52 protein-coding genes and 2 pseudogenes (2 of these 54 running past the window's edge) are annotated in these 57,107 nt (G+C 70.8%); 26 read left to right on the top strand and 28 right to left on the bottom strand.

Annotation, left to right across the window (positions count from 1 at the left end; translation table 11 throughout):
• Positions 1-434: the 3' portion of a class I SAM-dependent DNA methyltransferase gene (locus tag QF034_RS25670; protein ID WP_307177146.1), read on the top strand. The gene continues 247 nt to the left of window position 1, outside the view; only the last 434 of its 681 coding nucleotides appear in the window; its start codon lies off the left edge, out of view; its stop codon occupies positions 432-434.
• 804 nt (positions 435-1,238) lie between these two features.
• Here QF034_RS25670 and QF034_RS25665 read toward each other — a convergent pair.
• The 4 genes and pseudogenes from QF034_RS25665 to QF034_RS25650 all read right to left on the bottom strand — a co-directional run.
• Positions 1,239-2,297: pseudogene (locus tag QF034_RS25665) on the bottom strand (ferritin family protein); the annotation flags it as partial.
• Positions 2,298-2,345: 48 nt separating this feature from the next.
• Entirely contained in the window at positions 2,346-3,284 is a 939-nt protein-coding gene (locus tag QF034_RS25660; RefSeq protein WP_307177145.1) for an N-acetylneuraminate synthase family protein, read from the bottom strand.
• Positions 3,285-3,297: 13 nt separating this feature from the next.
• Positions 3,298-4,563, bottom strand: a complete 1,266-nt coding sequence (locus QF034_RS25655; protein WP_307177144.1) for an N-acylneuraminate cytidylyltransferase — start codon at positions 4,561-4,563, stop codon at positions 3,298-3,300.
• Between the two features lie 44 nt (positions 4,564-4,607).
• Positions 4,608-5,957, bottom strand: a complete 1,350-nt coding sequence (locus QF034_RS25650) for a DUF6716 putative glycosyltransferase (RefSeq protein ID WP_307177143.1) — start codon at positions 5,955-5,957, stop codon at positions 4,608-4,610.
• 198 nt (positions 5,958-6,155) lie between these two features.
• On the opposite strand from QF034_RS25650, the gene QF034_RS25645 reads away from it, so the two are divergent.
• The 4 genes from QF034_RS25645 to QF034_RS25630 all read left to right on the top strand — a co-directional run bounded on the left by QF034_RS25645 (position 6,156) and on the right by QF034_RS25630 (position 10,675).
• Positions 6,156-7,142, top strand: coding sequence for a glycosyltransferase family 2 protein (locus tag QF034_RS25645; RefSeq protein ID WP_307177142.1), 987 nt, complete (start codon positions 6,156-6,158; stop codon positions 7,140-7,142).
• Positions 7,142-8,473: an alpha-2,8-polysialyltransferase family protein gene (locus QF034_RS25640; RefSeq protein ID WP_307177141.1), complete on the top strand. Its 1,332-nt coding sequence runs from the start codon at positions 7,142-7,144 to the stop codon at positions 8,471-8,473. Before QF034_RS25645 ends, QF034_RS25640 begins: the two co-directional genes overlap by 1 nt.
• Before the next feature lie 63 nt (positions 8,474-8,536).
• Positions 8,537-9,691, top strand: coding sequence for an acyltransferase family protein (locus QF034_RS25635; protein ID WP_370880850.1), 1,155 nt, complete (start codon positions 8,537-8,539; stop codon positions 9,689-9,691).
• 63 nt (positions 9,692-9,754) lie between these two features.
• Complete coding sequence (locus tag QF034_RS25630; protein WP_307177140.1) at positions 9,755-10,675, top strand: class I SAM-dependent methyltransferase; 921 nt, start codon at positions 9,755-9,757, stop codon at positions 10,673-10,675.
• A gap of 9 nt (positions 10,676-10,684) precedes the next feature.
• Here the strand turns inward: QF034_RS25630 and QF034_RS25625 are convergent, their stop codons facing one another.
• Positions 10,685-11,335: a TetR/AcrR family transcriptional regulator C-terminal domain-containing protein gene (locus QF034_RS25625; RefSeq protein ID WP_307177139.1), complete on the bottom strand. Its 651-nt coding sequence runs from the start codon at positions 11,333-11,335 to the stop codon at positions 10,685-10,687.
• Between the two features lie 74 nt (positions 11,336-11,409).
• Between QF034_RS25625 and QF034_RS25620 the strand changes: the two genes are divergently transcribed.
• Positions 11,410-12,807 carry an FAD-dependent oxidoreductase gene (locus QF034_RS25620; protein ID WP_307177138.1) on the top strand — a complete coding sequence of 466 codons (1,398 nt, stop codon included), beginning with the start codon at positions 11,410-11,412 and terminating at the stop codon, positions 12,805-12,807.
• A 9-nt stretch (positions 12,808-12,816) separates the two neighbouring features.
• Here QF034_RS25620 and QF034_RS25615 read toward each other — a convergent pair whose 3' ends face one another.
• Positions 12,817-14,400 carry an acyl-CoA mutase large subunit family protein gene (locus QF034_RS25615; RefSeq protein WP_307177137.1) on the bottom strand — a complete coding sequence of 528 codons (1,584 nt, stop codon included), beginning with the start codon at positions 14,398-14,400 and terminating at the stop codon, positions 12,817-12,819.
• A 160-nt stretch (positions 14,401-14,560) separates the two neighbouring features.
• On the opposite strand from QF034_RS25615, the gene QF034_RS25610 reads away from it, so the two are divergent.
• Positions 14,561-15,415 carry a L,D-transpeptidase family protein gene (locus QF034_RS25610; RefSeq protein ID WP_307179969.1) on the top strand — a complete coding sequence of 285 codons (855 nt, stop codon included), beginning with the start codon at positions 14,561-14,563 and terminating at the stop codon, positions 15,413-15,415.
• Positions 15,416-15,572: 157 nt separating this feature from the next.
• On the opposite strand, the gene QF034_RS25605 is transcribed toward QF034_RS25610, so the two are convergent.
• The 12 genes from QF034_RS25605 to QF034_RS25550 all read right to left on the bottom strand — a co-directional run bounded on the left by QF034_RS25605 (position 15,573) and on the right by QF034_RS25550 (position 27,952).
• A complete protein-coding gene (locus QF034_RS25605) occupies positions 15,573-16,637 on the bottom strand; it encodes a hypothetical protein (RefSeq protein WP_307177136.1) in 1,065 nt (354 codons plus the stop codon).
• Positions 16,637-17,311 (bottom strand): RNA polymerase sigma factor, encoded by a 675-nt coding sequence (locus QF034_RS25600; protein WP_020273752.1) that lies wholly within the window; start codon positions 17,309-17,311, stop codon positions 16,637-16,639. The genes QF034_RS25605 and QF034_RS25600 overlap by 1 nt, the downstream gene beginning before the upstream one ends.
• Positions 17,312-17,661: 350 nt before the next feature.
• Entirely contained in the window at positions 17,662-18,903 is a 1,242-nt protein-coding gene (locus QF034_RS25595; protein ID WP_307177135.1) for an ABC transporter permease, read from the bottom strand.
• Positions 18,900-19,610: an ABC transporter ATP-binding protein gene (locus QF034_RS25590; protein ID WP_307177134.1), complete on the bottom strand. Its 711-nt coding sequence runs from the start codon at positions 19,608-19,610 to the stop codon at positions 18,900-18,902. The genes QF034_RS25595 and QF034_RS25590 overlap by 4 nt, the downstream gene beginning before the upstream one ends.
• On the bottom strand, positions 19,607-20,689 hold the full coding sequence (locus QF034_RS25585; protein WP_307177133.1) for a peptidoglycan-binding protein: 1,083 nt from the start codon (positions 20,687-20,689) through the stop codon (positions 19,607-19,609). The genes QF034_RS25590 and QF034_RS25585 overlap by 4 nt, the downstream gene beginning before the upstream one ends.
• Before the next feature lie 182 nt (positions 20,690-20,871).
• Complete coding sequence (locus QF034_RS25580) at positions 20,872-21,783, bottom strand: hypothetical protein (RefSeq protein ID WP_307177132.1); 912 nt, start codon at positions 21,781-21,783, stop codon at positions 20,872-20,874.
• Positions 21,784-21,861: 78 nt separating this feature from the next.
• Complete coding sequence (locus QF034_RS25575) at positions 21,862-22,326, bottom strand: hypothetical protein (RefSeq protein WP_307177131.1); 465 nt, start codon at positions 22,324-22,326, stop codon at positions 21,862-21,864.
• Between the two features lie 62 nt (positions 22,327-22,388).
• A complete protein-coding gene (locus QF034_RS25570) occupies positions 22,389-23,162 on the bottom strand; it encodes a twin-arginine translocation signal domain-containing protein (protein WP_307177130.1) in 774 nt (257 codons plus the stop codon).
• Positions 23,159-23,617 (bottom strand): hypothetical protein, encoded by a 459-nt coding sequence (locus QF034_RS25565; RefSeq protein WP_307177129.1) that lies wholly within the window; start codon positions 23,615-23,617, stop codon positions 23,159-23,161. Before QF034_RS25565 ends, QF034_RS25570 begins: the two co-directional genes overlap by 4 nt.
• A 10-nt stretch (positions 23,618-23,627) precedes the next feature.
• The gene (locus tag QF034_RS25560; protein ID WP_307177128.1) at positions 23,628-25,865 is read right to left on the bottom strand and encodes a glycoside hydrolase domain-containing protein; all 2,238 of its coding nucleotides are present in this window, start codon (positions 25,863-25,865) and stop codon (positions 23,628-23,630) included.
• Positions 25,866-26,212: 347 nt separating this feature from the next.
• A complete protein-coding gene (locus tag QF034_RS25555) occupies positions 26,213-27,163 on the bottom strand; it encodes a hypothetical protein (protein ID WP_307177127.1) in 951 nt (316 codons plus the stop codon).
• A 171-nt stretch (positions 27,164-27,334) separates the two neighbouring features.
• On the bottom strand, positions 27,335-27,952 hold the full coding sequence (locus QF034_RS25550) for an RNA polymerase sigma factor (protein WP_307177126.1): 618 nt from the start codon (positions 27,950-27,952) through the stop codon (positions 27,335-27,337).
• A 118-nt stretch (positions 27,953-28,070) separates the two neighbouring features.
• Between QF034_RS25550 and QF034_RS25545 the strand changes: the two are divergent.
• Both QF034_RS25545 and QF034_RS25540 read left to right on the top strand, forming a co-directional pair.
• Positions 28,071-29,717 (top strand): annotated as a pseudogene (locus QF034_RS25545) (FG-GAP-like repeat-containing protein); the annotation flags it as partial.
• Positions 29,718-29,833: 116 nt separating this feature from the next.
• Positions 29,834-31,084, top strand: coding sequence for a peptidoglycan recognition protein family protein (locus tag QF034_RS25540; protein WP_307177125.1), 1,251 nt, complete (start codon positions 29,834-29,836; stop codon positions 31,082-31,084).
• Between the two features lie 2 nt (positions 31,085-31,086).
• Here QF034_RS25540 and QF034_RS25535 read toward each other — a convergent pair whose 3' ends face one another.
• The 4 genes from QF034_RS25535 to QF034_RS25520 all read right to left on the bottom strand — a co-directional run bounded on the left by QF034_RS25535 (position 31,087) and on the right by QF034_RS25520 (position 34,515).
• Positions 31,087-31,482, bottom strand: a complete 396-nt coding sequence (locus QF034_RS25535; RefSeq protein ID WP_307177124.1) for a hypothetical protein — start codon at positions 31,480-31,482, stop codon at positions 31,087-31,089.
• A 156-nt stretch (positions 31,483-31,638) separates the two neighbouring features.
• The gene (locus QF034_RS25530) at positions 31,639-32,193 is read right to left on the bottom strand and encodes a hypothetical protein (RefSeq protein WP_307177123.1); all 555 of its coding nucleotides are present in this window, start codon (positions 32,191-32,193) and stop codon (positions 31,639-31,641) included.
• 107 nt (positions 32,194-32,300) lie between these two features.
• On the bottom strand, positions 32,301-32,807 hold the full coding sequence (locus tag QF034_RS25525; RefSeq protein ID WP_307177122.1) for a hypothetical protein: 507 nt from the start codon (positions 32,805-32,807) through the stop codon (positions 32,301-32,303).
• 97 nt (positions 32,808-32,904) lie between these two features.
• Positions 32,905-34,515 carry a beta-N-acetylhexosaminidase gene (locus tag QF034_RS25520; protein WP_307179968.1) on the bottom strand — a complete coding sequence of 537 codons (1,611 nt, stop codon included), beginning with the start codon at positions 34,513-34,515 and terminating at the stop codon, positions 32,905-32,907.
• A gap of 284 nt (positions 34,516-34,799) precedes the next feature.
• On the opposite strand from QF034_RS25520, the gene QF034_RS25515 reads away from it, so the two are divergent.
• The 13 genes from QF034_RS25515 (at position 34,800) to QF034_RS25455 (ending at position 46,443) form a co-directional block, all read left to right on the top strand.
• Positions 34,800-35,294, top strand: coding sequence for a 2-oxo-4-hydroxy-4-carboxy-5-ureidoimidazoline decarboxylase (locus QF034_RS25515; protein ID WP_307177121.1), 495 nt, complete (start codon positions 34,800-34,802; stop codon positions 35,292-35,294).
• A gap of 193 nt (positions 35,295-35,487) precedes the next feature.
• Positions 35,488-35,868: a succinate dehydrogenase, cytochrome b556 subunit gene (gene sdhC / locus QF034_RS25510; protein ID WP_010047075.1), complete on the top strand. Its 381-nt coding sequence runs from the start codon at positions 35,488-35,490 to the stop codon at positions 35,866-35,868.
• Positions 35,869-35,873: 5 nt separating this feature from the next.
• The gene (locus QF034_RS25505) at positions 35,874-36,356 is read left to right on the top strand and encodes a succinate dehydrogenase hydrophobic membrane anchor subunit (RefSeq protein ID WP_307177120.1); all 483 of its coding nucleotides are present in this window, start codon (positions 35,874-35,876) and stop codon (positions 36,354-36,356) included.
• A 19-nt stretch (positions 36,357-36,375) separates the two neighbouring features.
• Entirely contained in the window at positions 36,376-38,130 is a 1,755-nt protein-coding gene (gene sdhA, locus QF034_RS25500) for a succinate dehydrogenase flavoprotein subunit (RefSeq protein WP_306964488.1), read from the top strand.
• A complete protein-coding gene (locus QF034_RS25495) occupies positions 38,130-38,909 on the top strand; it encodes a succinate dehydrogenase iron-sulfur subunit (RefSeq protein WP_307177119.1) in 780 nt (259 codons plus the stop codon). Before sdhA ends, QF034_RS25495 begins: the two co-directional genes overlap by 1 nt.
• A 159-nt stretch (positions 38,910-39,068) precedes the next feature.
• Positions 39,069-39,656 (top strand): Uma2 family endonuclease, encoded by a 588-nt coding sequence (locus QF034_RS25490; protein ID WP_307177117.1) that lies wholly within the window; start codon positions 39,069-39,071, stop codon positions 39,654-39,656.
• 86 nt (positions 39,657-39,742) lie between these two features.
• Positions 39,743-40,516, top strand: coding sequence for a LamG-like jellyroll fold domain-containing protein (locus QF034_RS25485; protein WP_307177115.1), 774 nt, complete (start codon positions 39,743-39,745; stop codon positions 40,514-40,516).
• 232 nt (positions 40,517-40,748) lie between these two features.
• Positions 40,749-41,945 (top strand): helix-turn-helix domain-containing protein, encoded by a 1,197-nt coding sequence (locus tag QF034_RS25480; RefSeq protein ID WP_307177114.1) that lies wholly within the window; start codon positions 40,749-40,751, stop codon positions 41,943-41,945.
• Positions 41,946-42,388: 443 nt separating this feature from the next.
• On the top strand, positions 42,389-42,757 hold the full coding sequence (locus QF034_RS25475; RefSeq protein WP_307177113.1) for a hypothetical protein: 369 nt from the start codon (positions 42,389-42,391) through the stop codon (positions 42,755-42,757).
• Between the two features lie 158 nt (positions 42,758-42,915).
• Positions 42,916-44,145 carry an IS701 family transposase gene (locus QF034_RS25470; protein WP_307172957.1) on the top strand — a complete coding sequence of 410 codons (1,230 nt, stop codon included), beginning with the start codon at positions 42,916-42,918 and terminating at the stop codon, positions 44,143-44,145.
• Between the two features lie 157 nt (positions 44,146-44,302).
• Positions 44,303-45,394 carry an IS630 family transposase gene (locus QF034_RS25465; protein WP_307173531.1) on the top strand — a complete coding sequence of 364 codons (1,092 nt, stop codon included), beginning with the start codon at positions 44,303-44,305 and terminating at the stop codon, positions 45,392-45,394.
• Positions 45,395-45,500: 106 nt separating this feature from the next.
• Positions 45,501-46,007: a DinB family protein gene (locus QF034_RS25460; RefSeq protein ID WP_307177112.1), complete on the top strand. Its 507-nt coding sequence runs from the start codon at positions 45,501-45,503 to the stop codon at positions 46,005-46,007.
• Between the two features lie 67 nt (positions 46,008-46,074).
• Positions 46,075-46,443 (top strand): hypothetical protein, encoded by a 369-nt coding sequence (locus QF034_RS25455; protein ID WP_307177111.1) that lies wholly within the window; start codon positions 46,075-46,077, stop codon positions 46,441-46,443.
• Between the two features lie 51 nt (positions 46,444-46,494).
• Here QF034_RS25455 and QF034_RS25450 read toward each other — a convergent pair whose 3' ends face one another.
• Positions 46,495-48,966, bottom strand: coding sequence for a DUF4132 domain-containing protein (locus tag QF034_RS25450; RefSeq protein WP_307177110.1), 2,472 nt, complete (start codon positions 48,964-48,966; stop codon positions 46,495-46,497).
• Positions 48,966-49,358: a hypothetical protein gene (locus QF034_RS25445; protein ID WP_307177109.1), complete on the bottom strand. Its 393-nt coding sequence runs from the start codon at positions 49,356-49,358 to the stop codon at positions 48,966-48,968. Before QF034_RS25445 ends, QF034_RS25450 begins: the two co-directional genes overlap by 1 nt.
• Positions 49,359-49,477: 119 nt before the next feature.
• On the opposite strand from QF034_RS25445, the gene QF034_RS25440 reads away from it, so the two are divergent.
• Genes QF034_RS25440 through QF034_RS25430 form a run of 3 tightly spaced genes read left to right on the top strand, consistent with a single transcriptional unit; the run spans position 49,478 to position 51,195 of the window.
• Entirely contained in the window at positions 49,478-49,885 is a 408-nt protein-coding gene (locus tag QF034_RS25440) for a hypothetical protein (RefSeq protein ID WP_306964495.1), read from the top strand.
• Positions 49,886-49,897: 12 nt separating this feature from the next.
• Complete coding sequence (locus QF034_RS25435) at positions 49,898-50,434, top strand: thiol-disulfide oxidoreductase DCC family protein (RefSeq protein ID WP_307177108.1); 537 nt, start codon at positions 49,898-49,900, stop codon at positions 50,432-50,434.
• Positions 50,435-50,451: 17 nt separating this feature from the next.
• Complete coding sequence (locus tag QF034_RS25430; protein ID WP_086565366.1) at positions 50,452-51,195, top strand: TetR/AcrR family transcriptional regulator; 744 nt, start codon at positions 50,452-50,454, stop codon at positions 51,193-51,195.
• Positions 51,196-51,216: 21 nt separating this feature from the next.
• Here QF034_RS25430 and QF034_RS25425 read toward each other — a convergent pair whose 3' ends face one another.
• The 3 genes from QF034_RS25425 to QF034_RS25415 form a co-directional block, all read right to left on the bottom strand.
• Entirely contained in the window at positions 51,217-52,758 is a 1,542-nt protein-coding gene (locus QF034_RS25425) for an ABC transporter substrate-binding protein (protein ID WP_307177107.1), read from the bottom strand.
• A gap of 180 nt (positions 52,759-52,938) precedes the next feature.
• Positions 52,939-54,633, bottom strand: coding sequence for a metallophosphoesterase (locus tag QF034_RS25420; protein WP_307177106.1), 1,695 nt, complete (start codon positions 54,631-54,633; stop codon positions 52,939-52,941).
• Between the two features lie 23 nt (positions 54,634-54,656).
• Complete coding sequence (locus QF034_RS25415; protein WP_010047056.1) at positions 54,657-54,896, bottom strand: SCO4848 family membrane protein; 240 nt, start codon at positions 54,894-54,896, stop codon at positions 54,657-54,659.
• A gap of 91 nt (positions 54,897-54,987) precedes the next feature.
• Here QF034_RS25415 and QF034_RS25410 point away from each other — a divergent pair, with 91 nt between their 5' ends.
• Positions 54,988-56,295: a D-alanyl-D-alanine carboxypeptidase family protein gene (locus tag QF034_RS25410; protein WP_370880849.1), complete on the top strand. Its 1,308-nt coding sequence runs from the start codon at positions 54,988-54,990 to the stop codon at positions 56,293-56,295.
• On the opposite strand, the gene QF034_RS25405 is transcribed toward QF034_RS25410, so the two are convergent.
• Positions 56,243-57,107, bottom strand: partial view of a YihY/virulence factor BrkB family protein gene (locus QF034_RS25405; protein ID WP_307177104.1) — the 3' portion only. Its footprint extends 89 nt past the window's final position; 865 of the gene's 954 nt are visible here — the last part of the coding sequence; its start codon lies beyond the right edge, outside the window; it ends in the stop codon at positions 56,243-56,245. The two genes, QF034_RS25410 and QF034_RS25405, sit on opposite strands and share 53 nt — an antisense overlap.

The following is a 57,107-nucleotide window of genomic DNA, read 5'->3' as shown; positions in this document are numbered from 1 at the left end:
TGGACATCTCACCCCGCATGGTGGCCCTGGCCCGCCGGGCGCACCCCCGGCTGCGGTTCCACGTCGGCTCGATGACGGAGCTGGACCTGCCGGACGAGACGCTCGGCGGCATCGTCGCGCTGTACTCGATCATCCATGTGCCGGACGAGCATCTGCCCTCGGTCTTCGCCGGGTTCCACCGCGTCCTGGTGCCGGGCGCGCCGGTACTGCTCGGCTTCCAGTCGGGTGCCGAGGACGGCCGTGCGCATCTCGCCGAGCGCTTCGGACGGGAGATCTCGCTCGACTACTACTGGCGCACGCCGGAGACCGTCGCGGCGCGGCTCAGGGAGGCGGGCCTGGAGCTCTACGCCCGTGTACTGCGGGAGGCCGTGGGCGAGGAGCAGCGTCCCCGGGCGTTCCTGCTGGCCCGCAAGCCGGCTCCTGCCGGGGTGTGAGCCCTGCGTGAGCCCACCGGTGCGTGTGCCGCCGCCGCGGGGCTTCGGCCTGTCGACGTCGCCGGTCCCGGCGCCATGGCGCCTCCACGTCCGCGAGGGCGCCGGTCCCGTGGGCCTGTCGGCGGCTCTGGCGCTGCGGGCGCACGGTCTTGCGGTGCCTCCTTGAACCGCCGGCCGCCGAGCCGCTGAGCCGCCTGGCAGTCCGCTGACCCGGTCGACCCCGCCGGCTCTCGAGGCGCCTCCGGCACCTCAGCCGGCAGCCACCGCACCCGCCGCGCCGGCCGGGCCGGGGACACCTGCCGAGCTCACCGTCCCGGCCGAGCCGGCCATGCCCGCCGAGCCCCCGGCAGCCGCCGAACCCCTCGGTCCCCCAGGACCGGCCGTACTCGCCGGACCCCCCGCCCCGGCCGAGCCCGTCGTGCCCGTGACACTTCCAGGACCGGCCGGACCCGCCGGACCCGCCGGACCCCCGGCAGCCGCCGAACCCCTCGGTCCCCCAGGACCGGCCATGCTCGCCGGACCCCCCGCCCCGGCCGAGCCCGTCGTGCCCGTGACACTTCCAGGACCGGCCGGACCCGCCGGACCAGCCGGGCCCCCGGCAGTCGCCGAGCCCCTCGGTCCCCCAGGACCCGCCGTACTCGCCGGACCCCCCGCCCCGGCCGAGCCCGTCGTGCCCGTGACACTCCCAGGACCTGCCGGACCCGCCGGACCCGCCGGGCCCCCGGCAGCCGTCGAGCCCCTCGGTCCCACCGGACCGGCCGTGCTCGCCGGATCCTCCTGGTCCTCCACTCCCGCCTCCTCCGCCGCCCCCACCGCAGACACCCGACGCACATCCCGCGCCGTCCCCGTCACCCCCGACAGGAAGCCCTGGGCGCGAGGGGAGGCGTGGTCGGTCAACCAGGACGGGTCGATGTCGCAGACCGCGACGCGGACCTCCGTGCCGGAGAGGGCGAGGGGGAGGGTGTGGACGACCGTGGAGGGGAAGCTGAGGATCGTACGGCCGATGGGGCCGCGTCGGGCGATCAGTTCGAGGGGGAGTTCGGGGCGGACGATCTCCAGGCCCGTCTCGACCGCGAGCCGGTGGAGCTTGTCCGTGCTCTCGCGGCGGTGGGCGAAGTAGCGCGTCGCGCCATGCGCCTCGGCCAGGGCACGCACGGCCTCCAGGTAGCGGCCGTCGTCCACCACCCCCGTCTCCACCAGGGACGTGCCCACCATGTCCGCGCCCTTGGTGATGCGGGGCGGGCCGAAGCGGGACCGGGTCCAGGCGAAGGTGTTGGCGTTGACCGTCACGCCCGCCGGGGTCTGGTCCATCGGCATGGAGGAGAAGATCTCGACCTGGCGCCTCTCCCCCGGGGTCAGACGGCGGCGGGCCGACGCCGACACCGGCGCGAAGATCAGGTCGCGCGGGCCGGGACGGCCGCCCTTGCGGTGCCAGCGCACCAGCCGCTCGCCCCGGGCCAGCTGGCCGACGAACTCCATGGTCGCCGTGCCGTCGTCGACGACGACCAGGTCACGGGCCCGGGTGATCGTCAGCAGCAGCTGCACGTAGCGGGAGAAGGGGTCCCCCAGCACGATCCGGCGTGCCGTGCGGAGCAGGCCGGCCAGGCCGCCGATGGTCTGGAAGGGCGCCAGGGGCCCGCCGCGCGCTTCCTCCCAGCGGACCTCGTGCCCCTCGTCGCGGGCCAGGTCGGACATCCGCCGCAACTGGCCGCGCGTCATCGGGTCGACGGGCGACAGCACCACGAGGGTGAGCCCCACGCCGGGCGCATGCGCGTGCGCCCACTCCAGCACGTTCAGCAGCTGTACCGGACTCTCGACGAACGCGAGAGTGTGGGGGCCGGCGTTCCCGGCGCGGGGGCTCATCGACGTACGACCGTCCCGTCGTAAGGGGTTGTGGGGGGGGTGCTGCGCTCAGACGCCTACCGGCTCGCCCGCGGCGTCGGCGATCTCCGCCTCGGCGACCACACCGGCGACGCGGCGCAGCTTCTTCATCGGGGCCAGCTCGGACTCGTAGACCTTCTTCACGCCGTCGCCCAGGGAGGCCTCGATCGTGCGGATGTCGCGGACGAGGCGGGTGAGGCCCTGCGGCTCCACGGAGGCGGCCTGGTCCGAGCCCCACATGGCGCGGTCGAGGGTGATGTGACGCTCGACGAACACCGCGCCCAGCGCGACGGCGGCCAGTGTGGTCTGCAGGCCCGTCTCGTGGCCGGAGTAGCCGATCGGGACGTTCGGGTACTCCTGCTGGAGCGTGTTGATGACGCGCAGGTTGAGCTCCTCGGCCTTGGCCGGGTAGGTCGACGTGGCGTGGCACATCAGGATGTTGTCGGAGCCGAGGACCTCGACCGCGTGGCGGATCTGCTTCGGGGTCGACATGCCGGTGGAGAGGATCACCGCGCGGCCGGTGGAGCGCAGGGCGCTCAGCAGCTCGTCGTCGGTGAGGGAGGCGGAGGCGACCTTGTGGGCGGGGAGGTCGAACTTCTCCAGGAAGGCGACGGCCTCGGTGTCCCACGGGGAGGCGAACCAGTCGATGTTCTTCGACTTGCAGTAGTCGTCGATGGCGCGGTACTCGTCCTCGCCGAACTCCACGCGGTGGCGGTAGTCGATGTAGGTCATCCGGCCCCAGGGCGTGTCGCGCTCGATGTCCCACTGGTCGCGCGGGGTGCAGATCTCCGGGGTGCGCTTCTGGAACTTCACCGCGTCGCAGCCGGCCTCGGCGGCGGCGTCGATCAGCTTGAAGGCGTTCTCGAGTTCGCCGTTGTGGTTGATGCCGATCTCACCGCAGACGTAGACCGGGCGGCCCGGGCCGACCTCGCGCGAACCGAACCGGCGGATACGGGAGTTGGTGCTCATGGCAGAGATGTCCTTACTTGGTGAGGGAATCGAGAGAGGGGCCGAGGATCCAGCTGGCGATCTCTCGGATCGCGCCGTCGCCGCCGGGGACAGTGGTGACCGCGCGTGCGGCGCCGCGCACGACGTCGTGGGCGCTCGCGACCGCCACGGGCCAGCCCACGAGGGCGAAGCACGGGAGGTCATTGACGTCGTTGCCGACGTAGAGCACGCGCTCCGGCGCGATGCCCTGCTCCTCGCACCACTGCTTCAGCGCGAGGTCCTTGTGGTCGATGCCGTGCAGCACCGGGAGCCCCAGCTTCCGGGCCCGGGCGGCGACCACAGGGTTCTGTTCCGTGGACAGGATCAGCATCTTCAGGCCGCTCCTGCGGAGGGCCGCGATGCCGAGTCCGTCCCCGCGGTGCACGGAGACGAACTCCCGTCCGTCGGAGTCGACCAGCACCCGGTCGTCGGTCTGGGTGCCGTCGAAGTCGAGGACGACCGCGTCGATGTCGTCGGCGGTCGGCAGCGCGCCGGGGCGGTCCGCGTCGAAGAGCGGCGCGAGGGCCCGGGCGCGGGCGAGGTCGTGCGGGTCGTCGACCTCCAGCACGCGTGCGGCGTCGGTGCGGACCAGTTCGGTCCGGCCGAAGAAGCGGTGCTGGTGCTTGCGGAAGCCGGCCCCTTCCATGGCGTAGGCGGCGCCGGTCTCCAGCAGGTCCTGGGGGCGGTCCTGGCGGCGGGGGCGGAAGGACTTGTCGTGGTTGACGCCGTAGCCGCCGCCGACGGCCGCGTCGCTCTCCGCGACGGACCCGGCCGCGACCTCGTCGTCGGCGTCCCGCCAGACGAATCCGTGGAAGGGCGCGACGGTGACCGCGGTGTCGGCGCCGTTCTCGGTGATCGCACCGGCGACCCCGTCGATGTCCTCGCGGACGAGGAAGGGGCTGGTGCACTGCACGAGCAGGACGACGTCCACCGGCGCCCCGTGCAGGGCCTCGTGCGCGTCCATGGCGTGCAGGACGGCGGCCTCGGAGGTGGCCGTGTCGCCGGCGATGGCGGCGGGCCGCAGGACGACCTCGGCGCCGGCCTGGCGGGCGGCGGCCGCGATGGCCTGGTCGTCGGTGGAGACCACGACGTCCGTCACGAGCCGGGCGGCGCGGCACTCGCGCACGGCCCGCGCCACCAGCGGGACGCCGCCGACGGGGAGGAGGTTCTTCGCGGGCACGCCCTTGGAGCCGCCGCGCGCGGGGATCACCGCGAGCACGCGGCGCACCGAGGCGCGTCGGCCCGCTTCCGGGTGGGACATGGGGTGTACTCCTTGGGCTCCTGGGGCGGAGGGCTCGGGGCGGCTCACAGCTCCCCCATCCGCCGGATGACGGGCGCCACGCGCTGCACGCCGTGCCGGTAGGCGCCGCGCGCCGCCCGGCGCACGATCTGCCGGACCGGTCCGGGCTCCCTGTCGGCGGCCGGCGCGCCGGGCAGCGGGGTGCCGTCCGGGCCGAGGTGATGGCGGGCGAGGATCCCGGGCAGATAGCCGGGCGCGGTGACGGGTGTGTAGTACGGGGCCAGCGGCGGCAGGCCGCCGGGCCGGTCGAGCAGCTTGGTGATGCGTTCGCGTGCCGCGTCGAAGGCGGACTCGTAGGAGCCTCCCCCAGCGACAACGCCCTGCCGGGCGACCCACTCCTCGTCGGGCGCCGGCCGGTGTCCGGCGTCGAGCTGGTCCCAGGAGGCGAGGCAGCCGGAGCCCACGAAGTGGTGGTTGCCGAGGGCCTCGCGCACGCCCAGGTCGGTCAGCAGGACCGTCGGGATGCGGCGGTGCAGCGATTCCAGGGCGGCCGTGGAGCTGACCGTCACGAGCAGGTCGGTGCGGTCGAGGACCTCGCCCATGTTGCCGTAGACCAGGCGGAAGTTGGCCGGGGGATCGAGGCGCTGCACCAGCTTCTGGTACGGCAACTCCTCGATGTGGGTGGTGTGTTCGCCCGGCTTGGAGCGCAGCTTCAGCAGCACCTCGCGCTCGGGGTGCTCGCGGGCGTGCCGCACCAGCCGGTCCAGCAGATATGCACGGTCCTTGCGGCTCTCCGGGACGGAGGGCTGGGCGGCGAACACGACCGTGTAGGGGTCGTGCTCCCCTTCGTACGGCGCTCCGCCGAGGAACGGCAGGGCCACCTCGGTCACCGACGAGGCGTCGGCGCCCACTCCTTCGTAGACGGACCGGAAGCGGTCCGCGTCCTGACGGGAGTTGGCGAGGACCAGGTCCGCGCCGTGCCGCAGCAGCAGGCCGTCGGCGAGCTTCTCGTAGACGACACCGACGTAGCCGGTGACGACGACGGGCCGCGCGGTCCGGTTCTGCCAGGCGCGCCCCAGGCCGTGCAGCATCGCCTGCACACCGCCGCCGACGAGGGCGAGGACGAGGACGTCGTAGGACTCCTCGGCCATGGTGCGCAGGAACTCGACGGCGGTGACCTCCCGCAGCGAGTCGGCGCGCACGCCCACTTCCTCCAGCTGGCGCGGCGTGGGCGTGGCCCGGCCGCGCAGCAGGAATCCGTCGAGGGCGGGGCCGACTTGCGCGCTCTCGCGCGGTCCGGTTTCCATGGACTGTCCCGGGGCGATGCGGTGCGCGGTGAGCGCACCCCATTTCCAGCGGGTGTCGGAGTCCGCGAGGACGGCGATTCGCGGGCGCTTCGGTGTACTTGCTGGCACGTCGAAGACGCTAGGAAGCAATTCCTAGGTATGGCGGAACCACGACTCAACGAAAAGTTAACAACGCGCCACCGGGAGCCGAACTGGCCCGTGGCGAACGGGGAAGTACACGGGGTGCACCGTTCTGACACATTGAGTTCACCCAGTGTATGGGCACCGGAAAGTTCCGGAGCCGGACGGCCTCCTAACGTTTTGCGGGTGCCTAAGCTTTCCGTGATCGTGCCGTTCTACAACGTGCAGCAATTCGCCCCGGACACCCTCAGAAGCCTTCGGCTGAACGCCGACCGCGATTTCGAGTTCATCCTGGTCGACGACCATTCGAAGGACGGAACACCCGCCATTCTCGAACGGGCCGCCGAGGACCTTTCGGATGTCGCGCAGGTGCGTTACATCCGACACGAGGAGAACGGGGGTCTCGCCACCGCCCGCAACACCGGCCTGGACGCGGCGCAGGGCGAGTACCTGACGTTCCTGGACGGCGACGACTGGCTGGCCCCCGGCTACCTCGCCGAACTGGTGTCCGCCCTGGACGAATTGGGCTGCGACTTCGTCCGCACCGACCATGTGCAGGCCACCGCGCGCGCCCGTTCCGTGCACCGGGTCCCGGTCGGCCGGCGCTGGGAGGCGTTCGACCCGCGGGAGGCGATCCTCCCCGCCCACCGCTCGACCTCGGTGGACTACGCCTACGCCTGGGCCGGCGCCTACCACCGCCGTCTCCTGGACCGGGGCGTGCTCCACTTCACCGACGGCTTGCGCACGGCCGAGGACCGGCCGTGGATCTGGAAGCTGCACCGCGAGGCGGAGTCGTTCGCCGTGGTGAGCCTGCTGGGCGTGTTCTACCGGCGCGGGGTGGCCTCGTCCCTGACCCAGATCGGCGATGTCCGCCAGCTCGACTTCATCCGCGCCTTCGACCAGGTGATCGAGGAGACGGCCGCCGACCGCGAGGCCGACCGGCTGCTGCCGAAGGCCGTACGGACGTACTGCGCGATCATCGCGCACCACCTTTCCAACGAAGACAGGTTCGAACCGGCCGTGGCCAGGCAGCTGCGGTCGATGAGCGCGGCGGCCATCAAGCGCATGCCGCAGGACGCGCTCGGTGACGCACTGGAGGCCATGGACATGGACCGCTCGTCCAAGCTGCGGCGGCTGCGGCGCAGGGTCACCCCGGCGGGAGCGGCCGCCTGATGCCCGGGACCACACAGATCTTCTGCGCCTCGACGCTGTACGGCGTCGCCACCCTGGCCGCAGCGATCGACTCCGATCTCTTCGAGGAGCCGGACCGCCGGGTGCTGCTGGTGTTCAACAACACCGCCACCCCGGAGACGGCTCCGGCCCTCGACGAGATGCCGGGCTTCGCGCCGCTGCGCGAGCACTTCGACGAGGTGCTGTCCTGGAACGAGGCCATCCGTCCCTTCCACCCCGGGGCCTGGGCGCCGCGCGCCGACGACATCCCCCTCTTCGAGCGCTATCTGCGGCTGCTGTGGGGCCTCGGCGACGACCGGGTGAGCCTGGTCCTGGAGTCCATCCAGGTCGCGCCCGCCCTCACGGTGGCCCAGTTGTTCACCGACGCCCCCATCGATGTCTACGCCGACGGGCTGATGAGCTACGGCCCCACCCGCAACAAGCTCGACCCGCTGGTCGGCACGCGCGTGCGGCGGCTGCTGCACCTCGACCTGGTGCCGGGGCTCACGCCGATGCTGCTCACCGAGTTCGAGGTACCGGCGCGGCTGGTGCCGTCGCCCGCGTTCCTGAAGGTGCTGGGCGAGGTCACCGAGACCGTCCCCGAGCTGCCCGACCTGCCGGGCGACGCGGCGCTGCTGCTCGGGCAGTACCTGTCGGCGCTGAACATCCTCTCCCCCGAGGAGGAAGAGGACCTGCACGTGCGGATGATGCGGGGCGCGGTCGCCCGCGGTCACCGCACGGTCGTCTTCAAACCGCACCCGACCGCACCGGCCCGCTACAGCCGCGCCCTGGAGACGGAAGCCGAGAAGCTCGGCGTGGACCTCACGGTGCTGGACACGCCCGTGCTCGCCGAGGTGCTGTTCGACCGGGCCCGGCCCGCGCTGGTCGTCGGCTGCTTCTCGACCGCGCTGTTCACGGCCTCGGTCTTCTACGAGCTGCCGGTCGCGCGCATCGGGACCGAGCTGCTGCTGGAGCGGCTGACGCCGTACCAGAACAGCAACCGGATCCCCACCACCCTGGCGGACGCGCTGCTGCCCGGCCTGGACGGTGACGAGGACGGTGACGTGTTGCGGGCCGAGCTGCTGTCCGACCTGGTGACCGCCGTCGGTTTCACCATGCAGCCGCAGATCTATCCGGACCTGCGCCCGCGTGCGGAGGCGTTCCTCTCCCGCCATCTCGGCCCGCGCACCCGGCGCTACTTCAAGAAGCGCCGGCTCACCTCGCTCGGACTGCCCGGCGGTATTCCGCAGCGGCTGGCTTTCCTGCCCCGCAATTCCACGGCACGCCGGGTGGTCCGGCGGGCACGGGCACTGCGCAAGGCGGTGCGCCGCTGAAGAAGGTGTGCCCGGCGGCCGGGCACGGCGGCATCCAGATGAACCCACGGAGAGGTTTTCAGCGTGACCGAGACGGTCGTCAGCTCCCGTAAGCCCGGTCCCCAGGTCGCCGTGCTGGTCGAACCACCGGGCGCCCCGACCGTCCCACGGCGCCGGAAGGACTCCGGCGGCCGGCTGCGGGCCCTGGACGGACTGCGGCTGGTGGCCGCGCTGATGGTGGCGGCGTACCACTACGGCGGGCGCGACGGTGAGGTCTCCCAGGCCTGGGGCAGCTCGCCCAAGGCGCAGTTCCCGACGCTGCACGAGTTCTTCGCCTACGGCTGCCTCGGCGTCCAGGTCTTCTTCGTGATCAGCGGGTTCGTGATCTGCATGAGCGGCTGGGGCCGGCCGCTGAAGTCGTTCTTCGCCTCCCGCGCCTCCCGGCTGCTGCCCGCCTACTGGGTGGCGGTCGTGCTGGTGACGGCGGTGTTCGCGCTGCCCGTGGTGGCGTACCGGGCGGTCTCGCCGAGCGACGCGCTGGTGAACCTGACCATGCTGCAGATGCCGCTGGGCGTGGACCGGGTGCTCGGGGTGTGCTGGACGCTGTGGGCGGAGGTCCGCTTCTACGCGCTGTTCGCGCTGTGCGTCGTGCTCCCCGGGGCGAACCGCCGCCGGGTGATCATGTTCTGCGCCGGCTGGATGCTGGCGACGGTGATCGCCCAGAACGCGAAGATGCCGCTGCTCGACATCGTCGTGATGCCCGAGTACGCCCCCTTCTTCATCGGCGGTGTCGGCCTCTACCTCGTCCACCTGGACCGGCGGGACGCCTACGGGTGGGGCATCGTCGCCGTGAGCTGGCTGATCGGTCAGCACTTCGCGGTGCAGAGCCTGTGGCACGCGGCCGATGCGGGCGGCTTCTCGTACCGCTCCTCGATCGGCATCGTGCTCGTCGTCACCTTCGGCTTCGTCGCGGTGGCGGCGATCGCGCTGGGCTGGCTGCGCCGGGCGAACTGGCGCTGGCTGACGGTGGCCGGGGCGCTGACGTATCCGTTCTACCTCGTCCACGAGCACCTCGGCTGGGTGGTGATCCACGCCCTGCACCGCGGTCTGGGTCTGCCATCGGCGGCGACCTTCTCCCTGACGGTGGCGTCAATGCTGCTGCTGGCCTGGCTGCTGAACAAGTATGTGGAAAAGCCGCTGACACCACGGCTGCGGGCGCTGCTGGCCAAGGCCCGCTGAGCTGTTCATGGGACGTTCAACCAACCGTCGGTTTCAGCACCGCTCAGGGAGAAGGCTCGTCTCATGACCAACGCACAAGCGACCGACACGCACCCCGGCGAACTCGCCGACGTCCCGGGCTGGTTCCCGCCGCTGGACCAGATGCTGTTCACCTGGTTCCTGGAGCGGCAGCAGAAGCAGGGCATGAGCGGAGACCTGCTGGAGCTCGGCGTCTACATGGGCAAGAGCGCGATCCTCCTCGGCCACCACCTCCAGGACGGCGAGACGTTCACGGTCTGCGACCTGTTCGAGGGCGACGCCCCGGACGAGGCCAACAAGGCGGAGTCCACGAAGTCGTACGCCACACTCACCCAGCAGGCCTTCGAGCGGAACTACCTCTCCTTCCACGACACGCTGCCGACGGTGATCGCGGCCCCCAGCTCGGTGGTGGCCGAGAAGGTGGCCCCGGACACCTGCCGCTTCGTCCACGTCGACGCCTCGCACCTGTACGAGCACGTGTACGGCGACATCGGCGCCGCCCACGACATCCTGATGCCCGAGGGCATCGTCGTCCTCGACGACTTCCGTTCCGAGCACACGCCGGGTGTCTCGGTCGCCGCCTGGGAGGCCGTCCTCAACCGCGGCCTGCGCCCGGTCTGCCTCAGCACGCAGAAGCTGTACGGCACCTGGGGCGACCCGGAGCCGGTCCAGGAGGAGCTGCTCGACATGCTGCGGCAGCGCACGGATGTCGGGCTGAGCGTGCAGGAGGCGGCCGGGCACCGGCTGGTCCGCGCCCGGTCCAGGGGCATGAAGCCGCCGCCCTTCCCGCCCTCCCGGCACTACGTGGCGCCGGTGCCGGCCAGTGCCCCGGCCGCGCCTGTCGCCGAGTCCCGCGCGGCGCGTCCGGCCCGGCCGGCCCCGTCCCGGGCCCGCCGGCTCGCCAAGGACCTGCTGCCCCCCGTGGTCGCCCGGGCCGTACGGCGGGCACGCGCGCAGCGCTCCTGACCCGGGGTGTCATGAGACCCCGTACCGCGCCCCGATCCCCTCGATCACGAGGGCGAGTCCCTCCTCGAAGTGCCCGTCGTAGTCCTCGAAGATCTCCGCGCCCGCCTGGGCCGACAAGGGAAAGTCGGCCATCAGGCGGGCGCGTTCGTGCAGGTCGTAGCCCTCGCGCCGCTCGCCCGGCAGCGGCTGGACGCCCTGTTCCTCGGTGACGAAGCCCAGCGTGTACAGATACGTCGTGGTGAGCGCGCGGACCGCCTGGGCGAGGGTGAAGCCGGCGGCCGTGAACAGGCGCAGGTTGTCCTCCATCTGCCCGGCGTGCTCGATGCCGGTGAAGCGTGAGCCGCTGAACACCTTGGCGCCGTCCCGGTAGCCGAGCAGGGCGGCACGCAGCCCCCGGTTGGTCTTCAGCAGCCGTTCCCGCCAGGTGTCGGCCGGGTCGAGCGAGGCCCCGGCGACCATCCGGCGGTACATCTCCGTCGCCATCTCGTCGAGCAGCGCCTGCTTGTCCTTGAAGTGCCAGTAGAGGGCGGGCGCCTTCACGTCCAGTTCCCGGGCGATGGCGCGCAGGGTCAGGCCGTCCAGGCCCCCCTCGTTCAGCAGCCGCAGCGCGGTGTCCGCGACCCGTCGGCGGTCCAGGGGCGCGCGTCGTTCCGTACTCACGCTTGACAACTTAACACCGTTAAGGCCACCCTCGGAAACGGCAGAACTTAACAGCGTTAAGGAGACGGTGGCTCATGGACACGGACGTACTGGTGGTGGGTGCGGGCCCGACCGGTCTGGCGCTCGGCATCGATCTCGCCCGGCGGGGCGTGGCCGCGCTGGTGGTCGAGCGGGCGGAGGGGCTGTTCCCCGGTTCGCGCGGCAAGGGCCTCCAGCCGCGCACGATGGAGGTCTTCGACGACCTGGGCGTGCTCGACGCGATCCGCGCGGCGGGTGGCCCCTACCCGGTGGGGATGCTCTGGCAGGACGGCAGGCGGACCGGCGAGCACCGGATGTTCGACCCGGCCGAGCAGACCGGGGACTCGCCGTACAACGGGCCGTGGATGGTGCCGCAGTGGCGCACCCAGGAGATCCTCGGGGCACGGCTGGCGGAGCTGGGCGGGACGGTGGCCTTCGGCCGGGAGCTCGTCGGCCTGACGCAGGACGCGGACGGGGTCCGCGCGGAGTTCGCCTCGGGTGAGCCCGTCACCGCCCGGTACGCCGTCGCGGCGGACGGCGGCCGCTCGACGGTACGCCGGCTGCTCGGCATCGGCATGACGGGCGAGACCGTCGACCCGAACCCGACGCTGGTGGCGGACGTCCGGATCAGCGGCCTGGACCGGGACAACTGGCACATCTTCCCGCCGCGAGCGGACGGCGACGGCTTCCTCGCGCTCTGCCCGCTGGCCGGCACGGAGGACTTCCAGCTGATGGCGCAGTTCCCGGACGGGACGGCCCCGGACGCCTCCCTGGAGGGCATACGGAAGGTCGTCGCCGCCCGCTCGCACCTCGCGCCACAGGCCGTCACCGAGGTGCGCTGGGCCTCGGACTTCCGCCCCCGGGCGGCCCTGGCGGACCGCTTCCGCTCCGGGCGGGTCTTCCTCGCCGGCGACGCGGCCCACGTGCACTCCCCGGCCGGCGGCCAGGGCCTCAACACCAGCGTCCAGGACGCCTACAACCTGGGGTGGAAGCTGGGCGCGGTGCTGACGGGCGGTGCACCGGCGTCACTCCTCGACACCTACGAGGAGGAACGGCGCCCGATCGCCGCGGACATGCTCGGCCTGTCGACGCGCGTCCATCGCGGTCAGACGCGGCGCGGCGAGGCGACCCGCCAGCTGGGGCTGGGATACCGGGGGTCGTCCCTCACCCGGGAGACCCGTACCGCCCCGGGCGCCCTCCGGGCCGGCGACCGCGCACCCGACGGCACGCTGGACGGCGTACGGCTCTTCGACGCCTTCCGGGGACCGCACTGGACGCTGGTGGCGGTGGGGACGCCGACGCCGGCGCTGCCGGAGCAGGTGCACGCGGTCAGCGGGGCGGAGCAGGCGACGTACGGAAAGGGCCTGTTCCTGGTACGCCCGGACGGCTATGTGGGCTGGGCGGGCGAGACGGGCGGCGGACTGGGGCGGTACCTGGAGCGAGCCGGTCTCTAGAGCCGCCGGTCACCCCCGCGCGTCCGCCGGGACGTACGTCCCCCACACCTCCCGCAGCGCGTTGCAGACCTCGCCCACCGTGGCCCGGGCCTTCAGCGCGTCCTTCATCGGGTACAGGACGTTGTCCTCGCCCTCGGCGGCCTTCTTCAGGGCGGCCAGGGCCGCGTCCACCGCCGGCTGGTCGCGCTCCGCGCGGAGCCTGGCCAGGCGTTCCGCCTGCCGGGCCTCGATCGCGGGGTCGACGCGCAAGGGCTCGTACGGCTCCTCCTCGTCGAGCTGGAAGCGGTTGACGCCGACCACGACCCGCTCGCCCGAGTCGGTCTGCTGGGCGATGCGGTAGGCGCTGCGCTCGATCTCGTCCTTCTGGAAGCCGCGCTCGATCGCCTCGACCGCGCCGCCCAGCTCCTCCACCCTGGCCATCAGCTCCACGGCCGCGGCCTCGACGTCGTCCGTCATCCTCTCGATGACGTAGGAGCCCGCGAACGGGTCGACGGTCGCCGTCACGTCCGTCTCGTGGGCGAGGACCTGCTGGGTGCGCAGGGCGAGGCGCGCGGACTTGTCCGTGGGCAGTGCGATCGCCTCGTCGAAGGAGTTGGTGTGCAGCGACTGGGTGCCGCCCAGCACCGCCGCCAGGGCCTGGACCGAGACGCGGACGAGATTCACCTCCGGCTGCTGGGCCGTCAGCTGGACGCCCGCCGTCTGCGTGTGGAAGCGCAGCATCAGCGACTTGGGGTTCCGCGCGCCGAACTCCTCCTTCATCACCCGCGCCCAGATCCGGCGCGCGGCGCGGAACTTCGCGACCTCCTCCAGGAGCGTCGTACGGGCGACGAAGAAGAAGGACAGGCGGGGCGCGAAGGCGTCGACGTCCATGCCGGCCGCCACGGCCGTGCGGACGTACTCGATGCCGTCGGCGAGGGTGAAGGCGATCTCCTGCGCCGGGCTCGCACCCGCCTCGGCCATGTGGTAGCCGGAGATCGAGATCGTGTTCCACTTCGGGATCTCGGCCTGGCAGTACTTGAAGATGTCGGCGGTCAGGCGCAGCGAGGGCTTCGGCGGGAAGATGTACGTCCCGCGGGCGATGTACTCCTTCAGCACGTCGTTCTGGACGGTGCCGGTGAGCCGGCCGGCGTCGACGCCCTGTTCCTCCGCGACCAGCTGGTAGAGGAGCAGCAGCAGGGCCGCGGGGGCGTTGATCGTCATCGACGTCGAGACCTGGTCCAGCGGAATGCCGCCGAACAGCACCCGCATGTCGTCGATCGAGTCGACGGCGACGCCCACCCTGCCGACCTCGCCGTGCGCGAGCGGGGCGTCGGAGTCGTGGCCCATCTGGGTGGGCAGGTCGAAGGCGACCGACAGGCCCGTCGTGCCGTGGGCGATCAGCTGCCGGTAACGGGCGTTGGACTCGGCGGCCGTGCCGAAGCCCGCGTACTGGCGCATCGTCCAGGGCCGGCCGGTGTACATGGTCGGGTACACGCCACGAGTGAAGGGGTACGCCCCCGGCTCCCCCAGCTTCTGCGCCGGGTCCCAGTCCCGCAGGTCGTCCGGCCCGTAGACCGGTTCGATGGGCAGCCCGGACTCCGACTCGCGCGCCATGGTCTGATGCCTCCCGCAGGACGGACTGTAGGGACCTCGCTGTAGGGACCTCGCTCACCACCATGCCCCGTGGTTCGCGACGGGTCACCCCCGGGGAACATCTCAGGTGACATCCGGGCACACCGGTGAGACGACGGAGGGCCGCGTGCGTACCACGGGCATGGGGAGAGCAGCGATCGCAGTGGCAGTCGCCGGGGCGGCCGTGCTGGCCGGCTGTACCGTGCAGGCCCCCGACGGCGGCGGGAAGAGCCGCTCACCGGTGCACATCGAGTTACCCGGTGACACCCCGGCCCCGGCGCGGACCACCGACGACGACGGCGGCGGACCGAGCACCGCCCCCGCCCCGCCCGGCGACGACAAGCCCAGCGCCGCCCCCGTCCCGCCCCGCGTGCTGTGGTCCCGCGGCGACACCGGCCGGGACGTCCGCGAGCTCCAGGCCCGGCTGCGGCAGGTCGCCTGGCTCTTCGACGGGCCGACCGGCACGTACGACGAGTCGACGGAGCGGGCGGTCAGCGGCTTCCAGGGCAAGCGGGGTCTGCCGCGCACCGGCAAGACCGACAGCGTCACCTGGCAGCGGCTGCTGCGGATGACCCGCGAGCCGGGCACCTGGGACCTGTACCTGATGGGCGGCCAGCCGGCCGATCCACCGGATCCGCGCTGCAGGACCGGACGGGTGATGTGCATCGACAAGACCAGCAGGACACTGCGCTGGATGATCGACGGCCGGACCGTGTCGACGATGGCGGTTCGCTTCGGCTCGCGCGGCACACCGACCCGTGAGGGTGTGTTCACCGTCTACTGGAAGTCCCGCGACCATGTGTCGACGCTCTACGACTCGCCCATGCCCTACGCGATGTTCTTCAGCGGCGGCCAGGCCGTGCACTACTCCCCCGACTTCGCGGCCCGGGGCTACGCGGGCGCCTCGCACGGCTGCGTCAACGTACGGGACGAGGGGGCGATCGCAATGCTGTACGGGCAGGTCCGCGACGGCGACAAGGTCGTCGTGTCCTGGTGAGGACGCGGCAGGGGAGATGGGGCGCGGGCGGGACCGGGGGAACGTGTCCCGCCCGCGCTCAGGTGCACGAGCCGTAGGTACGGGGGGAACCCCGGCTCCGTGCGACGGCCGATGACCAGTCGGCTCACTCATTACTGCGCCGGGGCGGCCGAAAACGTCACACCCTCGGCGAGGAGATTTTCGCCGAGTACGAAACCGCAGGTCGCAGGGGTGCGAGGGACCGTGTGGACCGACCGCGGTCCGCGGCGCCGGCGTCGCCGCCCTGGCGCTCGGCGCGCTTCCCGGCCTTCCGCTCGGACTTCTTCCGGTCCTTCTTCGCGGCCTCGTCCTGCTTGCGGTCCTGCTCGCGGTCGTGCTTCCCGGGCGTGTCGTCGTGGTCGCGCCGCTCCGTGTCCTCGTCGTGCCGCTGCCCCGAACCGCCGCCGGACCCGGACAGGACGCCTGTGCAGTACTTCCAGACCCGGGAGCCGCCCGCCGCGTCGCGCAGGGCGTGCCTGCGGTCGGCGTCCAGCCGCTTGCCGTCGCGGAGGTCGCGGCAGGCGGAAGCGATCTCCCTGCGGCTGTCTGCGGAGCTGTCTCCCCGCTCGCCCCGGTCGCCGGAGCCGGGCTGCTGGGCCGGGCCGTCGCCTGCCACGCCCCGTCCGGGATCGCCGCCGCTCGGGGTGCCGTCGGGCGTGGACCCGCCCTGCACGGCGTCGCTCGGCGAGGGCGACACCAGCGGGCGCTCGGGCGGAGTGACAGCGGCCGAGACCGAGGAACCGGGCTGCGGCTCGTCGTTGCCGAACGGTGCTTTCAGGGCTCCGGTTCCGGCCACGAGGGCGGCACCGCCGGCCATGCCGACCGCCAGCACGGCGGCCAGGGCGAGACGCGCGGGACGGGCCCGGCGAGGCCGCCGGACACCGCCGGAGCCGCTGCCGCGCGGGGTTCCGATCCGGACCAGCCCGGCGTCGGCGGCCTCGCTACCGGCCCGGCCGCCGTCGGCCGCCGGAGCCGCAGCGGTGTCGGCGCGTTCCGCGCGCGCCTTGCGGAAGGCGGCCATCGCCGCGGCCTCACCGGGGAGTTCATCGCTGGTCGGCGCGGGTGCGGCGGCGAGCGCGCGGAGCGCCGCTGCGAGCCGTTCGGCCTCGCCCCGGGCGGCGCCGTCGACAGCTTCGGGTGGCTCTCCGCTCAGCAAACGCTCCGCCGTTTCGCGGTCCAGCCACCTGTGCTGCTCGTCGGCCATCACACATCCTTCTGCGTCCGTGCGACGCTTTGCGTCACACGTGCGGACGCCATGGCACCGCCGCGCGGTTCTCGCTGAGGAGGCAGGGCGTCGAGCACCCCGGCCGATTCCGGATCGGCCTCCGGATCGTCGCCGAGCAGTTCGGCGAGCCGCTTCAGGCCGCGGTGGGCCGCCGTACGGACGGCGCCCGGGCGCTTGCCGAGGGTCTCGGCGGCCGTCTTCGCGTCGAGCCCCACCACCACGCGCAGCACGACCGCCTCGGCCTGGTCCTGCGGCAGCCGGGAGATCAGCGAGAACGTGCCGTCGGTGGCGAGCGCCTCGATGGCCTCGTCGGCGGTGTCGGACTCGGCGGCCCGGCCGGTCAGTTCCGTCTCGTCGCCGCCGATCGCGGGCCGGCGCCCGCGCATGCGTATGTGGTCCAGCGCGCGGTTGCGGGCGATACGGGCGGCCCAGCCGCGGAAGCGGTCCGCGTCGCCGGTGAACCGCTCCAGGTCCCGGGCGATCTGCAACCAGGCCTCGGACGTCACGTCCTCGGCATCGGGGTCGCCGACCAGCGTCCGTACGTACCCGAGCAGCCGCGGGTGCACGGCCCGGTACACAGTCCGGAACGCGGTTTCGTCTCCGTCCTGTGCCGCACGCACCGCGGCGGTCAGCTCCGCGTCGTCCCCCAGCACCGCACCCCTTATTGCGCCTAAACCGGCGCCGCTTTCGCGGACCGGGTTCTCGCCGTCGTGGTTCCTCAATTGATGGTTGCGGTGTGATGACCGCAGGTGGTTGCGGTGTGATCACCGCAGGTGGTTGCGGTGGTCTTGGTGCCTCCGCGTTGGCGCGAAAGGCACGTTACGACCTGAAACCACTCCCCGTCCATGTCCGTCCATGATGCAACTAACCCGTGACACGGTGGGGTGTGACAGAAAACGCACCGCGGACGCTGTAGGGAGTACGGGCCGCCGCGCGGCCCGCACCGCGCGACGGCCGGGGCCTCTCCTGTGGGGGGTGGCGGCCCCGGCCGTCTCCGGCGCGATCAACGGCGCAGCGCTTCGACGGGTGGGATCCGGGACGCTCTCCACGCCGGGTACATGCCGGCCAGCAGACCGGCGGCCAGGCCGAGGGTGGGGGCGACGGCCAAGGTGGCGGGGTCGATCACCGGAGTCCACTGCTTCGCCGCGGCGACCGTGACCACGACGACGGTGCCGATCGAAGTGCCGACGAGGCCTCCGACGAGGCCGAGCGCCGCGGACTCGGTCAGAAACTGCAGGGTGATGTGAATGCCGCGCGCCCCCAGAGCGCGTCGCAGCCCGATTTCTCCGGTTCGTTCCAGCACTGCCACCAGAGTGGTGTTGGCGATTCCGACTGCGCCGATGATGAGGCACACCCCTGCGAGGAGGAGGAACAGCTGGCTCAGGTCATCGCTGACCGCGGTACGCAGGGACCGCGGGTCGGGGGGCGGTGTCACCTTGAAGTACTCGGGGTGGTCCGGGCGCAGGGCGACGGCCGCCTCGTCCGCGATCTGGGCGGCGGCGCCGAGCCGGGTCGAGATCAGCATCTGCGCTCCCTCGTCCGTGGGGGCTCCCCACGTCCGTTCGGCGACCGAACGCGGCACCGTGATGGACATCAGCAGCTCCGGCTTCCGCTCGACGTCCTTCAGGATGCCGATCACGGTGAAGGCGGTGTCGCCGATGAAGACGGCGGGGTGAGTGCGCAGCGTGGTGATACCGAGACGTGCCGCGGTGGCCGAGCCGATGACGGCGACCGCCTGGTGGTGCGTTTCGTGAAAGCCGTCGAATGCCCTGCCTTCGGCGAACCGGGCTTGTGATGCCTGCCAGACTCCAGGGGAGGCGGCGATCACCTGTGTCCGGGCATCGACGCTGTTGGCCGTGCCGACGGGGGCGGCTCGCACTGCTTGTTGCGGCCCGAGCCGGACACTCCAGAACACACCCGCGGCGAGCGCGCCGTTCAGCCGGGTGATGCGGGCGTCGGCGTTCCGCGGGAACGACATGTCCCGGGCCGCGGCGTTCCTGGGGCCGACGTCCGTGACGCTGACTTCGGTAGCGGTCAGCGCGTTGAACCGATGGTCGATCTGAGAAGTGGCCGTTCCGGTGAGACCCAGGACCGCGATGAACGCGCCGACACCGAGAACGGTTCCGAGGGCGGTGAGAACCGACCGGGCCGGCCGCTGAAGCATGCCGGCCACGGCTTCGGACAGCAGATCGCGCACGGCCAGCCGGGACCGTTCCGGAGCGGCGCCGCGCCGGTGCTTCGTCATGCCGCCTCCGACCGGTGGGCGGAGTCATGGAGGACGCCGTCGCGGATCGTGATGGTGCGCTGTCCGTGCTGTGCCACCTGACGATCATGGGTGATCACGACGATGGTCATACCGTCGCGGTGCAGGGTGTCCAGCAGTTCGAGCAGGGACGCGGACGTGGCGGAGTCCAGATTGCCCGTCGGTTCGTCACACAGCAGGAGTGAGGGTTCCCCCACGAGGGCGCGCGCGACTGCCACACGCTGCCGTTCGCCGCCCGACATCTGGGTGGGGAGGGCGGCGGCACGGTGTGCGAGACCCACGCGCTCCAGGACCGCGGCGGCTCGCGCCCGGCGCTGTGGGCGGGGAACGGCCCGGTAGACCATGGCGAGTTCGACGTTCTCCAGCGCGCTGCGATGGGGAAGAAGGTGGAAGGCCTGGAAGACGAACCCGATCCGTTCGCCCCGCAGAGCAGCCAGACGGGTGGCGCTCAGGGCCGCCGTGTCGATCCCGTTCAACAGGTACTGGCCTTGCGTGGGGGTGTCCAGGAGCCCCGCGATGTTGAGCAGGGTGGACTTGCCCGAGCCCGACGGCCCCACCACGGTGACGAACTCCCCGTCGGCGATGCGCAGATCACAGGGGTGCAGGGCATGAACAGCCGGAGGACCGGGGTAGGTGAGTCCGACGCCGCGGAACTCGATGACCGCGCTGCCGTGGATGGTCGTGGTCACGGCCCGCCCACAGTCGCTCTCGTGTCCACGCCTACGACCACCTGGGCACCGGCCGCAAGGCGTGCGCCCTTCCGCGGAACGATCTCCACGTATCCGTCCCCTGACACACCGACGGTGACAGGGATCCGGCGCTCCTTCTGCCCTGTCCTCTCGGTGACGCTGGTCAGGCCGTCGGCACCGGTCGAGACAGCCGACGAAGGCACAGCGAGGACCTTCCCCTTGGAAGAGGCCGCCACAACAGTCAGCTGCACGTTCTCGCCGTTCAGTTTCATGGGCAAGGGCTGAGACGGTGTCACCTCGACCGTGTACTTCTGCTCGCCCGACTCCTCGCCGCCGTCTTTCGCGGTGGTGCGCTCCACGCTGATGGACTCGACTTTTCCGATGTACTCGCGGCCCGCCGTGTCGGAGTAGATCCGCACCTTCTGGCCCGCGCGAATCATCCCCTTTTCCTGCGGTGTCACGGAGCCCTCGACGGTGAGCGCACCAGCGGACAGGGACAGCAGACTCTCCCCGGCTTCCTCCCCCACTTTCGTACGCACTTCCTCGACGTACGCAGGGAAGGACCGGACGAAAACCACTTCCGACATCGGGAAGGTGGGAACGGTGCGAGGCGGGTTGTCCTCGGGCTTCGCCGCCGGGGAAGAAGCCGCTTCGTCGGGTTCGGGTGCGGGATCCTCCTCGGCCAGGCTCACGGGAGCTTCGGTGGCCGGTACTTCGTAACCGATGGACCCATAGAAGGAGGTGACAGCCTGTTCGGTGCCCGGGCCGAAGACTCCGGAAAGGTCGTTCCCCGTGGGGTGGCCGGAATTCCGGAGCGCCGCCTGCAGCTGAGCGACGTCCTCACCGCGCTTGCCGGGCACGAGGTCGCGGTAGGCGGGAACGTCGCCCTTGAGGACGAACAGCGGACGCCCCGACACTTCGAGAAGCACCTGCCCGGCGGCGAGCTTCCGGCCCGGAGCGGCCTTGACCTTCGTCACCACCGAACGGCCGGCGTCTTCGCCTGCCTTGGGGCCGGAAGAGATGTCGGTGTGCTGGGAAGCGGTGACCTTCCCACGGGTGATCAGGGCCTGGGAGATCACCCGATGCTCCACTCGTGCCGTGAGGATGTCCGGTGGCGGAGGAGCCGTGTCCGCGGCGACCTGCGCCGGAGACTTGATGAGAAGAGCGGCGCCCGCACCCGCTCCGGTACACAGGAGACACGCCAGGACCAGGACACCGAGAGCTTTCCGACGCCGGGCCAGGCCAGGAGAACCGCGTGACATCAGGACCCCGCTATGACATCGGCGGCCTTCTTCACGGCCTCGTTCAGGGACTTTCTTTCGCCGTTCAGCTGCTCGGGCCGTGACTCGATTTCTTCGTTCTGGATCGCCACCTCGGCGTCGAACCAGATCTTGGCGACCTTGGTCTTGTCCCGGCAGGAAATGTCGGCGGTCGCGGTCCTGATCTCAAGCGGCGTGACGCTCCGCGAGCCGAACTGCGGGTCATCGCTGGCGTCGAGGGGCCGTGGGTAATGGAAACCGCTCGCCTTCATGCAGTCGGACCAGGCCTTGAACGCTTCGATGACCTCAGGGCTCTGCTGAGACTGGGCGAAGGTCTCATTGCTGATCGTCTGGGCGATCGTGGTGTTCGCGGCACCGGCGGAGATCTTCCGGTCGGCCTCGCCGAGGCAGCCGCCCTCCGGTACGGGCTTGCCCCCCACCTTCTTGGCGCCGCCCTCCAAGGCCTGCGTATCCGGGCCGGTGCCCGACGTGCCGTCCAGGGCTCCCTCTTCGACGGCCTGGTCGTACGCTTCCTGCTCATCGGCCGCCGGCTTGTACCCCCGCTCCTTGGCGAGCGCCATGTCGTGAATGCCGTAGCGCCAGTCGACCAGGGTCTTGCCGCCGATACGTGGCAGATCGGCAGCCGGCTCCCACGAGAAGCCGAAACCCTTCATGCAATCGCCGATCAGGATCTTTCGAGCCTGCGAAATCTGCTTTCGCTCGGCATCCGACGGCAGGTATCCCTCGATCGGGAGCACCCACGTCGCAGGATCGGCTGGGTCGAACGAAACTGTGGGCTTCGGTGTCGCCACTGACGGATTTGTGGTTGCATCGCCCGAACAACCAGCGACCGATACCAAAGTTGCCGCGATCACCAGCGAACCGATGCTCGCTCGCCTGGCCTTCATGCGCATGGGTGTACCTACTACCAAAGCTTGCTGCGACCTGCTGTCGGCTGTGCAGCCGACAGCAGGTCGCAATGCGTGGACGAATCAGAGCGTCTGCCAAGCGAACGAGGCGTTCTCGTTCTTGGTCACCGAGAGGTTGGTCTGAGAACGCGGGCTGGACCAATCCGCGGATCCCTTGTAACCGCTGTTGAAATAGGTCACAGCGTAATACGTCGAGTGCTTGTTCTTCACGGACGCGGCATTGTTCTTGATGCCCTGCAGGTTTCCGCTTCCGCCGTGGCAGAACTTCAGCGGCTGGGTGCCTCCCTGAGGAGCCCCGCCGATCCGCTCGTCAGCGAAGTCCCAGACGCTGTAGCCGACATTGCGGTAAGCGCCGCCGTAGTCCGAGTTGTAGTAGATCGCGTACTTGAAGTCGGAGGCCGCCTGGGACTTTTCGCAGGCTTCGGGGCTCATCTGATTCTCGTACCCGGTGTTGGCATGGGCGGCGGGGGTCATAAAAGCCCCCATCACCACCACTGTCGCCGCCACCACGGCGAACTTTCTCTGCACTGCCTTCTCCTTAATTGGTCGACTTCATACCCGGAAGTCGAGACAGATCTGCCGGAGCGGCGTCAGGCCGCTTTCCGCTGGCGGCGGGCGAGGGCGTCGGCGGCCGCGCGGCGGCGCTTGTCGTGGACGTCCACGAGGATGCCGGCGCCCTCACCGGCGGTCGTCTCGCCGACGCGGAGGCGTTCGGCGACGGTCGCCAGGCGGGTGTCGTCGGGGCCGACGACGAGATAGAAGAGGGCCTCGTCGACGGCGCGGTCGTCACCGCCCCAGCGGACCACACCGTCGAGTTCGGCGAGGATGTCACGGAGAACCGCGAGTTCCAGGGGGAAGTAGCCCCCCTTCGTGCCGGGCGGGTAGTGGCCGGGCCGGATGCGGACGGCGGTGCCGGAGGCCAGGTTGCGGGCGGCCCCCCGGAGCCCCTTCGGAGCGGCCCAGCCGACGGCCTCGCCGGGCTGGAGCTCGGCAATCTCGTAGTGGAAGCGGCGGACGAGATGGACCAGGACGGTCTCGGGAGCGCCGAGCCGGACCTGGAGATCCGTCAGCGGGGTCCCCGGCACGGGCCGGGTGGCGATGGATCCGCCCTGGTCGGCGGCGGTCTCCATGTCCCAACCGTTGGCCGACCGGGTCCCGGCGAGGAGTCGCTCGTTACGGGCCTCGGCCCGTGCGACGCCCTCGCGGACGGCCTTGGGGAAGGTGTAGTCGCGCGGCTCGGCGGCGTACGCGGGGGAGGCCAGCGCCTGCGAGTGCGGGAGCGCCGCCGCGGCGGCGGTGACGGCGGCGGCGCGCAGCAGGAAGCCTCTGCGGGACAGCGGGCGGCGGGCGGGAGTGGCGCTCACGTGGTCCTCTTCTCGGGATGCTCGGGTGTGGTGGTGCGGCGGTGTTCGGCGGCGGCGATCAGGGCGAGCGTCACCGCGATCACCGCACAGCCCGTCATCACGGGCGTGACGAAGCCGGAGACGGCCGCCGAGTAGGAACCACCGGACGACATGCGGCAGTCGAGGGCGGGCGGCAGGTAGGACACGCTGTAGCCGCTCACCTGCCCGTACAGCGAGGGGTTCGCGTCCTGGCAAGCCTGGGCGGTGCCGCTCTCGTCGAGGAAGAGCGACACCAGACCCCAGACGTAGGCGACTGCGGCGAGGGCTCCGGCGAGCGCGGCGCCGCCGCGTGCCACGGCCCCCGGGCCGCCCCTGCCGATCGCTGAGAAGCCGTACCCGGCGAGGCCGAAGGCGGTGACAGCGGCGACGATGATGCCGATCAGCAGGGGCAGGGCGGCGGGATACGAGGAGGTCATGGCGACCACCTCACCCGGCAGCGAGCTGCCGGACAAGGTTGTTGTACTTCTCGAAGATGTGGTACAGCCCCATCCGCTTGGCGGCATCGGCCTCGGCCTGGTCGCCCCAGCCCTGGTAGCGGCGGATGATCTCGAAGATCTCGCCCTCGGTGTAGTTCAGGCTCATGGCGCGCAGGGTCGTCTCGCCGGCCGGCGGGTTCTTGCCGCCGGGCTTGCCCGCGACGCCCCACAGGTGGATCAGCGGCACGGTCCGCATGGCGAAGGCGTTGTCCTTGTTGACCTTCTGCCACATCGCCCAGATGTCGGCGTCCTTGGTCGGGTCGGTGCGGGTGCCGGTGACGAAGCCCTTGTCGATGCAGTGGTTCCAGGCGCGGATACCGACCTCGCCGCTGATCTGCGCGATACCGGTCGAGGAGTCCTTGACGATGCCGACGCCGTTGAGGTGGTACGAGGCGACCTGGTGGTCCACGCCCTGGTCGATCAGGTCGTAGTGCCGCATCTCCCAGTACGCCGAGGTCTGGATCATCGCCTTGCGCATGGTGTACGTGCGGGACAGCTGGGTGGTCTGCGCGTCGTGCGACATGATCGTCTCGAAGCACTGAGTGTGCGTGAAGAGACGCGCGTTGGCGCCGGTGCCACCGTCGTCCTCGTAGCCGATGCTGCGCATGTAGCGGCTGAGGTCGTCGTGCAGTGCGTTGAGGAAGGAGCCGTCGAAGCCGACGTCGGGGCGCGGCGGCCGGGGCGCGTTGAAGGAACTCTGGCCGGTGTCACGGCCCGAGGCGATGTTGACGTCGATCTCGATGGCGCCGGCGCCGGAGCCGACGCTGCGGGTGACGATCTGGTCGTACGCCCAGTCGGCGGGCAGCGGGTAGCCGAAGTTTCCGGAGAAGCCGGAGGACATGTCGGAGACGAACGAGGCGGTGGAGTGCCCGGCCTCGCCGACGCGGGTACAGACGTTGCGCGGCCCGTACACGCCGACCCCGAACCGTCCGCCGTCGGCGGCCAACGCGTCCACGATGCCCTTGAAGTGCGGCAGGACGTTCGACGTCACCTCGTGGTCGAGCGCGTCGAAGTCGACGGCGAAGAAGATCCGGGTGCCGGACTTGAAGCCGTGGTCGAGGGCGGCGTTGGCGGCGGCCTGGCCGGCGGCCCGTCCGGCGGCGTAGTTGAAGCCGTCGGCGTCCCGGCCGTACGTCTGGTAGATCGGGAAGCAGCGCAGGCCGTTCGCGGCGATGGTGGCCAGCTCGCCGGGCTGGATGGCCTTCTCGGGGAGAGACGTGGCGCTGGGGTTGGTGAGGTAGCGGCCTATGTACTTCACACCGGCCGCCTTGAGGGCCGCCGCACGCGCGTCAGTGATCTTGGTGACGCCGTCGCAGGCCTCGCCGCTGCGGCTCTGGTCACCGTAGGAGACGAGGAGGGAGGCCCACGTGGAGAAGTCGCCCTTGCCGGTGACCGGGAGCTTCGCGAAGGACTGGAAGCTCTGGACGGCGGTGGAGACCGCGCTGGTGAAGTTGCCGAAGGCGACCGACCGCTGGTTGAGGATCATCGCGCCGGTGAAGAGCCGCGCCCAGTTGCCGGAGCTGCCGACCGACAGGGTGTGCGACTTGAGGCCGGTCTGGGTGCCGGGACCGAAGACACCGTTGGCGGTCCCGTCCGCCATCCCGAGCTCGTACTGGACGGCGAAGAGCATCGACTTGGCGACGTCGCGCGAGTGGTGGCCGTCACAGGGGATGATGTAGAAGTCCTTGCGCAGGACGTACTGGCCGTTGAGCCACTGCTGCACCGAACGGACCGCGCTGGAGCCGCCGCTGACGGTGACGTACGCGTCCATGTTGAACAGGCCCTTGATGACCTTCGGCCACAGCGCGCTGCCCGGATAGACCGCGCTCAGCCCCATGTCGGCGTTGAGCTGGGTGACGGACTGCTGCATGCGGGCGCTGTACGTCCCGTCGATGGCGCTGCCGTCGTAGCCCTTGCAGTACAGGGCGGACTGGAGGATCCGGCAGAAGTCCGCGGACGGCACGTTGGACGCGTCGATCTTGCCGTACTTCTCCGCGATGGCTGCCAGGGTGGTCGGGCCGAAGCTGTTCGACAGGCTGGTGATGCCCAGCTCGTACTGGAGCGCGCGGGTCAGGGCGTACATGGTGGGCCAGCCGGTCTGCCCGTTCTCCTCGACGGTCATGCCGATGCGGCTGCCGTACGTGCGGTTGATGAAGACCTGGGCTTGACGCACCATCTCGTCGGCCATGAAGTGCCCTCTCGGCAGGGGATGCGGGGGCCGCGCCTGGGGTCGGGCGGCACTTGATCGGTGGAGCGGCACGGGCCCTGCGAAGGGGAAAAGGGAATGCGCGGGTGTGGTCAATGCCCGTGGGAAGCTTTTGACTTGACCATTGCATGGCCCGTGCATCAGGCGATCTTGGATCGATCCCTGCAATAGCACGCAGACCGGGCCAGGTCGGCGGTCTTTTGTGATGAACCCGTGCCCGAGGTGACGCTGAACGTGCACACAACCTTTTGCCCGCTCGTGCGTCTCAACTGCACAGCCGGATGCGGAATGTGTTAGACCGTCACCTTTGAGTGAATGGCGCGATTCTGCTACGGACGGCGGTCGTTGGGCTGGGCGGGCTTGCCCTTGGCCCCGGACGAGGTGCCGTCGGCGGCGCCGGCGCCGCCGCTTCGCGCGGCCCCCGATCCGTTCTCCGCGCTGCCCGCACCGCTGCCCGCGCTGCCCGCGCTGCCCGCGTTGCCCGCGCCGTTGTCCGCGTTGGCCGAGCCGTTGCCGGCGCCGGCGGAACCGGGGGCGGCCGCGCTCTTCTCCGGTCGGGCGGTGCTGCCGGGCTTCGCCTCGGTCCGGGCCAGTTGCTCCGCGCAGTACGCCGTAACGTTCCTCTCACCGCCCGCGGCCTGGACGAGGCGCTTCCAGGCCGTCGCGTCCATGGCCTTGCCCCGGCCGTCGACCTGCTCGTAGGCGCGGCAGTGGGCCTCGGTGCCCTGGGAGGCGGCCGGGCGGTCCGGGCGCGCGGACGCGGAGCCGGTCGGGGTGCCGGCGGTCTCGCCCGCCGAGGCGCCGGGGGCGCGGGTGGAGGCGGGCGGGCGACCTCGGTCGTCGGCGCCGTCCGTGGATCCCACGGAGCCGATCGCCGCGACCGCGACCCCGCCCAGCGTGAGACTGGCGAGCAGCACGGAGAGCGTGGCCTTCAGCGAACGGCCCGGATACCACCGCTCCCGGGACCGCCAGTCGTCGCGGCGGCGGGTGCGGGCCCGGTGAACGCCGGCGTCCCGGGCGGCCAGGAACGCGGCCACCGCCCGCTGTTCGGCCTCGGCGTCGATCCGGTCCCGGACGAGGGCGGCCACGAGCAGCGCTTCCAGCTCGGCTTCGTCGAAGACGTGCCGGGTGCCGAGGCCCGGGCTGTCGAGGCCGGCCGTCCCGCGGTGGCCGGGCGGCCGGCCGTCGGCGTCCCGCGCCGCCCGGTGGTCGCAGGCGGGGCCCCCAGGGTGGACACGCCGACGGCCCGGAAACCCGCCGCCGCTCTGCTGTTCACCCATGTCCTGTTCCGTCCCTGTTCGATCCACGCGTCCCGCGGTGCCCGCCGGGTCCGTGCGACCCGGCCGGCCCGGCCGACCGGTCCGGCGTTCCGGGACCGATCCATACGTCTCGCTCGTCCGCCCTGTTCAGGGCACCGGACCCGGCGACTCCGCCCGGCCCGCCGGCATCGTTCATTTCGACTCCCCCAGCGTCCGGGGAGCCTCATCCGTCACACCTTCGGCGCCCAGCCGGGTGGCCAGGCGTTTCAAGCCCCGGTACGCGGCCGTCCGTACGGCACCCGGCCGCTTGCCCAGGACCCGGGCGGCGGCGGGTCCGTCCAGGCCCACCACGACACGCAGCAGCACGGCCTCGGCCTGGTCCTGCGGCAGTCCCCCGACCAGCCGCAAGGCCTGCTCGGTGGACATGGCCTCCAGCGCCTGGTCGTGGGTGCTGTGCGGCCCGGGCAGGTCCAGCACGTCCTGCTCCAGCGCGGACGGCCTCGGCCGTACACGCCGGCGGCGCAGATGGTCCAGCGCCCGGTGCCGCGCGATGGTCGCCGTCCAGCCGCGGAACCCGGCCCCGTCGCCCTTGAACCGCCCCAGGTCCCGGGCGATCTCCAGCCAGGCGTCGGAGGCCACGTCCTCCGCGTCGTCCCCGACCAGTCCGCGCAGATAGCCGAGCAGTCCGGGCTGCACGATCCGGTAGGCGACCGCGAAGGCCGCCTCGTCGCCGTCCTGGGCCCGCTCGACGGCCTCGCCCAGTTCCCCGTCGCGCGGGTGTGCGCGCCGGGGTTCCTCTCGCTGGCCCAAGAACCGTCCTCGTTCGTACTGAGTTGCCCTCCACGATCATCAGCGCCGTGCTCCGGCGAAATGTCACACCGAGCGGGAGGCTCCCTGCCCGGCACGGGTCGGGAGATCGGCACAACCGCACGACATCGGCTTCAACACCGACACCGTCGGCATCTCCTACATCGGCAACTTCGAGAAGGCCCGGCCGAGCCGCGCCGCGCTCGACGCGATCTCCCGGCTCGTGGCCTGGAAGTTCGGCATGTACGGCATCGATCCGACCGGCAAGGTGACGCTCACCTCGGGCAGCCCGGCCGGCCAGGACGGCAACAAGGTCGACCAGGGCGTCTCGATCACCCTGCCCCGGGTCTTCGGCCACCGGGACACCAACGCCACCGCCTGCCCCGGCGCCAACCTCTACTCCCAGCTCTCCCGGATCGCCCAGGTCGCCAGGACCCCGGGCATCTCCCACGCCCTCGCCACCTCCGACTACAACCGGGACGGCGTCACCGACCTGGTCGCGGGCACGCCCAAGGCGCTGAGCGGCGGCGGCACCGTCACCGTCGTCCCGGGCGGCATCGACGGCCCGGTCACCGCCGCCAAGGTGACGCTCAGCCAGAGCAGCCCGGGCGTACCCGGCTCCCACGAGTCCGGTGACGGCTTCGGCACGTCCAGCGCCTGGGGCGACGTCAACGGCGACGGTTACGCCGACCTCGCGATCGGCGCACCCGGCGAGGACGACACCAGCGGCCACGCCGACCGCGGCGCGGTCACGGTGATGTACGGGCCCGCACTCGACACCGGCTTCTCGTACACCACGTCAGGGGTCACCTCGACGGGCGCCAGGCTCGGCTCCACGGTCGCCGTCGGAGACTTCAACGGCGACGGCAAGGCGGACGTCTTCTCCGCCGGCACCGGCAAGGGCGGCAACTGGAACGCCCGGCTGACCGGCGGCGCCACCGCGTACGGCACGCTCACCACGGCCACGGGCGCCGTCTCCTACCTCGACGCCGCGACCGGCGACTTCAACCGGGACGGCTACGCGGACATCGCCCTGAACTACCGCGACACCGGTGGCATCGGCCGGGTCGTCCGCTTCGCGGGCTCCGCGACCGGTCTGACCAAGGTGGGCGTCATCTCCGTCAAGGGCGGTCGCTCCCTCGCCGCCGGTGACGTCAACGGCAACGGCTACGACGACATCGTCATCGGCCAGCCGGTCGCGTCCGAGTCCGGCGGGAAGTCCGGCGGCCAGATCACCATGGTCCCGGGCACGGCCACGGGCTTCACGACCACCGGCATGACCGTGATCCACCAGGACACGGCGTACGTGCCGGGCGGCAACGAGTCCGGTGACGCCCTCGGCACCTCCGTCTCGGTCGGCGACTACAACGCCGACGGTTACGCGGACGCCCTCGCGGGCGCCCCGGGCGAGGACCTGACCCGGGACGGCGTCAACCGCGCCGACGCGGGTGACGCGATCCTCGTCAAGGGCACCGCGTCCGGTCTGACCGGCTCCGGCTCGGTGGGGATCTCGCAGGACACCTCCGGCGTCCCGGGCTCCACGGAGAGCGGTGACCGCTTCGGCTCGTCGGTGTCGCTGACGGACCTGTCCGGCTACGGCCGGGCGGACCTCACGTTCGGCGCCGACGGCGAGGACGGGGGTGACGGGGTCCTGCTGTACCTGCCGAGCAACAGCACCGGCCTCGGTTACTCCCACTCCGTCGTCTTCGGCAAGTCCACGCTGGGCACCCTGACGGACGCCCGCCTGGGCCAGACGCTGACGCCGTGACGACTCGACCGGTCCTCGGCCGTTCGCCGGATTTCTCCGGAAGACCGAACGGACGGGTGGGCGATGGGGGAAAGACTCCCCCATCGCCCCCCAAGAGGACCGGAATCGAGCCACGAATGACACGCCTTCTGCTGCACACCGCCGTCGTCACCGCCCTGGCCGCCGGCACGCTCGGCCTGACCCAGCCCGCCCGGACCTCCTCCGCCGCCGCCTCTTCCGACGGCGTGCACACCGTCCGGGTGCCGGACGGTGACCCGCACGAGCGGGCCCTCGCCCCGCGCACCACCGAGCCGTTCAGCATGATCGGTGTCACGTGGGACGACCCGGACGCGGTCCTGGACGGCATCGCGCACGTGCGCACCCGCTCCCGGGACAGCGGCGCGTGGAGCGCGTGGCGCGCGCTCGACACCGACGTGCGGACGCCCGAGACCGGCCCCGACCACCACCGGGCCGGAGTCCGCGGCGGCACTCAGCCGCTGTGGACCGGGCCTTCGGACGGCGTCCAGGTGCGGGTGTCGGGCGGGCGGCTGCCCGAGGGGCTGCGCGTCGAACTGGTCGACCCGGACGGCGGGTCGGACGCCGTGCAGACCACGGTCGTCGAACCGGACGGCGCCGAACCGGACGTAGTGGAACCGGACGTCGTCGAACCGGACGTCGTCGAACCGGACGTCGTCGAACCGGCCGCCGGCGCGCCCCGCGCCGAACGTCCCGCCGTCACGTCGCGTTCCGCCTGGGGCGCCGACGAGTCCCTGGTGAAGGACCCGCCCACTTACACCACCGACACCAAGGCGATGTTCGTCCACCACACGGCCGGCACCAACGACTACACCTGCGCCGAGTCGGCGTCGATCGTGCGCGGCGTGTTCCTCTACCACGTGCGCAGCAACGGCTGGAACGACATCGGCTACCACTTCCTCGTCGACAAGTGCGGCACGGTCTTCGAGGGCCGTGCGGGCGGCATGGACAAGCCCGTCCTCGGCGCCCACACCTACGGCTTCAACACCGCCACCAGCAGCGTCTCGGTGCTCGGCGACTACAGCAAGACGACCGCGAACGCCGCCGTGCGCGAGTCGGTCGCCAAGGTCGCGGCCTGGAAGCTCGGCCTGTACGGCATCGACCCGACCGGCACGACGGTGCTGACCGCCGGTGCCGACAACGGCAAGTACAAAGCGGGCCAGAAGGTCACGCTGCACCGCATCTCCGGCCACCGCGACGGCTACCCGACCGAGTGCCCCGGCCAGCACCTCTACGACGACCTGCCTCAGATCCGCACGCTCGCCGGGAAGGCCGCCAAGCCCGCCGAGTCGGCCCCCGAGCCGACCGGCCCCGTCATCGAGGACGACGCCACGGTGGCGCTCCCGCGCTGACGCTACCGCCGGCGCTCGGCGGCCGTCGCGTCCCGGCACAGCAGCCGCAGCGAGCCGTGCCCGGCGTAACAGCGGCGGGCCTCGTCGATGGGGTCCCAGAGGCGTCCGTCGGGGGTGCGGATCCAGTGGTCGCCGCCCGTCGCCCACCACTCGGCCCCGGTCTGGCGCGCCATCACCTCACCGGCGTAGGCCCCGAACCCGCGCAGCACCTCCTGCACGGCGGCGTACGGGGCTCCTTCCCGCCGTATCCCCTCGATCATCCGGTCGATGCTCCACAGGCTCTGCGCCGAGTAGTCGAGGTGCAGCCGTGCTCCCTCGCGCATCGTCGCCACCGTGTCCGCAGCCCACCGCAGCGGCTTCGCCGCGGCCGAGGGCCTGGTTTCCGCTTGAGTCGTCACACCCCGGAAAGCGCTCCGGCGTGACGTTTCGTCACACGAAATCGGCGACTTCCCCGAAGCGGCGCAGGACCGCCCCACCTCGGCCTTACGACAGTCACAGGACTCTTCCAGGAAAGGGGGTTTAGGCTGGTCGGACACCCCCTGGGGGCCCGGTGCTCAGCCCAGTTGCCGGCTCCGGCGCGAGACGACCGCGCGCAGCACCCGCCGCCCCTCGGTCGACACCTCCAGCGCCCGCCGCAGCCCGGCCGGTCCGTGTCCGGCCAGGACCTCCAGGACGGTGATCTGGCGGCGCAGTTCCGCGGCGACGAGCGGCGACATGCCCTCCGTGCGGCCCTCGCGGCGCACGGCGACCGACGAGGCGTCGTCGGCGGCGGTGTCGAGGAGGCGGTGGATCTGGAGGGCGGCGACGGAGCAGGCGTCGGCCCACACCCGCACCCCGGCTGGGGACCGCTCGGCGGGAGCGGCCTCGAGCATCCGGTGGGCGAGCACGACAGCCTCGTCCCCGGTGCCGGGGGCGTCCAGCTTCTTGCGCGCCTGCTCCAGCCCCTCGCCCCAGTCGCCGCTGCCCGCGCCGTCGGTGAGGCTCGCCCACAGCGGCCGCAGGGTCTCGTCGTCGCCGCCCAGCAGGGGCACGCACCGATCCAGACAAGCCAGCCCGCTCGCGGCCAGCCCGCGTTCGTCGGCCTGTGCGATCAACTCCACCAGGCTCATCACGCCTCCCTCCGCGGGCCTTGCAGGGGCCCTACCAGGCCTGCTCACAGCCCTGACCCCTCACGGAACCCGCACTTCCCCTTACTGCGCGCAACGGCCCCGGAACGTCACAGGGGCACGACGCCCAGGCGGTCGAGGAAGCGGAAGAAGAGGTTTTCAGCCACGGGATCGGGGTCTGAAGTGAGTACGTCCACAAGGGCGTCGGCGTTCACTTCGTGTCCGGCCTCGGCGGCCCAGCGGACGGCGTGCTCGGCGGCGTCGCGAGGTTCGAGGAAGTAGTCCTCCAGGGCGAGGCCCTCGCGGCCGGCCCCCAGGTACCCGGCCATGGCGGTCCGGGCGAGGCAGGTCGTCCACGTCCCGCTCTCCGGCGCGGCGGCCTCCAGCACCACGCACTCGCTGTTCATGACGTACCCGAACAGCGCGGGCGCCCCGGTCTCCCGGGCGAGGGCGTTCATGTTCCCCACGTCGCCGTCGCTGCTGGGGTACTCCCACACCTGCCACCCGCCGGGCGCGGAGGTGCGCCGCACCATCCCGTCCGTCGCCCCCGCCAGCGCGTCCAGCTCCGCCAGCGGCCGCTGCCCACGGCCCACGACGAAGTACCCCCAGTACCCCATGCTCCGGTTCCCCCCCGGCATATTCGATTCGGCTCGCGTCAGAAGACCACCACACCCGTACGGCAGTGCGCAGCCGTACGGGCCGATTCGGCCGCGGTCAGCCGAGCCTGTCCGCGAGCGCCCGGAACTCCGCCCAGGACAGCTCGGGCCGGCCCGGGTCCCACAGCTTCTGGACGGTCGCCCGCAGCGGCATCCGGATCCCGGCCGCCACCTGGTCCTGCGTCTGCGCGTTCGGGATGTCGCCCCAGACGGCGAAGACCCCGCCGAGGATCTGCCCGTCGTAGCGCTCCGGCACGGCCTGCGTGTCGCGCAGCACCCGCGGCGTCCACTGCTCGTAGATCCGCTGCCCCGTCGGATAGACGAAGGTCTGCGGCTCGCCGAGCACGTAGTACAGGAACTCGTCGTTGTAGTTGATCACCTTCCGGCCCGCGCTCAGGTACACCGCCGGCGGCCGGGCCCCGATCTCCTTGCCGGTCCAGTAGCCGACCTGGATGTCCTTGTCGGCGTCGACGGAGGTGTCCTTGAAGAAGCCGTCGTTCCACGCGCGCGGGACGCGCTGGTGCTTGCGGACGGTGGCGGCCCGGTCGTTGAGCCAGCCGGTGGTGAGGTCGGCGACCGTCGCGCCGGAACCGTACTTCTCCCGCGCGGCGGCGGCCAGCTGCGGGAACGACGCCTCCGGGTCGGAGCGCACCAGCGCCTGGTACTCGTCGCCGCCGAGGTGCCACGGCCCGCCCGGGAACAGGTCCGCGTACTCGTTCAGCAGGTCGTCGACGATCTCGGCGCTCTCGCTCTTGGAGATGTCGATGGCCCCCTGCACGGCCGACCCCCGCGCGGTGCGCAGCTGGAGGTCGGGGTGGGCGTCGAGGACCGCGCCGAGGTGCCCGGGCGAGTCGATCTCGGGCACGACGGTGATGTGCCGGCTCCGCGCGAGGTCGACGATCTTCCGCACCTGCGCCTTGGTCAGGTGCTGCCGGGACACGATCTCCGGATGCGACTCGGACTCGATCCGGAACCCCTGGTCGTCGGAGAAGTGCAGACCGAGCTGGTTGAACTTCAGATCGCCCAGTTCGCGGATCCGGTCCTCGATCCAGCCGGCCGTGTAGTTCTTGCGGGCGATGTCCAGCATGAACCCGCGCTCCGGCTTGGCGGGCTCGTCCCGCACCACGCCCTCGGGCGCCGTGCCGCCGTCGTGCACCTCCTGCTTGAGGGTGCGGGTGCCGTAGAAGACGCCCGCGTCGGCGGGCCCGCTGATCTCCACCCGCCCGTCGCGCACGGTCATGACGTACGACTCGGGATTCGCCTTCTTGCCGTCTTCGAGGGCCAGCCGTACGTCCCCGGCGCGCCGGTCGTCCTTCTCGCCCTCGTACTTCAGCCCGAGCTCACCGGCGATCAGCCGGCCCTCGTCGGCCAGCGCCGGGTCGTCCACGACGACGCGGTCCCCGCTCCCGGGGCGCCAGCCCGGGCCGCGCGCCGCGGTGTGCTCGCGCACGGCGGGGATCGTCTGCGGCGCCTTGGACAGGGCGTAGGAGCGGCTCGGACTCGGGGCGCTCTCCGGCGAGGTGCCCTGCGGGGCGGCCGCGGACCGGCCCTGGGAGGGTCTGGCCTCCGCCCCGGTGGTCCCGCCGTCGCCGCCCGAGGCCGCCCAGAGCCCCAGGCTCACCCCGGCCGCGATCACGACCAGGGCGACGGCGGTGGCCACGACCAGCACCTGCCGCTGCTTCCCTTGCTTCGTCTGCTTCGCCGAACCTCGGCGCCTGTGCTGACTCACCTCGCCAACCTAAGACGCCCTGGCGCCTCACGCGCGTCCACCACGCGTTCGGAATCTCTCTCTCCCGGGTGAAATTCGGGCATCCGTCGGACACGTCTTGGTCGTACTCGGTAGCGTGACGTCACATCTCTCACAACATGCCCTGCCGACACACGTGACGCCCACGAGGACCCACGCTGCCTGCGCACCGTCTCCCAGACCTCCCCGGCCGGCTCGCCATACCGGTGGAGCCCTTCAACGCGGCCTCCGCCGAGGCCCTGGAGCAGACGCTCCTCGCCTGCCTGCGCAGCCTCCGCTGGTGCCGCCGCGTCGCGGAACACCGCCCCTATCCGGACCTGGACTCCCTGCTGGCCGCGGCGGACGAGGCGGCCTACGACCTCTCCTGGCCCGACCTGACCGAGGCCCTGGCAGCCGAGTCCCTGCCGACGCTCCCGCCCGGCACGTACTCCGCGGCCCACACGGCTCTCAGCGCGGCCCACGCGGCCTACGAGGCCCGCTTCGGACATGTGTTCGTCATCTGCCTGGCTGACGTGCCGCCGAGAGAGACCCTGGACCGCCTCCTGGAAGCCATCCGGTCACGATTGACCAACGATCCGGAGGAGGAGCGGATGGTGGTGGCGGAAGAACTCCGGCGCCTTGCAAGGGCGCGGCTGGTCGAGGCCCTAAGGGGCGCGGGGAACTGCGCGACCAGCCACGACGGCGCCGCACCCGGCAGATAACAGGACACCCCACCCCAGAAGCCGCCGAAGGCTAGCCCGTACGCATGCCAGTTTGATCACACAGCCAGACCCCGGCTCAGCCCAGCGGCAGCGCCTCGCTACGATGCTGGGGGCCGGTGGACCGTACCCGGCCGGGCCCGACCGACACACCAAGCCGGCGCGGCCCCAATCCCCGCTCCCGGAGGAAACTTCCGTGCCGGCTGGAACGCTGTACCGCGGCCGGGAAGGAATGTGGTCCTGGGTGGCTCACCGAGTCACCGGCGTCCTCATCTTCTTCTTCCTGTTCGTTCACGTGCTGGACACCGCCCTCGTGCGTGTCTCCCCCGAGGCCTACGACAACGTCGTGGCCACGTACAAGACGCCGATCGTCGCGCTGCTGGAGTACGGCCTCGTCGCCGCCATCCTCTTCCACGCGCTCAACGGTCTGCGCGTCATCGCCGTCGACTTCTGGATCAAGGGCGCGCGCTACCAGAAGCAGATGCTCTGGACCGTCGTCGCGCTCTGGGTCGTGCTGATGCTCGGGGCCATCTACCCCGTCCTCGGCCACGCCGCTCGTGAACTCTTCGGGAGCTGACGCCAATGTCCACGACTGAGAAGTCCGCCGCCGGCGTCGGCCCCGTCGAGGGTGGCGCCGTCTACACCGTCGACAACCCGGCGCCCTTCATCGAGGCCCCGCGCAAGCGCACCAAGAAGACCCCCAAGTCCACCCGGGGCAACTTCGAGCTGGCCGCGTGGCTGTTCATGCGCCTGTCGGGCGTGGTGCTGGTCGTGCTGGTCCTCGGCCACCTGCTGATCCAGCTCGTGCTGGACGGCGGTGTCTCCAAGATCGGCTTCGCCTTCGTGGCGGGCCGCTGGGCGAGCCCCTTCTGGCAGGTCTGGGACCTGCTGATGCTCTGGCTCGCCATGCTGCACGGCGCCAACGGCCTGCGCACGGTCATCAACGACTACGCGGAGAGCGCGAACACGCGGCTGTGGCTCAAGGGCCTGCTCTACACCGCCACGGTGTTCACCATCCTGCTGGGCACGCTGGTGATCTTCACCTTCGACCCGAACATCCGCTAGGCACGGGGCTGCGAGAATCATGAAGATCCACAAGTACGACACCGTCATCGTCGGCGCCGGTGGCGCCGGTATGCGCGCCGCCATCGAGTCGACGAAGCGCAGCCGCACCGCCGTGCTCACCAAGCTCTACCCCACCCGCTCCCACACGGGCGCCGCGCAGGGCGGCATGGCCGCCGCGCTGGCCAACGTGGAGGAGGACAACTGGGAGTGGCACACCTTCGACACGGTCAAGGGCGGTGACTACCTGGTCGACCAGGACGCCGCCGAGATCCTGGCGAAGGAGGCCATCGACTCCGTCCTCGACCTGGAGAAGATGGGCCTGCCGTTCAACCGCACCCCGAACGGCACGATCGACCAGCGCCGCTTCGGCGGTCACTCGCGTAACCACGGCGAGGCCCCGGTCCGCCGCTCCTGCTACGCGGCCGACCGCACGGGCCACATGATCCTCCAGACGCTGTACCAGAACTGCGTCAAGGAGGGCGTGGAGTTCTACAACGAGTTCTACGTCCTGGACCAGCTGATCACCGAGGTCGACGGCGTCAAGCGCTCGGCCGGTGTGGTGGCGTACGAGCTGGCCACCGGTGAGATCCACGTCTTCCAGGCGAAGGCCGTGATCTACGCGTCCGGCGGCTGCGGCAAGTTCTTCAAGGTGACGTCCAACGCGCACACGCTGACGGGTGACGGCCAGGCGGCGGTCTACCGCCGGGGCATCCCGCTGGAGGACATGGAGTTCTTCCAGTTCCACCCGACCGGCATCTGGCGCATGGGCATCCTGCTGACGGAGGGCGCCCGTGGTGAGGGCGGCATCCTCCGCAACAAGGACGGCGAGCGCTTCATGGAGAAGTACGCGCCGGTCATGAAGGACCTCGCGTCCCGTGACGTCGTGTCCCGCTCCATCTACACGGAGATCCGGGAAGGCCGCGGCTGCGGTCCCGAGGGCGACCACGTCTACCTCGACCTCACCCACCTCCCGCCGGAGCAGCTGGACGCCAAGCTGCCCGACATCACCGAGTTCGCCCGTACGTACCTCGGCATCGAGCCGTACACGGACCCGATCCCGATCCAGCCCACGGCCCACTACGCGATGGGCGGTATCCCGACGAACGTCGAGGGTGAGGTCCTGGCGGACAACACCACGGTCGTCCCGGGCCTGTACGCGGCCGGCGAGGTCGCCTGCGTGTCGGTGCACGGCGCGAACCGCCTCGGCACGAACTCGCTGCTGGACATCAACGTCTTCGGCAAGCGGGCCGGCATCGCCGCGGCCGAGTACTCCCAGACGGCGGACTTCGTCGAGCTGCCGGAGAACCCGGCCGAGTTCGTGCTCAAGCAGGTGGAGATGCTGCGCGACTCCACCGGCACCGAGCGCGTGACGACGCTGCGCCGTGAGCTGCAGGAGACCATGGACGCCAACGTCATGGTGTTCCGCACCGAGCAGACGATCAAGACGGCGGTCGAGAAGATCGCGGAGCTGCGCGAGCGCTACAAGAACGTGTCCATCCAGGACAAGGGCAAGCGGTTCAACACGGACCTGCTGGAGGCCATCGAGCTGGGCAACCTGCTCGACCTCGCCGAGGTCATGGCCGTCTCCGCGCTCGCCCGCAAGGAGTCCCGCGGCGGTCACTACCGCGAGGACTACCCGAACCGCGACGACGTCAACTTCATGCGGCACACCATGGCGTACCGCGAGGTCGGCGCCGACGGCTCCGAAACCGTCCGTCTCGACTACAAGCCGGTCGTCCAGACCCGCTACCAGCCGATGGAGCGTAAGTACTGATGGCTACCCCCGTTCTGGACAAGGAAGACGCGGCCGGCAAGCCCGAGCCCGGTTTCGCCGACTCCCCCTACATCACGGTCACCTTCCGCATCCGCCGGTTCAACCCGGAGGTCGCGGCGGAGGCCAGCTGGGAAGACTTCCAGCTGGAGATCGACCCGAAGGAGCGCGTCCTCGACGCCCTCCACAAGATCAAGTGGGAGCTCGACGGCACGCTGACGTTCCGCCGCTCCTGCGCGCACGGCATCTGCGGCTCGGACGCCATGCGGATCAACGGCAAGAACCGCCTTGCCTGCAAGACGCTGATCAAGGACATCAACCCCGAGAAGCCGATCACGGTCGAGGCCATAAAGGGCCTGACGGTCCTGAAGGACCTGGTCGTGGACATGGAGCCGTTCTTCCAGGCGTACCGGGACGTCATGCCCTTCCTCATCACGAAGGACACGAACGAGCCCACGCGCGAGCGTCTCCAGTCGGCCGAGGACCGCGAGCGCTTCGACGACACGACGAAGTGCATCCTCTGCGCGGCCTGCACCACGTCGTGCCCGGTCTTCTGGAACGACGGCCAGTACTTCGGCCCGGCGGCCATCGTCAATGCGCACCGCTTCATCTTCGACTCGCGTGACGAGGCGAGCGAACAGCGCCTGGAGATCCTCAACGACCGCGACGGCGTCTGGCGCTGCCGCACGACCTTCAACTGCACGGACGCCTGCCCGCGCGGCATCGAGGTCACGAAGGCGATCGCCGAGGTGAAGCGTGCGCTGATCACGCGCCGCTACTGAGGTCTTCCTCGGCAGTCCTTCGAGGGCCCCGTCTCCGGTTCCGCACCGGGGCGGGGCCCTCGCCGTGCCTCGTTCGAGTGAGTTGCCCAGGGTCGACCAGTACGCCGCGTATCGGCACGGAGAGGATGTCCGCGCCGCGACCTGGTGGAGGACTCACGCATGTCAGCAGACCGTTCACTCACGAAGTGGGCCGACTGGCTCATGGAGCGCACTCCGGGCGTTCGCTTCGAGATCATCGATGGGCTGCTGCTGGTGACACCTCTCCCCGACGGTCCGCATGCCGAGGTCCTCACGGACGTGATGCTGGCGTGCCTGAACGCCGGACTCGACGACGACGCGGGCACGGTCCTCCAGAAGGTCGCGCTCTGGCTACCCACGGGCCCGGAGGACTACGCCATCCCAGACCTGTGCGTCGTCGACACTGGCATTGACGCCCATATGGTCGAGAACAACTGCTACGACCCGTCCTGCTTCCGGATGGTCCTTGAGGTCACCGCGGAGAATCCCAACCTGGATCTCGGTGTCAAAGTGCCCGCTTACGCGGCGGCCGGAATCCCGACGTACGTGATCGTCGACAGGACGCATCAACGCCTCCACGTCTTCACTGATCCGGCAAGGGACGGCTACAGGGCCCATCACGTCCACGCCCCCGGCGAGATCGTCGCCCTTCCCGACTCCATCGGTGCCAAGGTCACCTTGGACGTTGCGGAGATCCTGAAAGCGGGCCAAGCGAAAAAGGCCGGGTGACCTGATCCGGACAGAAACGGAACTCGACCGGCCACTTGGGGCTCGGCATCTGTCACGGCTGTGACTCCCGTGACCAGACTGCCCGCATGGTATACCTCAGAAGGGCCGCCGCCGCGCTCCTGGCCACGGCTTCCGCGCTGCTCTCGGCAACCCCCACAGCCTCGGCGACCCCCTCCCCCGTACTCGCACGGGAGAGCTTCGACCGCCTCCCCCTCGGCCCGGCCGCCCAAGGCCGCGACTGGACCTCGGACACCTCCGACGGCACGCTGACTGTCACCCGCGCCTCGACCGGCCACGGCCGTGAACTCCGCATCCGTACCAAGGGCAACGGCCGCGCGTTCCTGGTGTTCGGGCACCTCGCCCCGCCCGGCAACAGTTTCTGGGCCCGGATGCGGCTGAGGGTGGACGCCTTCCCGACCGCCCCCGACTGGGCGCACTGGACCCTGGCGGAGGCCTCCGGCCCGGACTCCCCGACTCTGGTCCGTCCGCTCGGCGGCCAGTACGTGCCCACGGAGAAGCGCAACTTCTACGGCGTCGGCTCCGACCTCGGACCCACCGGGGACTGGACCGCGTGGAAGACCTCCGCCCCGGCGCGAGCCGGCAAGTGGCAGTGCGTCGAGTTCCACCTGGACGCCACGGACAACCGCGTCACGGTCTACTTCGACGGCGTGCCCCAGCCCGACCTGACCGTCTCCACCGACCGGCACGGCGGCACGGCGGACCCGTTCGTCTTCCCGACGTTCGACAAACTCAAGCTGGGCTGGCAGCTGTACCAGTCCGACCCGAGCCCTTCGTCGTACGACGTCCGGCTGGACGACATCGCGCTGAGCACGCGGAGGGTCGGGGGGTGCGCGGCTTGAGAGGCCCGGAGGATTCGGCCTTGCGTTCAGGCATGGGTGCAGATCCGTCCGCTTCATCTTCTGCCACCCTGCAAAAGCAGGATGAAGCCAGACCGAATCCAGACCATGGGCGTTCGGGAAATAGCCCCAGGTGTCAGCGACTCTGCGCTCTGCGCGGCAAGGGAGAATCCGTACTCGGCATCGCCGTGCGACGCGGGTACCGTCTGAGTGTTGCAGCAGAACGGAGTTCGCCGTGCCGCAGAGCATTGAGGAGCACACTGGCGCTCGAATCGCCCGGATCCGGAAGCAGCGCGGTCTGACGCAGCATGGTCTGGCGATGCGGGCGCACGTGTCGAAGTCGTTGATGTCGAAGGTCGAGTGCGGGCAGAAGCCTGCGTCTCCGGCTCTTGTCGCAGCGTGTGCGCGCGCGCTGGGCGTTGCCACATCCGAGTTGTTGGGGCAGCCGTATGCCGACGAACTGCGCCGGGATCGGATGGATGCGCTGATCCAGCCGATTCGTGAGGGGCTGGAGAACTGGGACATCGCTCTGGACTGGGAGACGGCCCCGCGCCCGGCCGCCTTGATCTGGGTGGACGTCCAGCGGGCTCTGGAGCAGCGCCGTCAGGCACAGTACACGGACATGGTGCGCGATCTGCCCGTGCTGATCGATGAGTCGGTGCAGGCCGTGCACACCAGTGCCGGAGAAGAGCAGCGGCTGGCCTACGAGTGTCTGGCGGAGACGTTCCGGTGTGTGTTCACCGTGGCGTGGAAGCTCGGCTTCCTCGATCTGGCGACCGTCGCGCTGGACCGACTCGCGTGGACTGCACCGCGCGCCGACGAGCCGGGGCTGGCTGCCATGCATGCCTTCCTGCGTGCGCAGACCACGATGTCGTCGGGCCGGTACGACGTGGGTCTGTGGGTGGTCGACCGGGCCCTGCGGGACCTTGAGGGCCAGGAGTCACGCCGCCCAGCAGGCATTGAGGCGATGCGCGGCATGCTTCACCTGCGCGCCGCGACCATCGCGGGTCGGATGAAGGACAGGGACCACGCCGACGCCCGCCTTGCCGAGGCCCGTGCCCTTGCCCGGACCACAGGCGAGTTGCCCGACTTCGGCGTCACCTGGGGACCGGTGAATGTCGGCGTGCATGGCGTGGCCATCGCCTCGGAAGCCGACGACTTCAGGCGCGCGATCGAACTCGCCGAGAACGTACGAATCCCGCGCGGCTGGACTCGCTCCCGGGCCGGTCACCACTGGATGGACCTCGGCCGGGCCCACGCCTGGTCAGGCCACCCGGAGCAGGCATTGGACTGCCTGTATCAGGCTCGGCGCATCGCTCCGCAGCAGACCCGCTATCACCCGACTGTGCGGGAGACCGTGCTGGCCCTGAAGCGGCAGGAGCGGACACGTAGCGGCTCCCTGGCTCAGTACGCGGAGTGGGTCGGGATATAGCGGATTCCTGGCCCGAGGAGTTGCACCCTTCAGTGCAACTGTCGTGCCTCGCCGGTCGACAGGCTGACGTCTCGTCAGGACCCCCGCGACCGCGCGAACGGCCCGGGGGCATGGCCAACGCTGACAAGGAGCGTCGACATGCCGCACTGTATCGCCCACATCTTCGAGCCGCTGCTACGGCTGCTGTGGCCGGCGCCGGGCCGCCATCGCAGACCTGATCCCCTATCCGCTGGCCTTGCGGTAGAGGCATCGACAGGATGTCCGGGCCGCGTACCGGCCGCCCAAGTACTGCGCGGCGAGGAGATCGGGCTGGTCCGCCCATACCTGGTCGCGCACGAGCGGCGGGAGGCACAGAAGCGGCAGGCTCGGCGTCGCACACTCCGGCTGGCTGTACGCGGCATCGACATCAGTCCCCGGCTGATCCACGCACGGGATGTCACGGCATGACGAGAGGGACCGAACAACTGCGCCTGCTGCCTTGGGCCGGCCCCGAGGGCAAGCCTTGCTATCTCGCAGGCGATGGGGCCGGATACCTGTCCCGGCTCGCCGATAACATGGAGGCAACCCAGCTCGGCTTGGCCGGGGAACTCTTCCATGAGGCACAAAGTGTCCTGGACCAGCGACAGTGGACGCCGGGCGAACTGCATCTGCTGGCCGTCCAGTTGACCGAAGCTCTCGGCAACGTGCACCGCATCGCGGTGAGCCGCGGCGCGCGACTGCCCACACCCGCCGCCGACGATCTCGACGCTGTCGACGACCTGGAGGCCGAGGAAGACGAGCAGGGCAGCTCGCACCCAGCCATCTGCCGCTGACTACGCCTCGGCGGCTTCCTGACCTCGGACGAGACGGGCCAGTGGAGATCCCGGGAGAGCCATAGTTCTCCGGGGATCTCCGTTGCATGCCGTCAGGTGTCCCTAGTAGTGCTTCGTTACGTTGAGCGATCTCGCTTGGTGGTGGGCATCTTCCTCGTATGAGGCTGGGGGAGGTGGAACGGCTCCGGGGTGAGTTATCGGAGTTTGTTGCCGATGTTTTCGGGTCGATGCCGCGGCGGGATCAGCGGCGGTGGGGCGAGTGTTATCTGCGGGGTCTGATGCTGGACGGCCGTCGGAAGTCGATCCAGCCGATGGCCGAGCGGCTGCCGGATGGCAACATGCAGGCCCTGCAGCAGTTCGTGAACCAGTCGCCGTGGGATCCGCTGCCTGTGCGGCGGCGGATCGCCGAGCGGTTGTGCAAGGCGATCAGCCCTGAGGTGTGGGTGATCGACGACGTGTCGTTTCCCAAGTGCGGCACCGCGTCGGTGGGAGTGGCCCGGCAGTACTGCGGGGCGTTGGGCAAGCGGGCGAACTGCCAGGTCGCCGTCAGCGTGCATGCGGCCACCGACACCGCGTCCTGCCCACTGGAGTGGGAGTTGTTTCTGCCCGAGGAGTGGATGCAGGACCAGCAGCGGCGTCGTCGGGCCCAGGTGCCCGACGAGGTCGGGCATGTGTCCAAGACGCGCTTGGCTCTGGGGCTGCTGGACCGGCTGGCCGGCCAGGGGCTGGCAGTGCCGGTGATAGTTGCCGATGCCGGTTACGGTCGCAGCGTCTCCTTGCGGCTTGCGCTGGAGGAACGCGGCTGGTCCTACGTGGTGGCGGTCGATCCCAAGGAGATTGCCCGCCCGGCCGCGGCCGAGCCGCACCTGCCCGAGTACGGCGGGTTGGGGCCGCCCACCCTGCCCCGCTACCGCGAGGCTGCCAGGCCACTGACCTCGATTGTCGACTCTGACACCCGCTTCGAGTCGGTCACCTGGCGCCAGGGCAGCAAGGGCACGATGACCTCGCGATTCACCGTGCTCGAGGTGCGGCCCTCGGGCAAGGAAGCCACCCGAACCGCGCAGGAAGCGGCCGGCGGACGCAGCCGCTGGAACGGGGTGCTGCCGTTGCGGACCCTGCTGATCGAACAGCCCGAAGACGCGGCCGAGCCCACCGGCTACTGGATGACCAACCTGCCCGCCACCACCCCAATCGCCGACCTGGTGCGGTGGGCGAAGATGCGCTGGCGCATCGAGCACGACTACCGCGAGCTCAAACACGGCCTGGGCCTGGACCACTTCGAAGGCCGCACCTGGCGCGGCTGGCACCACCACGTCACCCTCGTCACCGCCGCCCAGGCCTTCCTCACCCTGCGGCGGCTCGACCCAAAAGCCCCGATGCCGGCCTGACCCTCTACCAAGTCCTGGACACCCTCCAAGACCTGCTGAGGTGCTGGACCGGCACCTGCACCACCTGCGGCCGACCCCTCACCACACGCAGACACAGAGCCAGAACCTAACGAAGCACTACTAGTGACCTGAGTCAGAGATTCGTCGTTAGTCGGGCATGAGTCGTCCGGGTCCGAAGATTCCGCCGTTGTCGGTCACTGATGCCCAGCGGGCGGTGCTGGAAGGCTGGCTACGTCGACGTAGGACGGCTCAGGCTCTGGCCCAGCGGTCTCGGATCGTGCTGGAGTGCGCCGAGGGCCACTCGATCATGGAGGTGTCCCGTCGGCTGCAGATCGTTCCGGACACGGTCCGCACCTGGCGGCGTCGCTTCATCGAGCGGGGTCTGGACGGCTTGTGCGACGACCCCAGGCCCGGCGTCCCCCGGAAGATCACCGATGCCGACGTCGAGCGGGTCATCGTCAAGACGCTCGAGGAGACACCGAAGAACGCCACCCACTGGTCGACGAGGTCGATGGCCGCTGCCACGGGCATGTCCCAGTCGACGATCTCGCGGATCTGGCGGGCGTTTGCCCTGGCCCCGCACCGGTCGCAGACGTTCAAGCTGTCCACGGACCCGCTGTTCATCGACAAGGTCCGTGACGTCGTCGGTCTGTATCTCGATCCGCCGGAAAAGGCTTTGGTGCTCTGCGTGGACGAGAAGTCGCAGATCCAGGCCCTGGACCGGTCGCAGCCGGTTCTGCCGATGGTACCTGGCGTTCCCGAACGCCGCAGCCACGACTATGTCCGGGCCGGCACCACGACCCTCTTCGCCGCCCTGGAGGTCGCCACCGGCAAGGTCATCGGCTCCCTCCACCGCCGCCACCGGGCAGCGGAGTTCAAGAAGTTCCTCGCGAAGCTGGACAGGGAAGTCCCGGCTGATCTGCAGGTTCATCTGATCCTGGACAACTATGCGACTCACAAGACGCCCGACATCAAACGGTGGCTGCTGGCCCACCCGCGGTTCCGCCTGCACTTCACACCGACCAGCGCGTCCTGGCTGAACCTGGTCGAGCGGTGGTTCGCCGAGCTGACCCAGAAGAAGCTCAAGCGCGGCGTCCACCGCTCCGTCCAAGCCCTCGAACGCGACATCCGGGCCTGGCTCACCGACTGGAACGAGCACCCCAGACCGTTCGTCTGGACGAAGACCGCCGACGAAATCCTCGACAAAGTCGCCGCCTACTGCCGACGAATCTCTGACTCAGATCACTAGGGCCTGTCCGGCGGATCATGTGGGGCGGCCGGCGGTGGGTGGAGCGGGCTGGGCCCTCCGTGAAATGCCTCGACATCGGTCGGGGTGATCGGGGACGCTTCGCGCGATGACTAAAATCGACGACACGCCGCCCGCGTGGGACGAACGCACCCAGCTCACCACATTCCTCGACTACGCACGGGAAACCGCCCGCGCCAAGTGCGACGGCGTCTCGGCGGAGAACGCCCGCAAGGCGCTCCTGCCGGGCTCACCGCTGATGACCATGAGCGGAGTGATCAACCACCTCCGTTGGGTTGAGTACTACTGGTTCCAGGTGGTCTTCCTCGGGGAGGAAGACCGGGCCCCCATGACGGATGAAGACCCCGACCGCGAGATGCGTATCGCCGTCGACTTCCCGCTCACGCAGTTGCTTGACGAGTACGCCGATCAGAGCGCCCACTACCGTGAACTGGTCGCCGGGAACAACCTGGACAAGCGGGCCGAGGGAACCATCCGCAACGGCCTCCACGTCGACCTGCGCTGGATCCTCCTCCACCTCACCGAGGAGACAGCCCGCCACAACGGCCACCTGGACATCCTGCGCGAGATGCTCGACGGCACGACCGGCGATTAAATTCGGCGGAGATCACGGGCGGAGCCAAAGTCGGATCGCCTCCGCCTGGAAGGAACGCGACCTCGTCGTGGCCCAGGACGTCTCCGGTGACGGCGTGACCGACCTCGTCTACCGGTCCGACGTCTCCGGAAAACTGTGGCTCCGCAAGGGCATCGCCGCCTCCGGCGGCGGGGTCGCTCTCAGCTCTCTGGCGACCGCGGCGAACTCCTCGGGCGGGGAGGACAACGAGTACGGTGCCTCGGGCTGGTCCAGCAGCGGCAGGCCTCACCTGATGGGCACGCCGAGCGCCGACGGGGACACCGTCCCCGACATCTGGGCCGTCCTCGCCGACGGATCGGTGCGCTTTTACGCGGGCAGCAAGACCGCTCTGACCGGCTCGGGTACGGAGATCATCGGTCGGGCGGACTACTGGAAGACCCGTATCACCATCGGGTGAGGTCTCCGGGCGTGCGGCCAGGGTCCTGCGGAAGGCGGACCCCGGCCCCGCTCACAACTGGCTCAGGATCGTCGGGTCCGTGATCTTCGTGTCGTTCGCCAGCAGCATCGCCTTGCTGAGGATCACCGCCAGCATGCGGTCGCCCTCGTAGGGGAGGTAGCCCGTGTGCGGGGCCGACGGGTCGGACTTCGGGACGATGCAGAGGTACTGGTCGTTCGGGGATCTGAGGATGTTGCCCGAGCCGAGGTGGATCTTGTACGTGTGGCGCTCGCCCTTCACGTGGAGGAAGCGGCCCTCCAGGGTGCAGCGGTCGGCTATCGCCAGGCGCGGCACCAGGCGTTCGAGCAGGAGCCTGCGGGTCTCTGCGCTCTGGTTCAGCTCGCCGAAGCCGTACGACGTCCAGTACTCCTGGAAGCGGCCGCCGGGGCCGCCGTCCTGCCAGGTGGGGTCGTTGCCGATGCTGGAGACGCCGACGAACAGGTCGACGTCGCGCAGGACTTCGGAGAGGACCAGGGGCGGGATGTCGTCCAGGGGGAGGGGAGCGACGGGGTCCTGGCCGGGGGCGAGCCACATGGTGTACTCGCCGCCGGTGCAGTGGGCCGAGTTCTCCGGGGCGTCGATCGGGTAGAAGCGGACCTGGTCGGTGCGTAGGCGCAGGTAGCTGCCGGAGTCGGTGGTGTCGACGCCGTACTCCTCGCCGTCGCCCTCGATCCAGTACTCGGCGCGCAGGCCCCACTGGGGCAGCTCGCGGGTGGCGGGAGGCGCCGAGTCGTCGACGCACAGGCGGAGCTTGTTGCGCCAGCCGCGGAGCGCGGCCAGGGAGTGGAACTGGTGCTGGCGCAGGACGTGGGCCGCGAAGCGGTTGGAGTAGGTGCGGGTCGCGCGCTCGGCGTCGGTGAGCAGGTAGACCTCGCGGTGGGCCTGTTTGAAGGGCTGGGTGATGCCGTGCCGTTCCAGCCAGTCGCGCCAGGCCACGATCTCGGCGGGCTCGTGGCCGATCGGGTGCCAGAGTTCCACCCACGTGCCGTGGCGCAGCGGTTCGTCGGCCAGGGTGCGCAGTTCTCCGTCCGCGTAGCCGGCCGCCCTGCCGTCGATCGTCCAGAGCAGGCGGCGGGCCAGGGTGCCGACCAGGGGGTGGTCGAGGTAGCGCTCGCGCCAGACGGCGTACGGCCAGCTGCGGCGGGCCAGGAACTGGCGGTCCAGGCGCTCGCTCTGGGCCGAGAGCATCTTGTCGATGTCCTTGACCGCGGTCTTCAGCTCCTTCAGCTCGTCGGCGTGGTCGCGCTTCACCGCGGCCGGCACGCTCTTGACGGGCTTGCCCGCGGCGTTGCGCCAGCCGAGCAGGGCCCGGGTGCCCTGGATCTCCAGCAGGGCCGTCGCCTCGCCGAGGTGGTGCGTCGCCCGGCCGGCCTGCGTGAGTCCGTAGGCCGGGACCGCCAGTTCCTCGATCTCCTCGCGGCCGAGGCCGAGCGCGGTGGCCCGGGCCTCCAGGGCCGTGTCGAGGAGCTTGGCGGTGTTCTTGTAGGTCACCCGCGTGGCCAGCCGGGCGAGTTCGGCGAGGGCTGCTTCGGAGTCGACGCGGGCGAGCGCGACGACGCCCGCGTTGGCGACCTTGGGGTTGCGGGGGCCTAGGCCCGCGACCTTCTTGAGTGAGGTCTCGACCAGGGCGCCCAGGGCGCGGGCCGTCCCGGGGTCGGGCGGCAGGAGGGACAGGAGCCAGGCCAGTCCGCGCAGGGCTGTCGCGTTGTACGGGTCGTAGGCGTTGTCGATGTCCGGCTCCCACGCGCGGCGCTCCAGCGAGAGCGTGCGGGGGCGGCCGACGAGGGCGAGCCAGGAGAGGAGCCTCTCGCGGACCGCGTCCGGGCCCAGCGTGCCCAGCAGGGCCCGCGCCCCCTTGTCCCACTTGGCCGTGGGCTTGGACGCCGTGGCTGTCAGGGCGTGCCTGAGGAGTGCCTGCCAGTCGGGGCTGGTGGCGTCGCGCAGGGCCTGTTCGGCCCATGCCTCACCGACGTTGAGGGCAGGCTCGGTGAGCTGCCGGGCCAGGCTCGCGAGGTCGTCGGCGCGGTAGGCGTCCAGGGCCGCGCGGCGGACGACGGCCACGACGGGCGCGGGGAGCGGGCGGCCCGCGGCCAGTTCGGCGCGGGCCAGGACGTCGAAGCGGGCCGAGTGCCAGAAGGTCTGGCGCCGGGCCAGGTCGGCCAGGGCCCGGTGGCGCTCGGCGGCCAGCGGGTCGTCGTCGAGGCCCTCGGAGACCAGCCCGCACAGGGCGAGATGGCGGCAGCGGTCCTCGGTGTCGTCACCGACCTGCCCGAAGCGGTCGGCCAGGGCGTGCAGCAGCGCGCGGCGGTGCTCCGCCGGCAGGGCCCGGAGCAGGTCCAGCACCTGCTCCCAACTGCCGCCCCAGGTGCCGCGGCTGGAGTCGAGGACGCGCAGCGCCTCGTCGGCGACCCGGCCCATGTCGCCGTCGGTGATCCTGTTGCGCAGCCGGTCCAGGTGGGACCGGGGCGTGCGGAAGGCGCTCATCACCCACCGACCAGGGGAACGAGCTTGAGGAACGTGACCTCGGTGCCGAGCGGGAGGTCGATCTCCTCGTCGAGGTCGGTGACCTGACGGTCGCCCACCAGCACCAGGAAGCCGTTCCCCGCGAACGCCCGCAGGGCCAGGGCCGTCTGCGCCTCGGCGTCGATCCGGCGGGGCGTGCGCAGCACGTACCCGTTCAGCACGCGCTCGGTGTCCTCGGGCTGCACCAGGCCCTGGAACACCTCCGGCGTCCGGGCGTTGAACTCGGCGACCTCCTGGAACACGCGGCGCCGGATCAGCTCCCGCACGGCCAGCCGCTCCTCGGCGATCTCCAGCCCCCACGCGGCCCGCCGCTCCCCCGCGGTCGTCTCGTCGACGAACGTCACGATTGCCATGCCGACGACAGTACGGGCCACCACTGACAATCACCCTCGACCACGTGTTGAACATGTTCAAAAACAGGTCTACAGTCATCCCCGACAGCGTTTTGAACGTGTTCAAGAAGGGTGGGGCAATGGACCGTACGGTCATCGCCTACGTCATCTACCTGCTGGTCAGCATCGGTCTGACCGTCTGGGTGGCCCGCACGCTCAGCCGGAACGGGAGGATCTTCCTCGCCGACGTGCTGCACGGCAACGAGAAGCTCGCCGACGCCGTCAACCACCTCCTGGTGGTCGGCTTCTACCTCGTCAACCTCGGGTTCGTCGCGCTGTACCTGAGCGGCGACGGGACCATCACCGACACGCGCGGCGTCTTCGAGGCCCTGTCGACCAAGCTCGGCGTGGTGCTGCTGGTGCTCGGCGTGATGCACCTGGCCAACGTCTACGTGCTCAACCGGATCCGGCGGCGCGGTGCCATGGAGCGCGAGCAGGTGCCGCCGGTGCCGCCGCAGGGCTGGGCCGCCCCGCAGGCCCAGGCCTGAGCGGAGGGCGGCATGAACGCCACCGGCAGGAACACGACCGGCACGAACCCACCCGCACCGGTCCGCCGGCTCACCGTCCTGTACGACGCCGAGTGCTCCCTGTGCGCGTTCGTGCGCGACTGGCTCCTGCGGCAGCCGAAGCTGGTGCCGCTGGAGCTGGTCCCGGCCGGCTCCGAGGAGGCCCGGCGGCGGTTTCCCGGCCTCGACCACGGCGCCACCCTCGACGAGATCACCGTCGTCGGCGACGCCGGGCAGGTGTACCGGGGCCCCGCCGCCTGGATCGTCACCCTGTGGGCGCTGCGCGAGCACCGGCCGCTCGCCCACCGGCTCAGCACCCCGTCCGGCGCCCGGCTCGCCAAGGGCGCGGTGCTGGCCGCCGCCAAGTGGCGCGGTGCGCAGTGGAACCGGTGGCAGGGCGGCGGGCAGTGGGGCGGCCGGGTCTACCGGCGGGCGGACGGGTGGGCGTACGACCCGGACCTCGGCTGGACCTACACCGCGCCGGGCTGCGCCGACGGCACCTGCGCCCCTCACCGGGCGCCGGGGCGCTGACGTTAGGCTCTCTTCCCGTGTCCGCGAAGAACGACGGCCCCGACGACGGCGCCACCCCGAGCAAGTCCGAGCAGACCCGCGCCCTGATCCTGGAGACGGCCATGCGGCTGTTCCAGGAGCGCGGCTACGACAAGACGACGATGCGGGCCATCGCCAAGGAGGCCGGGGTCTCCGTCGGCAACGCGTACTACTACTTCGAGGGCAAGGAACACCTGATCCAGGGCTTCTACGACCGGATCGCCGCCGAGCACCAGGTGGCGGTCCGGGAGATCCTGGACCGGGAGAGCGATCTGGAGGCCCGGCTCGCGGGCGTGCTGCGGGCCTGGCTGGACATCGCCGCTCCCTACCACGAGTTCGCGGTGCAGTTCTTCAAGAACGCCGCCGACCCGGACAGCCCGCTCAGCCCCTTCTCCCCCGAGTCGGAGCACGCGCGCGAGGAGGCCATCAGCGTCCACCGGGAGGTGCTGGCCGGGGCGACGAAGACCAAGGTGGCCGAGGAACTGCGGGACATCCTGCCCGAGTTGATGTGGCTGTCCCAGATGGGCCTCGTCCTGTACTGGATCTTCGACCGGACCGAGGGCCGGGAGCGCAGCTACCGGCTCGCGGAGCGCGGGGCGCGGCTCACCGCGCGGGGTGTCGCACTGGCCCGCTTCCGGGTGCTGCGGCCGCTCGTGCGCGAGGTGCACGAGCTGTTCACGGACTTCCTGCCGGGCATGACCCGGGCGGTCCCGGACCCTGCCGCGCGGCGGACCGGCGCGTAGAGCACCGGCGCCCGGAGCACGTCAGAGCTGTGTGAGGCTCCAGAGGCGGAACACGCCCGTGCCGTCCGACAGGTACTGGCCGCCGCCGATGTCCTCCGTGGTGACGACGTACTCCTTCCCCTGCCACAGCGGCAGCACCGGCACGTCCTGGGCGACGGTCTGCTGCACCGACTGGAAGTCCCGGTCGGCCTCGCCGCGGTCGGCGTAGCGTTGGCTGTCCTTGATGAGCCGGTCGACGGTCTTGCTGCTGTAGCCGGTGTTCATGGCGCTGCCGGTGCCGACGAGCGCGGCTTGGAAGGTGTCCGGGTCGGGGAAGTCGGCGACCCAGCCGACGGCGTACGCGTCGAGCTCGCCGCTCGCCCAGCGCTTCTGGAAGTCGGTCCACTCGTAGCCCTTGAGGGTGACTTCGAACAGGCCGCTCGCCTCCAGCTCCCGCTTGATCTCGGCGGCCTCCTGCGCACCGGCGCCGCGGCCCTTGGCGTAGCCGTAGGTGAAGCGGACGGGCAGGGTCACACCGGCCTGGGTGAGCAGCTTCCGCGCCTTCTTCGGGTCCGGCTCGGGATAGTCGTCGAAGAACGAGGCGGTGTGCCCGGTGAGGCCCGCCGGGATCAGGGAGTACAGCGGGTCTACGGTGCCGTCGTAGACGGTGGCGGCCAGCCGCTCCCGGTCGATGAGCCAGGCCATCGCCTGCCGGACCTTCGGGTTGTGCAGGGGCTTGCCCGCGCGGGTGTTGAAGTACAGGTTGCGGGTCTCGGAACCGTCCGCCTCGAAGACGCGCTGCGCGGGATCGCTCGGGTTCAGATCGGCGAGGACCGCGGGCGGCAGCTGGTCGGTCGTGACCTCGACGCGCTTGTCCTTCCACGCGGTGTCCAGGGCAGCGGGGGTGGCGTAGTAGCGCAGTTCGACGGGCCGGTTCGCACCACCCTTGACCGCGCCCTGGTAGCGGCTGTTGGGCGCGAGGACCGCCTCGGCGTCCTTCGTGTAGGAGGTGAGGGTGTACGGGCCGGTGCCGTCGACACCGCTGCCGGTGCGCAGCTTGTCGGCCGGGTACGCGGTGTGGTCGACGATCGAGCCCGCGCCGGTGGCCACCTTGAACGGGAACGTGGCGTCGGGCGAGGACAGGTGGAAGGTGACGGTCAGCCCTTCGGCATCCACGGAACGCAGGGTGTCCAGCAGGGATGCCGGGCCGACCGCGGACTTGATCCTCATGATCCGGTCGAAGGAGTACTTCACGTCCTCGCCGGTCATCGTCCGGCCGCTCGGGAAGGTGAGGCCGGAGCGCAACCGGCAGCGGTACGTCGTCAGGTCGCCGTCGGCGAACGCGCAGCTCCTGGCCGCGTCCGGTACGGGCGCCGTGCCGCCCGGGGCGAAGGTGAGCAGCGACTGGAAGACGTTGCTGAACAGCGCCCAGGATCCGGCGTCGTAGGCGCCGGCCGGGTCGAGGGACGTGACGGCGTCCGTCGTGCCGACCGTGATGGCCGTACCGTCCTTCTTCGACGGCACGAGCTGCCAGGCGCCCACGCCCACGGCCGCCAGGACGAGCAGTCCCGCGAGTATCCGCATGCGAACCGATCGCATCGGCCTTGCCCTCCCAGGCCCGTGGGCCCTTGTGCCAGTGCCACACCCCTTTGTGGCGGCCTCACCCAATCACAGGTGTTTGAGCGGGCGGAAGGGAGATCTGCTGAGTTGGGAAAGAACTTACCGATGCACGTTTCGGTCCGGTTTCACAGCTTTCTCACAGGGTCAGGCCTGCCGCGACGCCAGCTCGATCAGGGTGATGTCCGACGGTGCCCCCACCCGGGTGGGCGGGCCCCAGGCGCCCGCGCCGCGTGAGACGTAGAGCTGGGTGTCGCCGTAGCGCTCCAGGCCCGCGACGGTCGGGTTCGCGGCGGCGGCGATGAGGTTGCCGGGCCAGAGCTGGCCGCCGTGGGTGTGGCCGGACAGCTGGAGGTCGACGCCGTGCTCGACGGCGTCGTGGATCTGCACGGGCTGGTGGGCGAGCAGCACGCACGCGCGTGCCGTGTCGCGGTCGCCGAGGGCGCGGGCGAAGTCGGGGCCCTGGCCCTCGTCCTCGCCGGCGACGTCGTTGACTCCGGCCAGGTCGAAGTACGGCATCTCCCTGCGGGCGTTCTCCAGGGGGGTGAGTCCGAGGCGGCGGACCTCCTCGACCCACTGCTCGGCGCCGGAGAAGTACTCGTGGTTCCCGGTGACGAAGTAGGACCCGTGACGGGCCTTCAGCTGCGCCAGCGGGGCCGCCGCGGGGCCCAGGTCCTTCACGCTGCCGTCCACCAGGTCGCCGACGACCGCGATCAGGTCGGGCTGCGTCGCGTTGATCGTGTCGACGACCTTCTGCGCGAAGCCGCGGCCCAGGACCGGGCCGAGGTGCACATCACTGACCACGGCGATCCGGTACCCGTGCGCGGCGCGCGGCAGCTTGGCCAGGGGCACGGTGACCCGCTTCACCTTGGGCCCGCGCAGCACGCCGTACGTCCCGTACCCCACGGTCCCGACAGCAGCGGCCGCGGCGGCCCCGGCGACGACCCGGGAGACGAAGAGGCGGCGGGACGGGCCAGCGGGGGTGAAGAGGGTGGTGTCGGTGGCGGCTGGGGTGGTGAGCGGCCGCGGTGAGGTGTCGGGGGTGGCGGGTGGGGGGTCGGCCTGCGGGTGAGGGGCGGTGGCGGAAGCGGTCGCGGCGCCGGGCGCACGGACGTGGCTCTCCTGCGGCGCACCTGCCCCGCCGGGCACACCGGCGCCGACTTCCGCCTGCCGGTCGGCCACCGCCGCGGAGGCGGCTGCTCCGGCAGGCAGACCGGCGTGGCTCTCCTGTGACGCGCGTGCCTCGCCGGGCACACCGGCACGGTCCGCCTGTTGCACGGCCGCCGTCGCCGTCGCCCCGCCAGGCATATCGGCACCGTCCGCCTGCGGCCCGGCCGCCTCCGAAGCCGTCACTCCACCGCGCACGTCGGCGCCGCTCTCCGCCTTCGGCGTGGCCGCCGCCGAAGCCGTCGGTCCGCCGGGCTCGGCGGGCGGGCGTGCGGCGCGGGCGGCGTCGGGTGCCGCCGGGGTGTCGGCCGTCACCGCCGGCCCGTGCTCCGGGGCCGCTCCCCTCGCCCTCGCCCGCCGCTCGACGAACCACCGCAGCAGTGGCCGTACGGCCTCCCCCGCCACGACCGCCAGCAGCAGGTATATCGACAGGGCCAGCCACAGGAAGCCCGGCCAGGCCAGGACCTGCTGGAGCCAGAACGGGGCGCCGGTGCGTTCGGCCACCAGGGCCGTGATCGCGAGGAGCCAGCCGCCTGCGATCAGGGCCGCGCCCGTGCGGCGGGTGAGGCCCGGGCCGCGAGTGGTGTCGCGGAACAGGCGGCGCCACACGTACCAGTTGGCCGTCACGATGACGGCCAGGACGAGCGTTGCGACGAGTACGAAGACGATGGCCACGGTGTCGTGTCTCCCGAATGCCGCTATGACGTCCGGCGCAGTGCGCGCAGACCACGCAACCCGATGGCCCCGATGGCCGTCCCCAATACGAAGGAAACGACGGCGAGCAGCAGGTGCACCCAGAAGTACGCCGTGGGATGACCGTCGTCGAAGGCGAGCCCGCTGCTGTCCTTGACAAGGTTCTTGACGAAAGTGATCCAGATGACCCAGCTCCACACCCCGAAGGCGAGCAGGAACCAGGAGACGGGGCGGCTGAGCTTCATGGGACCAGTATCGCCAGTGCGTGTCCGGTTCCGTTCCCGGGGTGGGGGCACGCACGGGACTTCCCCCCGAACGGCATGTACGTTTCCGATCGTGCCCGCTCCGAAGAAGACCACCAGGCGATCCCTGCTGGTCACCTCCGCCGTCCTGTCGTCCCTCGCCCTGGCCGCGCCCGCCGCCGTCGCGGCCCCGAGCCCCTCGGGCAGCGCCTCGGCGAGCCCGTCGGCCACTCCCCCGGCGTCGATGTCGACCGTGGGCGGCGCCCGGCTCGGGCAGCCGGGCACGCAGGTGAACCTGGCGAGCGGCGTGCCGGTGCTGCCGAAGGACGTGAGCGCCCGCTCCTGGATCGTCGCCGACGCCGAGTCGGGTGACGTGCTGGCCGCGCACAACGCGCACTGGCGGCTGGCCCCGGCGAGCACGCTGAAGATGCTGTTCGCGGACACGCTGCTGCCGAAGTTCCCGAGGACGGCCAAGCACAAGGTCGTCCCCTCCGACCTGGCGGGCATGGGCGCGGGCTCCAGCCTGGTCGGGATAAAGGAGGACGAGACCTACACCGTCCACGACCTGTGGCTCGGCGTCTTCCTGCGCTCCGGCAACGACGCCGTGCACGTGCTGTCGGCCATGAACAAGGGCGTCGACAACACCGTCAAGGAGATGAACGAGCACGCCGAGGAGCTCCAGGCCCTCGACACGAACGTCGTCAGCCCGGACGGCTACGACGCCGAGAAGCAGGTCTCGTCGGCGTACGACCTGACGCTGATCGCCCGCTCGGGGCTGCAGAAGAAGGACTTCCGGGAGTACTGCTCGACGGTCAGCGCGAAGTTCCCGGGCCAGACGAAGAAGAACAAGAAGGGCAAGCCGGTCCGCGAGTCCTTCGAGATCCAGAACACCAACCGGCTGCTGAGCGGCGACGCGGACCTGCCCGTCTACCAGGGCATCGCCGGCGTCAAGAACGGCAACACCACCAACGCCGGCGCCACCTTCACCGGCGTCGCCGAGCGGGACGGCAAGGTGCTGCTGGTGACCGTGATGAACCCGGAGAAGCCTGAGCACAACGAGGTCTACAAGGAGACCGCGCGGCTGTTCGACTGGGGCTTCAAGGCGGCCGGGAAGGTGCAGCCCGTGGGTGAGCTGGTGCCGCCGAAGGGCGCCGCGCAGGCCAGTTCCGAGCCCGGCGCGAACCTCTCCGGCGAGGCCGGCGGCTCGGGGAGCGGCGTGGGCGGCACGGCCGGGACCGGTTCGAAGCCGGTGGCCAGCGCCCGGGCCGCGGACGGCTCCACCGGCATCGGGATCGCGCTCGGCATCACCGGCGGTGTGCTGGTGCTGCTGGCGGGCGGCGCGTTCCTGGTCAACCGCCGTTGGCCGCTGCCGGATCTGGTGCGCCGCCGGACTCGCCCCTGACGTCGGTGCCGCCCGGGCCGCCCGGGCCCTCCGGGAGATCCGGACGTTCGTCCTCCTTGCTCTGCGTCGCCGTCCAGGAGGCGCAGAACAGCACCAGCTTCGAGGTGAAGTTGATCCACAGCAGCAGTGCGACGGGCACGCCGAACGCGCCGTACATACTCTTCCCGGCCACACCCTGCAAATAGCCGCTGAGCAGCAGCTTCAGCAGTTCGAAGCCGACCGCGCCGGTCAGCGCCGCCACGACCAGGCGGTGGCGCGTGGGCTCGACGCCGGGCAGCAGGGTCAGGACGTAGAGCAGGAGCAGGAAGTCGGCGAGCACGGCGATCAGGAACGCGGCGATGTGCAGCAGGACGCCGCTCCAGCCGCCCTCGTCGATGCCCAGGTGCCGGGTGATCCAGCCGATCATCGCGGAGGCGACGGTGGAGGCGGCGATGGTGACGAGGAGCGCGCCGCCGAGGCCGATCAGGACGCCCGCGTCCTTGGCGTAGCGCAGGACCGGGTTCTCCTCCTCGTCGGGCAGCTCCCACACGGCGCGCAGGCACTCGCGCATCGAGCCGGCCCAGCTGACACCGGTGAAGAACAGCAGCGCGCCCGCGATGAGGCCGATGGCTCCGGCGTTGTCCACCAGGCCGGCGATGTCCAGCTGGTCGGAGATGCCGGGCACCTGCTCGGCGAGCTTGTCCTGGAGCTTGTTCTGCTGCTCGGTGCTGAGCGTGGCGGCGGCGATGGTGGCGGACACCGTCAGCAGCGGGAACAGCGCGACGAAGCTGGTGAAGGTCATCGCGGCGGCCAGCCGCGTCCACTTCACGCGG

This window comes from Streptomyces africanus (assembly GCF_030816955.1).
GTDB lineage: Bacteria > Actinomycetota > Actinomycetes > Streptomycetales > Streptomycetaceae > Streptomyces > Streptomyces africanus.
This window is presented reverse-complemented; position numbering and strand designations above follow the sequence as displayed.

What these genes read in the sequence shown, in the direction of transcription:
- QF034_RS25660 (WP_307177145.1), bottom strand. Translation starts at nt 3,284, where the DNA reads ATGAGCACCAACTCCCGTATCCGCCGGTTCGGTTCGCGCGAGGTCGGC.
- QF034_RS25655 (WP_307177144.1), bottom strand. Translation starts at nt 4,563, where the DNA reads ATGTCCCACCCGGAAGCGGGCCGACGCGCCTCGGTGCGCCGCGTGCTC.
- QF034_RS25640 (WP_307177141.1), top strand. Translation starts at nt 7,142, where the DNA reads ATGCCCGGGACCACACAGATCTTCTGCGCCTCGACGCTGTACGGCGTC.
- QF034_RS25630 (WP_307177140.1), top strand. Translation starts at nt 9,755, where the DNA reads ATGACCAACGCACAAGCGACCGACACGCACCCCGGCGAACTCGCCGAC.
- QF034_RS25620 (WP_307177138.1), top strand. Translation starts at nt 11,410, where the DNA reads ATGGACACGGACGTACTGGTGGTGGGTGCGGGCCCGACCGGTCTGGCG.
- QF034_RS25615 (WP_307177137.1), bottom strand. Translation starts at nt 14,400, where the DNA reads ATGGCGCGCGAGTCGGAGTCCGGGCTGCCCATCGAACCGGTCTACGGG.
- QF034_RS25610 (WP_307179969.1), top strand. Translation starts at nt 14,561, where the DNA reads ATGGGGAGAGCAGCGATCGCAGTGGCAGTCGCCGGGGCGGCCGTGCTG.
- QF034_RS25605 (WP_307177136.1), bottom strand. Translation starts at nt 16,637, where the DNA reads ATGGCCGACGAGCAGCACAGGTGGCTGGACCGCGAAACGGCGGAGCGT.
- QF034_RS25595 (WP_307177135.1), bottom strand. Translation starts at nt 18,903, where the DNA reads ATGACGAAGCACCGGCGCGGCGCCGCTCCGGAACGGTCCCGGCTGGCC.
- QF034_RS25580 (WP_307177132.1), bottom strand. Translation starts at nt 21,783, where the DNA reads ATGCGCATGAAGGCCAGGCGAGCGAGCATCGGTTCGCTGGTGATCGCG.
- QF034_RS25565 (WP_307177129.1), bottom strand. Translation starts at nt 23,617, where the DNA reads ATGACCTCCTCGTATCCCGCCGCCCTGCCCCTGCTGATCGGCATCATC.
- QF034_RS25560 (WP_307177128.1), bottom strand. Translation starts at nt 25,865, where the DNA reads ATGGCCGACGAGATGGTGCGTCAAGCCCAGGTCTTCATCAACCGCACG.
- QF034_RS25555 (WP_307177127.1), bottom strand. Translation starts at nt 27,163, where the DNA reads ATGGGTGAACAGCAGAGCGGCGGCGGGTTTCCGGGCCGTCGGCGTGTC.
- QF034_RS25540 (WP_307177125.1), top strand. Translation starts at nt 29,834, where the DNA reads ATGACACGCCTTCTGCTGCACACCGCCGTCGTCACCGCCCTGGCCGCC.
- QF034_RS25530 (WP_307177123.1), bottom strand. Translation starts at nt 32,193, where the DNA reads ATGAGCCTGGTGGAGTTGATCGCACAGGCCGACGAACGCGGGCTGGCC.
- QF034_RS25525 (WP_307177122.1), bottom strand. Translation starts at nt 32,807, where the DNA reads ATGGGGTACTGGGGGTACTTCGTCGTGGGCCGTGGGCAGCGGCCGCTG.
- QF034_RS25505 (WP_307177120.1), top strand. Translation starts at nt 35,874, where the DNA reads ATGTCCACGACTGAGAAGTCCGCCGCCGGCGTCGGCCCCGTCGAGGGT.
- sdhA (WP_306964488.1), top strand. Translation starts at nt 36,376, where the DNA reads ATGAAGATCCACAAGTACGACACCGTCATCGTCGGCGCCGGTGGCGCC.
- QF034_RS25495 (WP_307177119.1), top strand. Translation starts at nt 38,130, where the DNA reads ATGGCTACCCCCGTTCTGGACAAGGAAGACGCGGCCGGCAAGCCCGAG.
- QF034_RS25490 (WP_307177117.1), top strand. Translation starts at nt 39,069, where the DNA reads ATGTCAGCAGACCGTTCACTCACGAAGTGGGCCGACTGGCTCATGGAG.
- QF034_RS25485 (WP_307177115.1), top strand. Translation starts at nt 39,743, where the DNA reads ATGGTATACCTCAGAAGGGCCGCCGCCGCGCTCCTGGCCACGGCTTCC.
- QF034_RS25475 (WP_307177113.1), top strand. Translation starts at nt 42,389, where the DNA reads ATGACGAGAGGGACCGAACAACTGCGCCTGCTGCCTTGGGCCGGCCCC.
- QF034_RS25470 (WP_307172957.1), top strand. Translation starts at nt 42,916, where the DNA reads ATGAGGCTGGGGGAGGTGGAACGGCTCCGGGGTGAGTTATCGGAGTTT.
- QF034_RS25465 (WP_307173531.1), top strand. Translation starts at nt 44,303, where the DNA reads ATGAGTCGTCCGGGTCCGAAGATTCCGCCGTTGTCGGTCACTGATGCC.
- QF034_RS25460 (WP_307177112.1), top strand. Translation starts at nt 45,501, where the DNA reads ATGACTAAAATCGACGACACGCCGCCCGCGTGGGACGAACGCACCCAG.
- QF034_RS25450 (WP_307177110.1), bottom strand. Translation starts at nt 48,966, where the DNA reads ATGAGCGCCTTCCGCACGCCCCGGTCCCACCTGGACCGGCTGCGCAAC.
- QF034_RS25445 (WP_307177109.1), bottom strand. Translation starts at nt 49,358, where the DNA reads ATGGCAATCGTGACGTTCGTCGACGAGACGACCGCGGGGGAGCGGCGG.
- QF034_RS25440 (WP_306964495.1), top strand. Translation starts at nt 49,478, where the DNA reads ATGGACCGTACGGTCATCGCCTACGTCATCTACCTGCTGGTCAGCATC.
- QF034_RS25435 (WP_307177108.1), top strand. Translation starts at nt 49,898, where the DNA reads ATGAACGCCACCGGCAGGAACACGACCGGCACGAACCCACCCGCACCG.
- QF034_RS25425 (WP_307177107.1), bottom strand. Translation starts at nt 52,758, where the DNA reads ATGCGGATACTCGCGGGACTGCTCGTCCTGGCGGCCGTGGGCGTGGGC.
- QF034_RS25415 (WP_010047056.1), bottom strand. Translation starts at nt 54,896, where the DNA reads ATGAAGCTCAGCCGCCCCGTCTCCTGGTTCCTGCTCGCCTTCGGGGTG.